Below are 54,612 nucleotides of genomic sequence, written 5' to 3'. Positions count from 1 at the left end.
TGCTCGACCTGGTCGGCGTGCGGATTCCCGGAGGGTTCTCGGGGATGACGTTCGCTTTGCTGGGGTTGTGCCTGCTGGCCCTGCATCAGGCAGGGGTCGGCAAGGCCGGCTTCCGCACCGGATACAGCAACTGGCGTGGCCGAGCCCGCCGCTGACAGCACGTGGCGGGTCCAGCCCGCCACTGCCAGCACCAACGTCCGCCGCCGGTGAGCGCCGGCGGCGGACGCGTGTTCAGGTGGTGGACGCGTTCAGTCCTTGCCCGGGAAGCGCATGATCACCGTGCTGCCGCCGTTGCCCACGCGCAGCGTCAGGTCGGATGACAGCAGGCGGGCCACCCACAGGCCCATGCCGCCCACGGCGCCCGGCGTCGGCCCCGGTTTCCACGAGCCCTCGTCGTGCACCTCGACGACCAGGTTCCCGCGCGCCGTCCAGGTGCGCAGGGTGGCGTGATCGGCCCCGTGGGTGACGGCGTTGGTCGCGACCTCGTTGACGGCGATGACGAAGTCGCCGACGGCCTCCTCGGCCATGCCGGCGTCACGGGCCTCGTCCTCAGCGAACTGCCGGACCCGTGGCAGATCCGGCAGTCGGAAACGGAGCCGTCTCACGGGCGCGCCGGGTGGCGGGCTCGTGTAGCCCGACGGAGGCTCTGTGCCCTCGTTCACCCGGCGAAACCTTCTTCTCAGCCGACCAGCTCGGTGCGCAGCTGGTCGAGAACCTTGCGGAGGATGCGCGAGACGTGCATCTGGGAGATCCCGAACTCGGCCGCGATCTCGGCCTGCGTCATGTTGCCGAAGAACCGCAGCAACAGGATGTGCTTCTCGCGCGAGGGAAGCGCGTCGATGAGGGGCTTGACGGCCTCCCTGTCGACCATCGTGCTCAACGTGTCGTCGTCCTCGGGGATGACGTCGCCGAGGGAGGCGGCGTCGTCGTCGGTGCCGAGCGGCGCGTCGAGCGACAGCGTGCTGTAGGCGGCGGAGGCGTCGAGCGTCAGCAGGACATCCTCCTCGGTGATGTTCATCTTGGCGGCCAGCTCGGCCACGGTCGGCGACCTGCCGAGGTCCTGGCTGAGGTCGGCGACGAGCCTGTTGAGCTCCGAGCGCCGCTCCTGGTAGAGGCGGGGGACCCGGATGGCCCAGGTGCGGTCGCGGAAGTGACGCTTGACCTCGCCGGTCATCGTGACGACCGCGTAGCCCCTGAAGGCGTGCCCGAGGCTGGGGTCGAAGCCGTTGACGGCCTTCATCAGGCCAACATACGCGGCTTGGAGGAGATCTTCCAAAGGTTCGCCCCGATACCGGTATCGCCTGGCGATCTCCATGGCGAGCGGCCGGTGCATCTCGACGATGCGCTCACGCAGCCGCTCCTTGTGGCTGTCTGGTGTCTCGTCCCTGGCCATCTCGGCCAGGAGCTCTTCTGCTGTCATCTCCTCGAGGACGTATTCCTGCACAGCCATCGCTGCTCCTCATATGGACGCAGGCGGCCTCTGCCGAGCAGAAAGAGCCCATGCAGAGGCGCGCCTCGCTCTACTCTCGAGACGAAAGCCCGCTGCTGGACTTCGGATCCAGTGTCCCCCGTGTCGTCAGAAGTATTCCTCCCTCGTGCGGTGACAGTAGGGTTGCTGCGTGACAATGCCGGAGAACGGCGACGGGCCTGCGGCGGCCCTGAGCCTGACGTCGTCGACCGTCGATGGGATCACCGTGATCCGAGTCGACGGCGTGCTCGACGCGACGACGCGCGAGCAGTTCGCCGATTACCTGTCGATGGCGGGTTCCAACGTGATCCTCGATCTGGCGGGGGTGACGTTCATGGACTCACGCGCCCTCGGCCTGATCGTGCACCATTGGCAGACGAGCCTGGCGTCGGGCGCGCGGTTCGCGCTGATCGGAGTGGAATACTCCAAGTCCAAGGTGATGTGGATCACCGGGCTGGCTCAGCGGCTGCCGCTCTACGACACGCTCGACGACGCTCTGGCCGCCATTGGATAGCTGAGGCCGGCCGGACGGCCGAGGTCAGCGGCGCGACTTGCGCTGGTGCTCGTCCACCAGGAGCCTGGCCAGGTCGGCCACCTTGACCTGGTGGTGCTGGGAGATCCTGCGCAGCTCCTCGAACGCGGCCTCGGCCGTGCATCCGCTGGTCTGCATGATGATGCCCTTGGCCTGGTCGATGACGGACCGCCCGGCGAGGGCGGCCTGCAACTGGGCGGCATCCGTACGCACCTCGTCGAACTCCGACATGTTGGCCATGGCCACACCAAGCTGCTCGGTCAGCATGTCGGTGAGCGAGTGGGCGCCCTGTGCGGAGAACGCGCCCGGGCGTACGGAGTAAAGGCCCACGACCAGTTCGGCGGGCGCCACGTCGATGGGCACGACCAGCGCCGAGCGCACGCCCCATCGGGTGGCCAGCGCGTCGTAGCGCGGCCACCGGCTGTCGGTCAGCACGTCCGTCACGGAGGCGCGGGCCCCGATCTTCCTGGCCTCGATGGACGGGCCCTCGCCCAGCTCGCGCTCGCCCTCGACGAGCATGATCAGCTCGCTGTGCGAGCCGGAGACCAGGACCCGTTGGTCGCGCCAGTGCTCGGCGGAGGCCCCCGAGCAGCCCGGTACGCCGGCCGCCAGGGCCGTGGTGAGCCCGCGCAGCACGCTCTCCGTCGACGTGTCCTCGCTCAGCCGGCCCAGCGTGGCCAGATCGCGGGCGAGGCCGGGAGTGATCATCGCGGTTGATTCCATAGCGATAAGGCTCTACCCCCATATAGCAGTCAATATCCCGAGTGGCGTAGCGTCAGAGGGTGAGCATGCCGGACCTCGAACACGCGCTGGACGCGCTGGCCGGGCGCGTCTCGTCGCTGCGTGAAGCGAGGACCGCCTACCCCGCCGACCAGGCGCAAACCCTAGACGCCGCGCTCGCCGAGCTCGACACGGCCGTCGAGCTGCTGGCCGAGGCCCGCGAGCAGCTACGCAAGGGCGCCAAGCGGAGCGGGGGCAAGAAGGACGGCGCGCAGCGGGAGCTGAAACTGCTGCGTCAGGTGTTCCGGGCGTTCCCGGTGCCGGTGATCGTGCTGGACGGCGGCGGCGTGGTCAGGAGGATCAACCCGGAGACCTCGCGGATGCTCGGCAGCCCCGATGGTTACTTGGTGGGGCGCTCGTTCCCCCTGCTCGTGGACGTGTCGCGGCGGGCGGCGTTCCGCTCGCATCTGACGTCGGTGCTGCAGACCGGGCAGCCGTCGGCGTTCGAGACCCGGCTGGCGCACCAGGGGCGCACCCACACGGTGCAGGTGGCGCTGACCCGGCTGACCATGCCGGGCGAGCCGCAGCAGATGGTGGCGGCCGTGGCGCTGCCGACCGAGGTGCAGCTGCCCGAGCCGGGCGCGCGGCGGCCCGAGCAGTCCGACGGGGCGTTGCTGATCGCCGCGGCCAAGCGGCAGGACCTGCTGGTCAAGATGGGCAAGCTGCTGCTCGACGAGCAGGCGCTGCTGCGGCCTGTCGCGATGGCGCGGGCGACCCGGCTGCTGTCGGCCGAGTGGGCGGACTGGGTGGTCGCGGATCTCGTGCGTGGCGGGCTGCCGCGCCGCTCCGTCGTGATGGGGCCCAAGGATCATCCGGTCGGCGAGCTCGTACGCCAGGTCGAGGCGGCCGATCCGGCCGCCAGCCAGGTGGTGCTGCAGGTGCTGGAGCGGGGCTCCGGCGTCGTGCAGGAGATGGTGGACGACGAGACCTTGCTGGGCTTCTGCGCCGAGGGGCCGGTGCTGACGGCGATGGGCGCTGGCTCGATGGTGTGCGTGCCGATCGGGGCCGGCGACGGGGCGCTGACGCTGGTGCGCACGCACGACAGGCCGCCGTTCACGCTGGCGGATCTGGCCGTGATGCAGGAGGTGGGGCTGCAGCTGGGGCTGGCGGTCCGCGCGCAGAGCAGTTACCAGAGCCGTTCGAGCGCGGCGGATGCCCTGTCGGCGAGCGTCGCGCCGCGTAACCTGCCCGACGTGCCCGGCTACGAGGCGGCGGCCGTCTACCACCCGGGCTCATCGGTGGGCGCGGAGTTCTACGACGTCTTCCCGGTCTCCAAAGGGTGGGCGTTCGCGCTGGGCGGCGCGGCCGGCAAGGGCGAGGAGGCGGCGTCGGTCAGCGCCATGGTGCGCGGCGGCCTGCGGGTGCTGAGCGCCTGGGAGTCCGATCCCGACCTGGTGATGCGCAAGGTCAACGAGGCCCTGGTCGCGCAGGGCACCGGCATGTTCGTGATGGCGGTGGCGGGGTTCGTACGGGGCCGCGAGATCCGGCTGTCGTCGGCCGGGCACCATCCCGCGGTGCTGCTGCAGCCCGACGGCGGCGTGCGGTACGCGGCGGGCGGCGGCGTGCCGCTGGGCATCGCGCCCGAGGCGGAGACCGGGGCGGAGACGCTGACGGTCTGCTCGGGCGAGACGCTGGTGCTGTACTCGGAAGGGCTGATCTCCTCCAGGAACGAGCGGGGCGAGCCGTACGGCGAGGAGCGTCTGGCCGACGTGCTCGGCCGGTGCGCGGGTCAGGCGCCGTCCACCGTGGTCAAGGCGGTGGAGTCGGACCGGAACGCCTTCTCCAGCGGCCAGGTGTGGGATGAGATCGTGGTGCTCGCCCTACGGGGTGTCTGATCTGTAGGGGTTTGCGAGCGCAGTAAACCTGGGTATCGTCGTAGACGTAGACGCATGTGCCTAAGACGCAGGCACACCTTAAACGCTTTCCACGCTGCTGAGGTGTGCCATGAATATTGCGATCGTCGCATCCGCCGGGGGAAACCAGCGCCATCGCCTCCTCGCCGTCGCACGCGAGCTGGGGCGCGAGCACCACGTCACGATCTACTCCCGCCGTGACAGCGCCGAGGGCAAGCCCAGGACGCGGGTGGCCCCGGGGGTCACGCTGGAGCAGCTCGAGGTGGGCCCGCCCAAGGATCTGCCCGCCGACGACGTGCTGCCGTACCTCCACGACCTCGGCGAGCACCTGATGCGGCGGTGGAGCCAGGACCGGCCGGACGTGATCCACGCCCACAGCTGGACCTGGGGCCTGGCCTCCGTGGCCGGCGCCAAGGGGTTGTCGGTGCCGGTCACGCAGACGTTCCACACCGTCGACGCGCTGCACAAGGACGTGGAAAGGGCGCTGGGCCGCAGGGCCAACGCGGTCATCGCGGGCTCGGGCGACGAGGAGTCGGCGCTGATCCGGCTCGGCGTACCACGCGGCAACATCGCGATCGTCCCCTACGGCGTCGACACCGAGCGTTTCCAGCGACGCGGCCCGGTGGCCACGCGCGGCTCGCGCAAGCGGCTCCTGCACGTCGGCCCGCTCACGCCGGACCGCGGCGCGTACACCGTCGTGCGGGCGCTGCAGGGGCTCTCCGACGTGGAGCTGGTCATCGCGGGCGGACCCGAGCCCGATGACCTCGACGACGACAGGGACGTGCGCCGCCTGCGCGCCCTGGCCGAGCAGCTCGGCGTCGACGACCGGGTGACGCTGCTGGGCCAGGTCAAGCGGCCGGCGGTGGCGAAGCTGATGCGCAGCGCGGACGCCGTGGTGTCGGTGCCGCGCGAGGCCGTCACGGGGATCGTCGCGCTTGAGGCCATGGCCTGCGGCGTGCCGGTGATCGCCTCGGCCGTCGGGGCGCACCTGGACTCGGTCATCGACGGCGTCACCGGCCTGCTGGTGCCGCCCGACCGGCCGGCGCGTACCGCGCGGCTGGCCCGCGAGCTGCTGTGGGACCCGACCCTGCGGACCGCGCTCGGGTACGCGGGCGCCGACCGGGCCCGCTCGCGTTACTCCTGGGAGCGGGTGAGCCAGGAACTGGTACGCGTCTACGAGCACGCCTGCGCCTGACCTGCGAAACGGCTCCGGCTCTGCCGGGGCCTTTTCCGTGGCCGGGAACGGGCGGCGGCGGACGGGGCTGTTACCAGAGTGAAAACTTTGCTTCTATGGGGCGCATGCTCAGACGCAGTTCGATCCTGGCGGCGACGGCGCTCCTGAGCGTCGCCGCGCTCCCCCAGACCGCGCAGGCGCAGACGTGGGGCGCGCCCGTCCTCGTCGAGAACTTCACCGGCTCCTCGATCAACTCGAACAGGTGGATGATCTACCACTCCCCCACCGCCGAGCGAAACCCCCGGACGGGGCGGGCGGCCACGGTCGCGAACGGCGTGCTGCGCCTCAAGGGCGGCATGTACGGCGGCAAGGACCTGTCGGGCGGCGTGGCCACCCGGCACGCGCAGCAGTACGGCCGGTGGGAGGTCAGGTTCCGGGCCGAGGCGGGCGCCGGTTACACCCCGGTGGCGCTGCTGTGGCCGACGGCGCAGGGCCAGGGCGGCGGCTACGCCGAGGTCAACTTCGCCGAGATCGTGGACCCGAAACGGCAGGGCGGCGGCATCTTCGTGCACGGCGGTCAGGGCCGGGCCCAGCGGCAGTTGCGTGCCGACTTCACCCGCTGGCACACGGCGGCCGTGGACTGGCTGCCGGGGCGGCTGACGTTCTGGCTGGACGGCAGGAAGGTGTGGGACTACCGCGGCGCGTACGTGCCCGGCGGCGGCCGGATGGCCCTGGCGCTGCAGAACGACGTGGTGTGCGAGCCGCGCTGCCGCGACGCCTCGACCCCGGCCACCGTGTCGATGTACGTCGACTGGGTGAAGGTCTACAAGGCGTCCTGACCGAGCAGCCGGGTGGCCTTGAGCGCCAGGTGCACGGCCAGGCGGTCGTCGCCTTCCGACAGGTCGCGGTGGGTGAGGCGCTCGGCCTTGCCCAGCCGGTAGTAGAGCGTCTGCCGGTGGATGCCGAGCTCGGCGGCCGCCTTCTGGGCGTGGCCGCCGAGGTCGAGGTAGACCTCCACGGTCTGGGCCAGCTCCGCGTCCAGCGCGGCGGTCTCGGCGGCCAGCTCACGCAGGTCGGGCCGGCCGAGGCGGGCCAGGAGGCGGTGCACGCCCAGGTCCTCCCAGCGGGCGACGGGCGCGTGCCGGGGGAAGTGCTCGGCGATGCGCAGCGCCTGGCGGGCCTCGCGCCAGCTCAGCCAGGCGTCGCCCGGATCGCTCCGGGGCGCGCCGAGGCCGGCCGCGGTGCCGTACGCGCTCTGCACAGTCTGCGCCACCTCGCCGGCCAGGTGGGCGGGGGCGAGCAGGGCGACCGGTGAGCCGGGGCGGGCCAGGACGCCGCGCGGAAGCGTCCAGAGGGCGGCGAGGCGTTCCTGCGACTCCCGTACGGCGATGGCCGTGACCGGCCCGGGCACCTCGATGGACACGCCGGCGCGTTCCTCGGGGTCGGGCGAGAACAGCGCGAGCAGGCCGCGGCCGAGGTCGCGGCGGCTCCTGGCCTCCTGGGCGAGCGCGGCGGCGGCCCTGGCCACGAGCGGCGCGGCCGAGCGCAGCCGCTCGCCGGTGAGCGCGCCCGAGTCGAGCAGCCACAGGTAGCCGTAGACGACGTCGCCGTGCCGCAGCGGCCAGCACACCCTGGCCAGGACCTTGAGGTCGGCGTCGCCGGGGATTCTGACCGGGCCTTCGGCCTTGGCGATGCCGTAGCGTTCGAAGTAGTCGCGCACCTCGCCGGTGGCGCGCCTGCGCAGGATGGACTCCTGGCGGACCGTGTCGATGTCGCCGTGCTGAGCGCCGTAGGCCAGCAGCCGGAACGTGCGGTCCTCCAGCGTCGCGGACGCCCCCAGCCGGGCGGCGATCTCGTCGACGAGCTCTTGTAGGTCGGCCGAATTGTGCATTTGTACAACAGCCTGCCACACGCCGCGTTACGCGCGTCGATGGCCCCCTCTGAGCTGCCTTTTTAGACTGAGCACATGCTCGGTCACCTGCTGCTCGCCGCTTCAGGGAGCGGTGTCGTACGTCGCGCCGTCTCCGGCTTCCCGCTCACCAGGAAGGTGGTCGGGCGGTTCGTCGCGGGCGAGAGCGCCGGGGAGGCCCGCGACGCCGTGGAGCGGCTGCGTGAGGCCGGCCTGGCCGTCACGATCGACCACCTCGGCGAGGAGACGCGGGACGCGCGGGACGCCGAGGCCATCGCGGACGCCTACATCAGACTGCTGGGGGCGCTGCGGCCGCTGGAGCTCGGCGCCGCGGGCGAGGTGTCGGTGAAGTTGTCGGCCGTCGGGCAGCAGCTCGACGAGACGATGGCGCTCGAGCACGCCCGCGAGATCTGCGCCGCCGCCGCGGCGAACGGCTCGCCCGTCACGCTCGACATGGAGGACCACACCACGGTCGACTCGACGCTCGGCATCCTGCGCAAGCTGCGCGAGGACTACCCGTCGACGGGCGTGGCGATCCAGGCGTACCTGTTCCGCAGCGAGGAGGACTGCCGCGACCTGGCGGCGGAGGGCTCCCGGGTGCGGCTGGTCAAGGGCGCCTACCGCGAGCCCGCCTCGGTGGCGCACCAGGGGAAGACCGCCGTGGACAAGGCGTACGTGCGATGCCTGCGGATCCTCATGGCGGGGAAGGGTTACCCCATGGTGGCGACGCACGACGACCGCATGATCGCGATCACGGAGCTGCTCGCCGACCGATACGGGCGGACGATCGGCGACCACGAGTTCCAGATGCTCTATGGAATCCGGACCGACCGGCAGGAGGCCCTGGCCGGGGCCGGCCACACGGTCCGCGTCTACGTCCCGTACGGCGACGACTGGTACGGCTACTTCATGCGCCGCCTCGCCGAGCGCCCGGCCAACGTCGCCTTCTTCCTTCGTGCCCTTGGGGGTAAGTAATGGATGCCATCAGCAACGTCCCCGTTCCCGCCAACGAGCGGGTCTACGGCTACGCGCCCGGCAGCGCCGAGCGCGGCACGCTCGAGGACCGCGTCAAGGAGCTGGCCGGGGCGTCGATCGACCTCACCATGACCATCGGCGGCGAGCAGCGGCTCGGCGGCGGCGCGCCCATCAACGTGGTGCAGCCGCACAACCATGCCTCCGTCCTGGGCCGTACCAACGACGCTACGGTCCAGGACGTGCGGGACGCGATCTCCGCCGCGCTCCAGGCGGCGCCCGCGTGGCGGGCGCTGTCGTTCGACGAGCGGGCCGCGATCTTCCTCAAGGCGGCGGACCTGCTGGCCGGGCCGTGGCGGGCGACACTGAACGCCGCCACGATGCTGGGCCAGTCCAAGTCGGTGCAGCAGGCGGAGATCGACGCGGCCTGCGAGCTGATCGACTTCCTGCGGTTCAATGTGGCCTACGCCCGGCAGCTCTACGCCGACCAGCCGATGTCGTCGCCGGGCGTGTGGAACAGGATGGAGTACCGGCCGCTCGAGGGGTTCGTGCTCGCGATCACGCCGTTCAATTTCACCGCCATCGCCGGAAATTTGCCGACATCTGCCGCTTTGATGGGGAATGTCGTCGTCTGGAAGCCGTCGCCGACGCAGCAGTTCGCCGCGCACTTCACGATGCGGCTGCTGGAGGCGGCCGGGCTGCCGCCCGGTGTGATCAACATGGTCACGGGCAACGGCCAGGCCGTCTCCGACGTCGCGCTCACGCACCCCGCGCTGGCCGGCATCCACTTCACCGGCTCCACCGCGACGTTCCAGCACCTGTGGAGCACGGTCGGCGCGAACATCGCCTCCTACCACGGCTACCCGCGGCTCGTCGGCGAGACCGGCGGCAAGGACTTCGTGGTGGCCCACCCGTCCGCCGACCCGGCCGTGCTCGCGACGGCGCTGGTCAGGGGCGCGTTCGAGTACCAGGGGCAGAAGTGCTCGGCGGCCTCGCGAGCGTACGTGCCGCGCTCGGTCTGGAGCCGGATGCGCGACGACTTCGTCGCCGCCACCGAGTCGCTGACGGTGGGTGACGTCTCCGGGGATCTGTCGACGTTCATGGGCGGGGTCATCGACGGCCGGGCCTTCGCCAAGCACAAGGCGGCCATCGACCGGGCGCGGGCGGCCTCGAACATCGACGTGCTCACCGGCTCGTACGACGACAGCGTCGGATATTTCGTGAAGCCGACCATCCTGGAGTGCGCCGACCCCGCGGACGAGATCTTCGTCAAGGAGTACTTCGGCCCGATCCTCGGCGTGCACGTCTACGAGGACCGGGACTTCGACCAGGTGCTCGACCAGATGGAGGGCATCGCCCCGTACGCGCTGACGGGGTCGATCATCGCGCAGGACCGCTACGCCATCGCCGCGGCCTCGGAGCGGCTGCGCTTCGCGGCGGGCAACTTCTACGTCAACGACAAGCCGACCGGGGCGGTCGTGGGGCAGCAGCCGTTCGGCGGCGCCCGCGCCTCCGGCACCAACGACAAGGCGGGCTCGATCTTCAACCTGATCCGGTGGGTGAACGCCCGCACGATCAAGGAGACGTTCGTCCCGCCCACCGACCATCGTTACCCGCACATGGGCTGATTTCCGGCCCCGCCACTCCGAGAGCCTCCGGGTCCTGCCCCCGGGGGCTCTCGGCATCCTGGTCTCGGCGCGGCGCCATGGCGGCAGGCGTCAGTCGATCCGCTGGCAGATGTGCACCGGCAGCCGAGCAGACCACCTCTTGGTGGCTTCGTCGTAGGCGACGGCGTACCCGTTCTTGCTTCCGGCGCAGGGGGCGGCGATCGTCGTGTCGACATAGATGGTTCCGCCGGGCGTGATGGAGTGCGGCCGAGCGATCTGCCACTTGGAGAACGCCGCCCGGCCGGAGTTGTACTTGACGGTCAGGAAGACGCGGCCTCCCATGGTGAAATTGCCGCCAGCGACCTTGAGATGGCCGTTGAAGGTGTAATTGAACAAGAAGGGCCGATCCTGCCTGACCTCGTCGAAGGTGCCGGCGGACATGGTCGACGCGTTCGCGGCGGCACTGAGGGCCGGGACGCCCAGGGCGACGATGCCCGCGGCGGCGGTGACTCCCAGCAGGGTGCGGATGGTGCGGCTCATCGGGATCTCCCCTGTGATGGTGTGAACCGTGCCGAGCCTGTCGGGGGCTCGCATCACCATTGACAGCTACGCCGCCTGCAAGGTGCTTTCAGTAGCCCGACGTCCGCATGCAGACCGCTGTAGGTCGGCTCACCGCGCAACCAGGGGCCCTCGCAGCGTCTTGTTCGCCGGCGAGCGCCCCAGCTGCTGGGGCAGCTCGTAAGATCGCGGCATCGCCGTTGATCGCACGGGACGTGTATCGTCGGGAACCATGTTCCGCCCTCTGCACGCCGGAGAGCCGACCCGGCTGGGTGACTACCGCATCGTGGCGGGCCTCGGTGAAGGCGGGCAGGGCGTGGTCTACCTGGCCGAGGACGCCTCGGGCGAGCGGGTGGCGGTCAAGGTGCTGCACGCCAGGCTGGCCGGGAGCAGCGAGGCGCGCGAGCGCTTCTTACGCGAGGTGGACGCGGCCATGCGGGTGGCGGCGTTCTGCACGGCCCGCGTGCTGGACGTGGCGGTCGACGGCGACCGGCCTTACATCGTGTCGGAGTTCATCGACGGCTTGTCGCTGGAGAGTTCCGTTCGCGAACACGGGCCCAGGTCCGGCGGCGCCCTCGACCGCATCGCGGTCAGCACGGCGACCGCGCTGGCGGCGATCCACCGGGCCGGCATCGTCCATCGTGACTTCAAGCCGTCCAACGTCCTGCTGGGCTCCGACGGCCCCCGGGTGATCGACTTCGGCATCGCGCGCGCGATCGACCTCACGGCCACCGGCGGCTCGGTGGGCACCCCGGCGTACATGGCTCCGGAGCTGATCCACGGTGAGCCGGCCCAGCCCGCGTCCGACGTGTTCAGCTGGGCGGTGACCGTGGCCTTCGCCGCGACCGGCCGCGCGCCGTTCGGCCAGGACACGCTGCCCGCGGTGATGTACCGCATCCTCCACGCCCAGCCGGATCTGGACGGCGTTCCCGAGCCGCTGCGCGCCCTTCTCGCCCACTGCCTGGCCAAGGCGCCGCAGGAACGTCCCACGGCGGCCGAGGTCCTGCACCTCCTCCTCGGCCACGACCAGACCTCGACCAAGCCCGTCGCACCACCCACTCCGGGAACGCCGCCCACGGGTGGCGTTCCGCCCGCCGACCCCACCACAGACGCGCGCCGCCGCAAGCGGTCCAGGCTCCTGGTGGCGGGCTCGGCCGCCACCGTGGCGGTGCTGGTGAGCGTGATCGTGGTGGCCCTGGAAGGGGGAGGGAGCGACTCCACGGCGACACCCACGCGCTCGGCGAACTCGGGCATACCGTCGGCAACGGCCGGCGTCGCCGCCCGGCCGTACGGCAGGCGGATCGCGAAGGCCATCCTCGGCGGCGAGGTGAACACCCTGGCGGTGAGCACCTACGGCGGACAGCGCGCGGTGCTGGCCGGCAGCACCAAGGGCGTGGCCAAGGCATGGACGTTCGATACGCGCCCCAGCGAGCTGACCGAGCTGAAGAACTCCGGGAGCGAGGAGACGGACGCCGCCATCGACGTGGGCGAGGTGGACGGGCAGGCGGCCATGTTCCAGCGGCTGCAGAACGGTGGGGTCATCGTCTCCGGCGGGGACAGCCTCGAGCCGCTCGGCCCCGCCTACAAAGGCCACCAGAAGATCGTCTACACGATCGCCGCCGCGCAGGTGTCGGGCAAGACGGTCCTGGTCAGCGGTGACGAGGCCGGAAAGGTCCGTGTGTGGGACCCGAAGACGGGCAAGGACTCCGGGCCCCAGCCCAAGACGGCGGGCGGCGAGCCGATGTTCGGTGTCGCGACCGGCACGATGGACGGGCACCCGTTCGCGGTGACCGCGTCGGCCGACGACACCGCGCAGGTGTGGAACCTGGAGACCGGCACCCTGGCCGCCACCTTCCGCGGCCACATCGGTGACGTCTTCACCGTGGCGACCGCGGTGATGGACGGCCAGCCTCTGGGCGTCAGCGGCGGTTCCGACCACAAGGTCCGCGTCTGGGACCTGCGCAGCGGCCAGGAGATCACCTCATTCTCCGGTCACACCGCTCAGGTCGCCTGCCTGGCGGTGGGCCGGGTCAAGGGTCGCGCGGTCGTCGCCTCCGGCGGGTTCGATGGAACCATCCGTGTCTGGGACCTGCGCAGCGGCAAGCCGATCGGCGACCCGCTGAAGTCTCCCGGCGGGCGCGTCTACTCGGTGGTGATCGCCGAGGACGACGGGGAGTCCTGGCTGGCCGCGGGCGACGTCAAGGGAAACGTCACAGGATGGAGCCTCGGCCCGGCCTCCCCTTAGAGCGATGAGGTCTCCCGCGCCTCGCGTTGGCGGCGGTGGCGCGCGTTGTCGGAACGAATTTCCAGGCCGCTGACCAGCGCACCTAGACTTTCCGACATATCCGGATCACGTTAGTCACCCTAGACACTGTGCTGAAGTGACATGATTATTCCCCGAGCTTGAGGGGATGGTATGCGGAAGATCGGCGGACGGTACCTCCTGAATGAGGAGGCCGGTCGTGGAGGTATGGGAGTCGTCTGGCGTGCGTTCGATCAGCTCCTCCACCGGACGGTGGCGCTTAAGGAGCTGACCTTGGCCGGTGAGGTCGAGATGGTGCGTCGCCGGGTGCTGCGTGAGGCCAGGATGGCTGCTGGGCTGACGCACCCCAACATCGTCACGGTGCACGACCTGATCGAAGAGGGCGGCAAGCTCTGGATCGTGATGGAGTATCTCGACGGACTCTCCTTGCACCAGCTGCTCTCCCAAGTGGGCACGCTGCCGGCGCAGTCGGTCGCCGCGATCGGGCAGCACCTGCTCGCCGCGCTGCGGACCGCTCACCAGGCCGGGGTGCTGCATCGTGACGTGAAGCCCGCCAACGTCATGCTGACCGGCGACCGGGTGGTGCTGACCGACTTCGGCATCGCCACGGCCGAGGGCGACATCCGCATGACGACGTCGCGGCGGCTGCGCGGCACGCCTGCCTTCATGGCCCCCGAGCGGCTCCACGGCGGGCCGGCCAGCAAGGAGGCCGACATGTGGTCCTTCGGCGCCACCCTCTACAGCGCCGTCGAAGGTCAGCCCCCTTACCCGGGCCAGGACGCGGCCACCGTGCTCGGCATGGCCAGGAGCGGCCCCTACCCGCCGCCCCGGCGGGCCGGGGTGATGCGGCCGCTGATCGAAGGGCTGCTGCACAACGACCCGGTGCGCCGCTTCACGCCGGAGCAGACGGCGGGTTTGTTGGCCGGCATGCGCGCCAGCACGTTCCAAGCCGCCATCTAACGCACCGCCGGGGACACAGCGAAACGGCTGTTCTTGGTGAAAGCGGATCGCTGGGTGCGCAGGGCTGTCAACGCCGACAGCGGACGGCTAGCGTGGAGGAGGTGGATGTCGTCTACACCCCTTACGATCCGTCGATCAACGACGATCCGTACCCCGTCTACGCGCAGCTGCGCCGGGAAGCGCCGATCTACCACAATCCGGACCTCGACTTCTGGGCGTTATCCCGGCACACCGACGTCTCGGCCGCGTTGACCGACAGCACCCGCTACTCCAGCGACCACGGCCCCATGCTCGATCGCGGCGCGTGGGGACCGCACGCGCGGACGTTCCTGTCGTTCGTGGCCATGGACCCGCCCGAGCACACCCGGATGCGGTCGATCGTGTCACGCGCTTTCACACCGCGCCGGGTCGCCGCCCTCGAACCCATGATCAGGGAGATCGCCCGGGGCTACATCGCACTGGGCCTCGAGAAGGGTACGTTCGACTTCGCCCACGATCTGTCGGCCAAGCTGCCGCTGGACGTGATCTCCGAGCTGATGGGCGTGCCACCGTCCGACCGGGCCGAGGTACGCCGCAAGTCCGACACCCTGGTCAGGTACGACCCGCAGGGCCAGATGTCCGACGCCGGGCTCAAGAGCATCCTGTCGCTCGGCGACTACTACGCCTCGATCATCGCCGATCGCAAGATCACGCCGCGCGACGATCTCGTCTCCGCGCTGGTGGCCGATGGCGGGCTGACCGACGAGGAGATCGTGGCGTTCATCTTCCTGTTGCTCGGGGCCGGCTCGGAGACCACGACGCACCTGCTCAGCGCCGCCTGGTACTGGGCGTGGCGCTATCCGGACCAGCGCGCCGCCGCCTTCGGCGGGGCGATCACGCCGTGGGTGGAGGAGTCATTGCGGTACGACACCCCCGCGCACGGCCTGGCCCGCCGCCTCACCGAGCCCACCGAACTGCACGGCACACTCGTCCCCAAGGACGCCAAGATCTGGATCCTCATCGGCGCCGCCAACCGGGACGGGTCGGTCTTCCCCGATCCCGACGCCTACGACCTGACCCGCGACACCTCCCGCGCCATCAGCTTCGGCGTCGGCCGCCACTACTGCCTCGGCGGCCCGCTGGCCCGGCTGGAGGCGCGGGTGACGCTGGAGGAGCTGACGAAGGCGGTCTCGCCCGGCTACGAGGTTCACGAGGAGGGCATCAGACGCACCGCGCACGGCAACGTCCGGGGCATGGTCCGTCTCCCGACCACCGTCAGACCAACCTGAAGAGACTGCTACCTTCTGGTCATGGCTGAGATCGTGTACCCGCCGGTTATCGCCGCCGCGCGGACCCTCTTTCGCGCGCTCGACATCCGCTTCCATATGGAGGGGACCGAGCACGTGCCACAGTCCGGGGGGGCCGTGCTGGTGAGCAATCACATCAGCTACCTCGACTTCATCTTCGCCGGGTTCGCCGCGTTGCCGTCGAAGCGGCTGGTCCGGTTCATGGCCAAGCAGGACGTGTTCGAGCATCGGATCTCGGGGCCGTTGATGCGCGGCATGCATCACATCCCGGTCGATCGGGGGGCGGGCGCGGGGTCGTACGCGACGGCGCTGCGGATGTTGAAGGCCGGCGAGGTGGTGGGCGTGTTCGCCGAGGCCACGATCAGCCGGTCGTTCACCGTCAAGGAGATCAAGAACGGCGCGATCCGGATGGCGCAGGCTACCAACACGCCGATCATCCCGGTGGCATTGTGGGGCAGCCAGCGGCTCTGGACCAAGGGGCGGCCGCGCAAGCTGCTGCAGCGGCACGTGCCTCTCACCATCCTGGTCGGGGAGCCGATGCACCCGAAGCGGGGTGAGGACGTCAACCAGCACACCACCGACCTGCATGCCCGCATGTCCGAACTGGTGGACCGCGCCCAGCGCACCTATCCGGAGATTACCCCGGGAGCGTGGTGGCAGCCCGCCCACCTGGGCGGCACGGCCCCGACCCCGGAGGAGGCGGCGGCCATGGACGCGGCGGAGGCCGAGGCAAGAGCGAAGAAGGCGTAACGCCCTTCAAGCGTGGTGCAGTTCGGCCGGAAGCAGGAGCCAGAATTCAGCACGCTTCCCAGTGTCGAGAACGTGGCGGTGGCTCCGTCCTAGGCGCACACACCAGTGGCCACGACGGGCCGCGTGACGAAGGAGAAGAACCGCCGTCGCGCTCACGCTGCGGGCGGTCGGCGGGCTGACCACGCGTCAGATCGCGCAGGCCTGACCACACATGAGGAGGTCGCGGGCCTGCACGCGCTCATGCTGCTCCATCACGCACGGCGTCCCGCCCGGACCGCTCCCGACGGCAGGCTCGTGCCCTGGCCGAGGCCCAAGACGCGACCACCTCACGCGACAGGCCGCACGGCTCAACGCGCAGCTGCGCAGTTGAGCGCAGACGCGATTGACATTTCCGCCTCTTTCAGCGAGCAGATGGGTACGCCTACACCACGTGGAAGGAGGGAGGGGCTTGCTCGTCGGGCTCAAGCCCCCGACGTCCAGACCCCTCGAAGAAGGAATGAAGAAGCTCATAAATGCGGCGAACTCGTTCGTTGAGGACGCGTTGAACGGCATGGCCGCGGCCCATCCCTCGCTGCGGATCCGCGATCAGGTGGTCTACCGGGCCGAGGGCCCGCGTCCGGGCAAGGTCGGCCTGGTCTCGGGCGGCGGCTCCGGGCACGAGCCGCTGCATGCCGGTTTCGTGGGATACGGCATGCTCGACGCGGCCTGCCCCGGCGAGGTCTTCACTTCGCCCGTGCCCGACCAGATCGTCGATGCGACGAGGGCGGTGGACAGCGGCGCGGGTGTCCTGCACATCGTCAAGAACTACACCGGCGACGTGCTCAACTTCGAGATGGCCGCCGAGCTGGTCGAGAGCGTCGAGGTGGTGAGCGTGCTGGTCGACGACGACGTGGCGGTGCGGGACTCCCTCTACACGGCGGGCCGCCGCGGCACCGGGGCGACGTTGTTCGTGGAGAAGATCGCGGGTGCGCTGGCGGAGGAGGGCGCGCCGCTGGCCGAGGTGGCGAGGGTGGCGGGCGAGGTGGACGAGCGCAGCCGGTCGTTCGGGATCGCGCTGAGCTCGTGTACGACGCCACACGCCGGCAAGCCGACCTTCGACCTGCCGGAGCACGAGGTGGAGCTGGGGATCGGCATCCACGGCGAGCCGGGGCGCGCGCGGGCTCCGATGGCGTCGGCCCGCGAGCTGGCCGGGATCACGATGGAGACCATCCACGGGGACATGCCGCTCCACGGCGATCTGCTGGTCATGGTCAATGGCATGGGCGGGACGCCGCTCATGGAGCTGTACGTGGTGTTCGCCGAGGTGGCGTCCTTCGTCAAGGGGAAGGGGGCGCGCGTGTCCCGATCACTGGTCGGCAACTACGTGACGAGCCTGGACATGCAGGGTTTCTCCGTGACGGTCTGCCTGCTGGACGATGAGCTGACGCGCCTATGGGACGCGCCGGTCGAGACGCCGGGGCTGCGCTGGGGGCGTTGAATGGACACCATGGAAACCTTGGACACCGCCTTCTTCGTGGCGTGGTTCGCGGAGGCGGCCAGGCTGGTGCGCCAGGACCGTGACCGGCTGACGGAGCTGGACGCCGCGATCGGCGACGCCGACCACGGCACGAACCTCGACCGCGGGCTCACCGAGGTCACCAAGGCGCTGGCCGAGTGGCCGCCGGAAACGCCGGTGCAGGTGCTGACGTCGGCCGGGGCGGCGCTGATCCGCCGGGTGGGCGGGGCTTCCGGGCCGCTGTACGGGTCGGTGTTCCGGCAAATGGGCAAGGCGTTGCGGGCGCCGGTGACGCTGGCGGGGTTCACGGCGGCGTTCGAGGAGGGGGTCGTGGCGCTGGAGCGGCTGGGCAAGGCGGCTCTGGGTGACAAGACCATGGTGGACGCGCTGGCGCCCGCGTCCCGTGCGCTGGCGTTGGCCGTACGGGACGGGGTGGGGCTTCGGGAGGCGTTCGAGCAGGCGGCGCGGGCGGCGGCGGAGGGCGCTGAGGCGACGATCCCGATGCAGGCCCGCAAGGGGCGGGCCAGTTACCTGGGCGAGCGCAGCGTCGGGCACGAGGATCCGGGCGCGGCGTCGGCGGCGTTGTTCATGGCCGCGCTGGCCACCGTGGCGGCCTGATGCACCGGCCCGCGCCGATGCGTCCTGATGTTCCGCCCCCATCCGGCGTGAGGGCGGGCGGGGGCAAGCCCCGCGCGATGACGGGGGCAGGACGATGGCGACCACACGCCGGAGCCGCGTGATGACGGAGGCCGGGTGATGGTGGGCCTGGTGCTGGTGTCGCACAGTGCGGGGCTGGCGGCGGAGGCGGTGCGGCTCGTCCGGGGAATCGCCGGTGCCGGCACGCCGGTGGCGGCGGCGGGCGGCACGGACGACGGCGGGCTGGGCACGAGCCTGGATCTCATCGAGGCCGCGGTGCGGGCGGTCGACCAGGGTGATGGGGTGGTTCTGGTGCCCGATCTGGGCAGCTCGGTGCTGACTGCCCGCCTGGTGGAGGAGCCGGGGCGGGTGGTGCTGGCGGACGTGCCGTTCGTGGAGGGCGCGATCGCGGCGGCGGTGGCGGCGAGCACGGGGATGCCTCTGGCCGACGTGCTGGCCGCCGCCGAGGAGGCCCGCGCCTTCCGCAAACTCTAGGAACCCGGCGATCGCTCGGCGCGCCGGGATCTCGGACGCCCGTGGATCAGTGGCCCTTGAACGCCTCCTCCAGCCACCACGAGCCTCGATCCTTCGTGACCTTGGCATGCACGAGCAGGGGCCGGTCCCGTGGCCCCTTGAGCCATTCGGCCACGCCGGCCAGGTCGGCCTGCTCGGTGACGGTCACGGCGGCGAAGCCGTGGCCGCGGGCGATGGCGGCGAGGTCGGCCGGTGGGAAGGTGACGGTGTCCAGGGGATGGCCGTGGGGTCCGAAATGGTGCACCTCGGCCCCGTACGCCTCGTCGTCGTACACCACGACCACCATCGGCAGACCCAGGCGGACGACGGTTTCCAGCTCCGCGCTGCCCATGAGGGCGCCGCCGTCGCCGAGTGCGGCCACTGGCAGCCGGTCCGGCTGGGCCAGGGCGGCGCCGATCGCCGTCGCCAGTCCCAGCCCGATCGACTGGAACGCCTGCGTGAAGCAGAACCCACGTTCGTCCGGGACGTCGAGGAACATCGACGGGTATCCCATGAAATTTCCGGAATCGATGGAGAGGACGCGCTCGAGCGGCAGCAGGTCGTCCAGGCCGATGGTGAGCGTCCTGGGGTCGATCCTGCCGCCGTCGCTCTCGTCCTCGTACGGCACGTCCCGCCAGCGACCCTCGGCCTGAATGCGTCGCGCGAGCGCCGGGGAACGATAACCCCGGCCGCCGGCCGGCTCGGGGTCCAGGGCGGCCGCGACGGCTGCCACGTCGCCCACCACGCCCAGGTCCACGGGCACGTACGTACCGAACGCCGACCGGTCGAGGTCGACCTGCGCCACCTTCCCGTCCCGCGGGATCAAGGTGCCGTGGCGGGTGGTCCACATGTTGAGCGCGCACCCCCACCCGACGACCAGGTCCGCGCCGCCGATCAGCTCGGCCGCCAGCGGGGTCGCGAAGCCGCCGCTCACGTCCAGGTCCCATGGGCTGCCGCGGAACAGCCCTCTGGCCACGGCCGAGGTGGCCAGAAGGGCACCCACCCGGTCGGCCAGGGTCTCCAGCTCACGGCGTGCGTGCCGGGCGCCGCGCCCGGCGATGAACACGGGCCGCCGAGCGTGGCTGAGCAGGCGCGCCAGCTCCGCCACCGCACCGTCACTCGTGTTCACGGCACCGGACTCACCGCCGCCGGCCGGCCGGACGCCGGGCGGATCGCAGGGCATGGCCTGCACGTCGAGCGGGAGGTTGAGCAGGACCGTGCGCCGTTCCTCCACGGCCACCCGGTACGCCTCCACCGCCTGCTCCCCCGCGCCCTCCGGCGAGGCGACCCGCATCGGCACCGCCCCCACCGCCGCGGCGAGGGCGCCCTGGTCGATGTGGAAGTTGGAACGGGGATCGGTGACCTCGCCGGCGAGGACGATCAGCGGGGTCCGGCTCTTGGCGGCCTCCGCGATGCCGGTCAGCGCGTTCGTGAGCCCCGGCCCCTGATGCACGGACACGATCCCGGCCCGCCCGCTCATCCGGGCGTAGGCGTCGGCCATCGTCGCGGCCCCGTTCTCGTGCCGCGCCGCGACGAACCGCACGCCGGCGGCGACGAGCGCGTTCGTGACGTGGAAGTTGCCGCTGCCGACCACGCCGAAGACGGTCGTGGCGCCGCAGGCGGCCAGAGCCCGGCCCACGGCCTCCGCGACGATCAACGTTCCACCAGGGCCAGCACCCGGACAGGGCTGCCCGAGCCGCCCACGATGGGCAGCGGGGGCGCGACCACGACGGCGCCGGTCACCGGCAGGCGGTCGAGGTTGCGCAGCTGGGTCAGGCCGTATTTGCCGGCGCCGAGCAGGAACGAGTGGCAGGGGAACGCGGGGTCGAAGGAGTGGGCGACGCCGGCGTCGGTGCCGACGGTCTCGACGCCCAGGCCGATGATCGGCGTGTCGGACGCCAGCCAGGAGGCGCATTCGACGGAGACGCCGGGCGTGTGGGGCCCGGTCTCGTTGGCGTTCAGGAAGGCGGCCTGGTCGGAGGAGCGGGTGTCCCAGCCGGTGCGGTAGAGCAGCCAGCCGCCGTCGGGCAGCGGCCCGTTGGCGCGTTCCCACTCCTTGACGTGGTCGATCTGGAGGAGGAAGTCAGGGTCCTTGGACGCCTCGGCGGAGAAGTCGAGGACGACGGCGGGCGCGATCAGCTTGCCGGCGGGCACCTGGGAGACGTCCTGGCCGTCGCGGGCGGTGATCCAGTGGATGGGGGCGTCGAAGTGCGTTCCCGTGTGCTCACCCGTGTGGATGTCGTTCCAGTACCAGGCGGGGCCGCGGTCGTCGTACCGGCTGATCTCCTCCAGCCGGAAGGGGATCGTGTTGCCGAACGGGTCGGGCAGCTGGAGGATCGGCGTCTGCGACGACAGCGGCGCCGTGAGGTCGATCACCTCGATCGCGCCGCTGCGCACGTGGTCCACGAAGCTCTGCAACACCGACATGGCATCCTCCTTGATGGCTTGTGCGCATCCTCCTATGTCCGTGTTCAGGCCTTCAAGCCGGTGAAGCAGATCGCGGCCATGGACTTCCCGGCCGCGGGTGCTGCCTACCCATCAGCTCGATCCTTCTGCTCGGAGGCCTTGAGCTTGTCCCACTTCTCGAGCAGCCCCGCCATCTCGCCCTGGATGAAACGGAAGAAGTCCCGCATCTCGCCGACCCGGCCGCCGGCGCGCGTCTCGGGCCCGCCGAGCGCTTGGGCTCCGCCATCGGCCAGGTCGGCGATCATCGCGTAGACCCCGCCCGTGGTGGTGCTCGACAGGTACCAAGCGTTGTCCCGCAGCGAGTAGACATCGCGCCGCGAGCCGGGGATCGGGCGCCGGTCCATCAGGCCGATCTGGATGAGGTAACGCACGGCGCCGGAGATCGCCGACGGGCTCACGCCGAGGCGGCCGGCCAGCTCGCCGGCGGTGAGCGTGTCGTCCTCGGCGCACATCATCGTCAGCAGCACGCGCGCGGCCATCCGGGGGAAGCCCCACTCCGCGAACATCCGTGCGGTGCTCTCGACGAACTGCTCCACAGCCCGCTCGTCCCTAGATGTCACGGATCCTCCTCGATGCAGACATGCGCCAAGTTTACAGGTTTTTCAAACTTCACACTCGTGTGAAACATGTGTAGATTAATAACCATGACAACTGCGATCACGATCGCGAATCTCGTCAAGACGTTCGGCGAGACCCGTGCGCTCGACGACCTCGACCTCACCGTTCACACCGGCGAGGTCCACGGCTTCCTGGGCCCGAACGGGGCCGGCAAGTCCACAGCCATCCGCGTGCTGCTCGGCCTGATCCGCGCCGACTCCGGCACCGTGCGGCTGCTCGGGGGCGATCCCTGGCGCGATGCCGCCGAGCTCCACCGGCGCCTGGCCTACGTTCCCGGCGATGTGTCCCTGTGGCCCAACCTGACCGGCGGGGAGACCATCGACCTGCTGGGGCGGCTGCGCGGCGGCCACGACACCAGGCGCCGCGCCGAGCTCCTGGAGCGCTTCGAGCTCGACCCGCGCAAGAAGTGCCGCGCCTACTCCAAGGGCAACCGGCAGAAGGTCGCCCTGGTCGCCGCGCTGAGCTCCAACGCCGAGTTACTCATTCTCGACGAGCCCACCTCAGGGCTCGACCCGCTCATGGAGGCGGTCTTCCAGGAGTGCATCGCCGCGGAGCGCGGGCGCGGCCGTACGGTGCTGCTGTCCAGCCACATCCTGTCCGAGGTCGAGGCGCTGTGCGACCAGGTCAGCATCATCCGGGCCGGCCAGGTCGTCGAGACCGGCAGCCTGGACGAGCTGCGCCACCTGTCCCGGACCTCCATCACGGCCGAGATCGGCTCCCGGCTCCCCCGGCTCGGCGACCTGCCGGGCGTGTACGACGTGCACCACCAAGGGAGCAAGCTCAGCTGCCAGGTCGACCCGGCCGCCCTCCCGGAGGTCCTGCGGCTCCTCGGCCAGGCCGGCGCACGCAGCCTGACCAGCCGGCCGCCCACCCTGGAGGAGCTGTTCCTGCGCCACTACACCCTCGCCGACCGGCACGCCGGGGCGCTGCGATGAACGCGCTCACCGGCACGGGCCGGCTCTTCCTGCTCTACCTGCGCCGCGACCGGCTCGTGGCCACCTGCTGGGTGGTGTTCCTGCCGCTGCTGGTGGTGAGCCAGGTCGCCTACTACGAGACCATGCTGCCCACCGAGACCGACCGGGTGAACTTCGCCGCCCAGGTCGGCGGCAACGCCGCGCTCACCGCGTTCAGCGGCCTGCTCTACGGTGACGCGCTGGGCAACCTCGCGATGTGGAAGATCGGCGACATCGCCTACACGCTGGTGGCGTTCATGGCCGTGCTCAGCGTCATCAGGCACACCCGGGCCGAGGAGGAGTCGGGGCGCGCCGAGCTGGTCGGCTCCACGGTCGTCGGCCGGTTCGCCTCCCTCACGGCGAGCCTGCTGCTGGCCTGGGCGGTCTCGCTCGCGGCAGGACTGCTGACCGCGCTCGGCATGATCGGGTACGGGCTCGACGCGTCCGGCTCGTTCACCGTCGCGCTCGGGATGACCGGGCCCGGACTCGTGCTCGCCGCCGTCGCCGGGCTGGCCGCGCAGCTCACCGAGCGGGCCCGTACGGCCGGCGCGATCGCGTTCACCGTGCTCGGCCTCCAGTACCTGATCCGTTTCACCGCCGACGGCGGCGGCATCCTGTGGCTGCGCTGGCTCTCCCCGAACGGGTGGAGTCACCTGATGCGGCCGTTCGGCGGCGACCTGTGGTGGGTCTTCCTGCTGCCGCTGGCCGCGTGCCTGGCGATCAGCGCCGCGGCCTACCGGCTGGCCGCGCGGCGCGATCTGGGCGCGGGCGTGCTCCAGAGCCGCCCCGGACCCGCGGTGGCGGCGCCCGGGCTGCGTAGCTCGCTGGCCATGGCCTGGCGGCTGGAGCGCGGCCAGCTCCTCGGCTGGACCGGCGCGTACGCCGGGTTCAGCGCGATCACGGCGGGCGTCGCCCATGGCATCCCCGAGATCGCCAAGCAGGCGGGCCCGCAGATCGAGGAGTTCTTCCGCCGCTACACCGCCTCCCCCGACGCCGACCTGTCGGATACCTTCATCTGGATGGTGCTGCTCAGCCTCGCCGGGATCGCCACGCTCCATCCCATGTTGTCGGCCGTGCGGCTGCGTGCCGAGGAGACCAGCGGGCGTGCCGAGCTGCTGCTGTCGACGCCCGTGGGGCGCGTGCGCTGGGCGGGCAGCCATGTGCTCTTCGCCGCCCTGGGCTCCCTGACGACCATGACCGCCTCGGGGCTCGCGGCCGGGCTCGTGTACGGCCTCACCGCCGGCGACGTGGGCGCCCACCTGCCACGCGTGCTCGGCGCCGCCCTGTCGCTGGTGCCCGCGGTCTGGGCCGTCGGCGCGGTCGGCATCCTCGCCCTCGGCCTGATCCCCCGCTGGGCGGTGGCCGCCGTGTGGGTGGTGTTCATGTTCCAGCAGCTCTTCGGCGAGCAGATCGGCCCCGCCCTGGGCATCGACTACTGGATCGCCAACGCCGTCGTGCCCATGCACCACATCCCGAAAGTCCTCACCGGCGCCGAATTCGACGCCACCCCGCTGCTCATCCTCACCGTCCTGGCCGTGGCGCTCGGCGGCGTGGGCCTGACGGCGCTCAAGCGCCGCGACCTCACCTGACGCGAGCGCTCCGGAAGGATCACGCTCGGGTCCACTCCGCGCAGCCGCCGGTCTGGAACGCCTTGTCCGTCGGCTGGATGGTGACGGTGGCCGGGCCGGTCGGCATGTCGGAGGTGATGATGTCGGCCACGTTGGCGGACGTGCTCTTCATCCGGGCCCAGAAGCACATGGAGAACCCCGTGGTGGGCCCGGCGCTGCGGTAGGTGCCGGGCTGAATGTCCCTGCCGACGACGAACGTGCGCAGGGAGGCGGAGTTGATGGCCGGAGTGGCGCCGGCCCCAGCCGGTTGCGTCGCGCCGGGCTGGGTCGCTCCAGGCTGCGTCGCTCCTGGCTGGGTCGCTCCGGGCTGCGTTGCTCCGGGCTGGGTGGCGCCAGGCTGGGTCGCTCCGGGCTGCGTCGCACCGGGCTGCGTCGCTGCGGGGTCGCTCGGCGCACTCTGCTGGGGTGCGCTCGAGGGCGGCGTGCTCTGGGCCGGCTGGTCGACGGGCGGGTCGGGGTCCTCCGCCGTCACCGTGATCGTGGGCACGGGGCCTGCCGGTATCGTCCCCGCGCCGAACCCCACGAAGACCCCCAGGAGGAAGCCCAGCAGCGCGGCGAGCCCGGACACGAGCAGAATGATCGTCGGACTGCTCGTCGCCCGCGGGTACGGAGGCGGGTACTCAGGAGGTCCGTACATCACGGACCTAAGCGTGCCATCCCTGTCAACGGTGGAGATAGTCGACGAGCGACGCCTTCTCCGTCTCCAGCTCCTCGATGGCGCTCTTCACCACGTCGCCGATGCTGACGATGCCGACCAGCCGGCCGTTCTGGACCACGGGCATGTGCCGGAACCGCTGCGTGGTCATGATCCGCCGCAGTGCGTCGACGTTCTCCCCCGGTCCGACCGTGCGCACGTCCGTCGTCATGATCGCGGAGACCGGCTCGTCGAGGACCGCCGCGCCGCGGTCGTTCAGGTGGCGTACGACGTCACGCTCCGAGACGATCCCCTGGATCGTGACGCCGTCGGTGGAGACGACGACGGCGCCGATGTTGTGCTCGGCCAGCTTGGCCAGAAGGTCCCGGACGGACGCCTCCGGTGCCACGGTCGTCACGTCACTGCCCTTGCCGCGAAGGATCGTCCCGATGAGCATGTGCACCACCTCTGCCCTCAGTGTTCCAAATCCTGGGTCCAGGCAAACAACCATGCGGGTACGCCGTCAAGGCGTCACGTAGGCTGCTTGCCGTACTAAATCCGATATAAGGACACAGACTAGATGACCGAGCCGCTCAACATCGGAAGCCATGACCTTCCCATCACCGAGGAACTGGCCGCATTCATGCGCACCGGCTGGTCGGATACGAGTCGGGTGGATGTGGCGGCGCTGCCGATCGCGCCGTGGGCGGCCAAGCGCCGCGCCGCGCTGGCGGCCCGGTTTCCCGGTGAGCGGCTGGTGGTCCCGGCGGGCACGCTCAAGGTCCGCAGCAACGACGCCGACTACCGGTTCCGGCCGCACAGCGCGTATGCGTACCTGACGGGCGCGGGCGAGCCGGACGACGTGCTGGTGATCGAGCCGTCCGGGGAGAGCGTCCTGTACCTGCGGCCGCGCTCGCCCCGCGAGGAGGGCCAGGAGTTCTACCGGGACCGCCGCTACGGCGAGTTCTGGGCCGGGCGCCGTCCCGACCTGGCGGAGGCCGCGGCGCTCTACCAGATGGAGTGCCGGCACATCCGCGACCTGGAGCTCAACAAGCCCGCCCGGGTGCTGCGCGGCGTAGACGCCTCGGTGGACGCGGGGGCGCCGCGCGGCGAAGGCGACGCCGAGTTCGAGTCGTTCCTGTCGGAGATGCGGCTGGTCAAGGACGAGTGGGAGGTCGGCGAGCTGCGCTCGGCCGTGGACGCCACCGTGCGCGGCTTCGAGGACGTCGTGCGGGCGCTGCCCCAGGCTGTCGGGCATCCGCGCGGCGAGCGGTATCTGGAGGGCGTGTTCGGGCTGCGGGCGCGGTTGGAGGGCAACGCCGTCGGCTACGAGAGCATCGTGGCCTCCGGGTCGCACGCGTGCGTGCTGCACTGGATCCGCAACGACGGTGCGCTGCGCGCCGGCGACCTGCTCCTGCTGGACGCGGGCGTCGAGTCGGACACGCTCTACACCGCCGACGTGACCCGCACGTTCCCCTTGTCGGGGCGGTTCAGCGCGGTGCAGCGGCAGGCGTACGAACTGGTGTACGAGGCCCAGACGGCGGCCATCGCCACGCTCCGGCCGGGCGCCCGCTTCCGCGACTTCCACCTGGCCGCCATGCGGGTGATCTGCGACGGCCTGCGTGACTGGGGACTGCTCAAGGGCTCCACCGACGAGCTCATGGAGACCGGGCTCTACCGGCGCTACACGCTCTGCAGCAGCGGCCACATGCTGGGCCTGGACGTGCACGACTGCGCGAAGGCGCGGGCGGAGGTCTACCTGGACGGCGTCCTGGAGGAGGGCTACGCGCTCACCGTCGAGCCGGGGCTGTACTTCCAGCCTGACGATCTGACCCTGCCCGAGGAGCTGCGCGGCATGGGCATCCGCATTGAGGACGACCTGGTCGTCACCGCGGACGGCGCGGCGCTGCTGTCGTCGGGGCTGCCGCGGCGCGCGGACGAGATCGAGTCCTGGATGAGTGCCCTGGCGTAACGGAGCCATCACGTTTCGTACTGGGCTGACAAGGTGTGAGCTGGGTCTCATACCTTTTCCTCAAATTCGCCGGAAAGCGTCGACTACTAGAAAACCCGTCAGTAGGGTGACTGATCCGTAGGCGGCGGAGGTGGTCAGCTCATGGCCTTGTCCGGATTCGTCGGACGCAAGGCCGGGTCGATGCTCGGGCAGGTCGGTGACCTGTTCGTCATCGCCCTGGAGGGGCTGCGCCGCAGCTGGGACGTCAAGAGCTGGTGGTGGGAGTTCGTCGACCAGTGCTGGTTCCTGGCCCGGGTCACCAGCGTGCCCGTCCTGCTCGTCTCCCTGCCGCTGGGCGCCACCGTGGCGCTGCAGGTGGGCGAGCTGGCCTGGCAGCTCGGCGCGGGCTCGGCCACCGGCAGCGCCGTCTTCGTCGGCCTGATCCGCGAGGTGGCGCCGCTGGCCAGCGCGTTGCTGATCGCCGGGGCCGGCGGCAGCGCCATGACCTCCGACATCGGCGCGCGCCACATCCGCGATGAGTTGTCCGCGATGGAGGTCATGTCGGTCAACCCGATCCATCGCCTGGTCACGCCGCGCATGTGGGCGGCCAGCACGATCGCGGTGTGCCTGTGCCCGCTGGTCATCCTGGCGGGCGCGAGCGGCGGCTACTTCTTCAACGTGGTCGTGCAGGGCGTCACGCCGGGCGCCTACTTCGACGGCGCGCTGTCCCTGGTGGTCGCCTCGGACCTGTACGTCACGCTGTTCAAGGCGTGGATCTTCGGGTTCATCGCGGCGGCGGTCGCCTGCTACAAGGGCATGACGTGCGCGACCAGCCCGGTCGGGGTGGGGCGGGCGGTCAACCAGTCGACCGTGGTGACGTTCATGCTGGTGTTCACGTTCAACTACGTGATCTCCGCGGTGTACTTCCTGGCCTACCCGCCGAGGTCGCTCTGATGGTGACGCGGACGGCCGGCCTCAGACTCGCCCTCCGGGGGCGGGATCTCGCCGAGCGGTTCGCGACGCTGGCCGACTGGCCGCTGTTCGTGTGGAAGGTCCTGTACTACTCCGTCCGCGACGTCGTGCTGCGGCTGCGCTACATCAAGGTCGTCTTACGGCAGGTCAGCGACGTCGTCGTGGGCGTCGGCGCGACCGTCATCGGCGGCGGCATGATCTTCGTGGTGTTCACGATGGCGTTCGTCGTGGGCGCGACCGTCGGCCTGCAGGGCTACCAGGGGCTGCAGGCGATCGGCGCGGAGTCGTTCATGGGCCTGGTGGGCAGCTTCGCCAACGTCCGCGAGATCACCCCGATCATCGCGGCGACGGCGCTGGCGGCGCAGGTCGGCTCGTCGTTCACGGCGGAGCTGGGCGCGATGCGGATCTCGGAGGAGATCGACGCGCTGGAGGTGATGGGCATCAACGCCTTCACCTACCTGATCTGCACCCGGGTCGTGGCGGCGCTGCTGGCGCTCATGCCGATCTACCTCATCGCGTTGTTCGCCAGCTTCTTCGCCACGCGGCTGATGTGCACGGTGTTGTTCGGGCTGGCGCCCGGCGTCTACGACTACTACTTCTACCTCTACCTGCCGGTCAGCGACATCGTGTTCAGCGTCGCCAAGGTGGGCGTGTTCGCCTTCGCGGTCATCGTGATCCATTGCTACCACGGCTTCTACGCCACCGGCGGCCCCGTGGGCGTGGGGGTGGCGGCGGGCCGCGCCATCCGCCAGTCGATCGTCACGATCGTGCTGCTCAACCTGCTGTTGTCGTACCTGTTCTGGGGCGGCGGCGGCAACATACCGCTGACGGGGTGAGCCGGTGGCCCGATTCGAACTCTCCCTCGCCGCCCGGGTGGGCATCGCCTTCGCCATGCTCGCTCTGCTGGCGGCGGCCACGGTGTACGTCATCCGCACCGCCACCCAGATCAGCGGGACCCGGATCGACGCCGTCTTCGCCCGGTCAGGGCAGGGCCTCGACACCAACTCGCCCGTCAAGATCCGCGGCATCACGGTCGGCGACGTGACGGCCGTGTCGCTCGACGCCAAGGGCAGGGCGGTGGTGACCATGCACATCGAGCCCGGCGTCAAAGTGCCCCAGACCGCGGTCGCCTCCATCGAGCCGTCATCGGTCTTCGGCCCGAAGTTCCTCGCGCTCACGCCCGGAACCGGCGAGACCACCGGCCCCTACCTGGCCAGTGGCGCCGTCATCACCGACACCGAAGGGCCGCTGGACCTGTCCGACACGCTCGGCGCCGCCTACCGCGGCCTGGACGCCGTCGACCCGCGCGAGGTCACCGTGATCGTGCACACCATCGCCAAGGGGCTCGACGGCAAGGGCAAGCATCTGCGCGAGCTGATCGGCGACGCCGGCACCGTCGTCGGCGTCGCGCACCGGCACCGCGGGCGGGCCAGGCAGTTCCTGCACGACACCGCCGCGCTCGGCACTGCACTGTCGGACAAGGGCGACGAGCTCGTCTCCATCTCCTCCGATGTCAACGTCATCACCCCCGATCTGCTCAAGCGCGCCGACAAGGTACGCGTCCTGCTCGACGAGGTCACCTCCGTCTCCGGCCAGGCAGCACACGGCCTGCGCAAGCACCGCCAGAACCTGCGGGCCGGGGTGCACTCGGGCGAGCGGGTGGCCGCGCTCATCTACGCCCAGCTCGGCCTGGCCGGCGACGGCATCCGCGGTGTCAACCGGCTCGTCGACCTGCTGAACGAGCTCATCGAGGCCCAGGGCCCGGGCGACACCCGCCAGCTGCAGGTCGAGGCGTTCCTCGCGACCGACGTGTGCGAGCTGATCGTCGGCTCGTGCGGACCCACCGACGGGAGGCGCTGACATGGCCCGCCGGGGATGGTTGTTCGTCAGGTTCGCGCTGTTCATCGGGCTGACCATGACGCTGATCGTGCTGATCAGCGTGCAGATCGAGCGGGTCGGCACCGGCGGCGGCTACCGGCTCGTCGCCACGTTCGACGACGTGTCCGGGCTGACCGAGGGCGACCAGGTCAAGATCGCCGGAGCGCCCGTCGGCCAGGTCTCCGGCATCAGGGTCGTCGACGGGCGGGCGGAAGTGACCTTGGAGGTGCAGGACGCGGTCACCGTGCCGGCCGACAGCGAGGCCGCCATCCGCTGGCGCAACGCCGTCGGCCAGCGCGTCGTCTACCTGCTGCCCGGCACCGCCCCCGGCAAGCTGCCGCCCGGCGGCCGCATCGCCCGGACCTCGTCGGTGGTGGACATCGGCGAGCTGGTCAGCGACCTCGGCCCGCTGACCCGCAGCCTGGATCCCGAGCAGATCAACCAGCTGCTCACCGCCGCCGCCAAGGCGCTCAAAGGCAACCAGCACAACATCCCGCGGCTGCTCGACAACGTCAACGCCATCACCACGACGGTCAACGAACGCAAGAAGACCATCGAGCAACTGCTGGAGGACTACGCCACCGTGACCGGCGTGGTCGCGCGGCGGGACAAGCAGATCGAGCAGCTCATCGACAATCTGGTCGTGTTGTCGGACGCCTTCGCCGGCAACCGCAAGCTGATCGACGACTCGCTGGTGGAGCTGTCCACGACGATCCACACCCAGAACGAGGTGCTCGGCAAGAACGCCGGCGAGCTCGGTGCTCTGGTCGACAACCTGACCGGGCTGACCGGCGGCATCCGGCGGAACATCGGCAAGATCGACAAGGCGGTCGGCACGCTGCAGCCGTCGTTGGCGCGCGGCTATGCCACCGTCAACCGCGGCCACTACTTCATCACCGCGGTCCCCTGCCTGGCGCTGACGCCGGCGCCGTGCCCGTACGGGATGCAGACGCCGCCGCCCCTGCGCAACACCCGGGTGCAGAGCTCCCAGGACCTCCAGAAGCTCATGGTGGGTGGCTGATGGCGCTCAAGTCTTTCAGGGATCGCAACAAATACGCCGTCGGCCTGGTGTCGATGGCCACGCTCGTCGTCATCCTGGCCGCCACGTTCCTGGTCGGGAACCTCGGCCTGCTCGAGGGCGGCTACACGATGTCGGGCGTGTTCGCCGACTCCGGCGGCGTCCGTACCGGCAACGACGTGAGGGTCGCCGGGGTACGCGTCGGCGAGGTCACCGAGGTGCGCCCCGATTACGCGCAGGGCCAGGTGATCGTCACCTGGCGGGTCGACGACGGCGTGCGCCTCGGCCGCGGCACCCGCGCCGACATCGCCCTGTCGAACCTGCTCGGCGGCCGCTACGTCAAGCTCACCGGCGCGGTGTCGGCCCCGTACATGGACCAGCTGCCCGAGGCCCGGCGGCGCATCCCCATGGACCGCACCGGCGTGCCCACGCTGATCAACGACGCCATCAAGGACGCGACCCGCCTGGTCGAGCGCCTGGACACCGAGGCGGTGGACGACCTGCTCACCGAGCTCGGCAAGGTCGACCTCGCCAAACGCGGCCGCATCACCCGGCTGATGAAGAACATCGGCGACCTGTCGGACACGATCAGCAAGAGCGAGCCGCAGCTGCAGCGGCTGCTCGACCACGGCACCACGATCATGGAACTGCTGGAGAAGAAGGACAAGCAGCTCGTCCGGCTCATCGACGGCATCGAGATCATGCTGAACGAACTGCGCAAACGCAGGAACGAGCTCCGCGTCCTGCTCGGTGACGGCAGCGACCTGGTGCAGAGCACCACCCGGCTGATCAGCGAGCACGAGCGGTCGCTCGTCCAGGTCCTCGACGACAACGCGGCCATCACCACCCGGCTCAGCGAGGGCAACGAGCAGCTCAATTCGCTCCTGGCATGGGCGGGCCCGACGTTCTCCGGCCTGTCCACGATGGGCGGTCAGGGCCCGTGGCTCGAGGCCATAGCCACGGGCCTCGGCCCCATCAACCCGGAGGTGCTCACCGCCATCACCAAGGACAGGAGGGACGACCGATGAGGCGGCTGACAGCGGTGCTGGTCGCCTGGGTGTTCCTGGCGTCCGGGTGCTCCGTGCTGGGGGCGGAGCCGTACCGGCTGATGGCGATCTTCAGCAAGGCGCCCTCCCTGTACGAGGAGGCGCGGATCAAGGTGATGGGCCTCGACGCCGGGTACGTGGACAGCATCCGCATCGAGGGCGACAAGGTCCGGGTCGGGCTGCGGGTGGACCGGGACGTGCCGCTCCCGGCCGATGTGAAGGCCGTGGTCGCGCCGCAGAACACCCTGGGCGAGCGCAACGTCGTGCTCTACCCGCCGTGGAAGCCGGGCGATGCGAAGATCGCGCCCGGGACGACCATCCCGCTGGAGCGCACCGACCTGCCGGTGGAGATCGACGACGCGCTCGACGCGTTCACCAAGCTGACCGACGCGCTGGACGACGACAAGCTGGGCGACGTGGCAGGGGACCTGGCCGACGGGGTCAGGGGCCGCGGCAAGACGATCAACAACGCGATCGCCGACACCGCCGAGCTCACCGGCACCCTGGCCAAGCAGGACCAGCAGCTCATCGACCTGGCCAAAGGCCTGAACCGGCTGGCCACCACACTCAACGAGCGCGAGAGCCAGGTGACCGGCGCGATCGACTCCTTCTCCGAGGCCAGCGCGATCCTGGCCGAGGAGCGGCGGCGGCTGCGCGGCTTCGTCACCGGCATGGCCGAGTTCGTCCGGCGCGGCGACGTGATCATCGAGCAGTACGCGGAACGGCTGCCGCAGGCCGCCGGGACGCTGGCCGAGCTGGTGCTGACAGTCCGGGCCAACAGCGCGTCCATGGCGCAGGCGGTCAAGGGCGCGGCCGACTTCGCCGACGTGATCATCGACGCCTGGGACAGGAAGCAGCACGTGCTGAAGATCCGCGTCGTGCTGAACGCGATGACGAGGGCGTGGCTGACGCCGCTGTTCGAGGCGCTGAACCTGGGGCGGGTGCCGTGCCTGCCCGGCCGGCTGAGCAACTGTCCCTTCGAGCGGCAGGGGAGGCGGCAGTGAGGGTCTTCGCCGCGGCGCTCGCACTGGCCGTCACCACGTCGTGCTCGCTGCAGACGCTCGGCGCGACCACGGGCGACCTCACGCTGTACGCGGTCTTCGACGACGTGCAGAGCCTGGTGGCCGGGCACAGCGTGCAGATCGCGGACGTGCGGGTCGGCACGGTCACCGAGATCCGCCTGCAGGGCTACCGGGCCAAGGTGACGATGTCGGTCAAGTCGGAGCACCGGTTGCCCCAGGGCAGCACGGCGACCGTGGCCAAGACGTCGGTCCTGGGCGAGAACTACGTGCTGCTCACCCCGCCGAAGGGCAAGGACCTGTCCACGGGCCCGTACCTGGTGAACGGGGCCACGATCGCCGACACGTCGGTCGAGCCGGACATCGAGCAGGTCACCGCCAAGGCGGGGCCGCTCATCGAGGCACTCGGCGCGCAGGACGTCAACGCCATCCTGGACGCCGCCTCGACCGCGTTCGCCGGGCAGGGCGACGACGTCAACAAGCTGATCAAGCAGACGGCCGAGGTCACCGACGCCTACTCCGCGGCCCGCGCCGACCTGGCCACCACCATCGACGCGCTGGCGAAGCTGGGCGACGACCTCGCGGCGGGCAGCGACGAGCTGGACCGGCTGCCGGGCACGCTCGCCGCGGCCACCTCGCGGCTCGCGCACGGGCGCAAGCACATCAAGAAGACCATCGTCGCGCTGACGAACCTGGCCAGGGAGGCCAACCTCACCGTGTACCCGCGGCACGCGGCGCGGCTGCGTACGCTGCTGCGCGAGCTTCAGGCCATCTCGTCCTCCATCCAGCGGGGCAAGGAGGATCTGAAGGCGCTGGTGGCCAAGATCCAGACGTTCCTCGACGCGCCGCCGATCACGGCCAACGGCCAGGTGCTGATCTACGTCTGGCTGAAGGGTGTGCTGCTGCCCCAGAGGTCCGACGAGGGGCCGCGGCCGAACCTGGTCGAGGACTTCCGCCTGCTGCTGGAGCCGCCGCGATGAGAAACCGGATTTATCTGAACTTGGGGTTCTTCGCGGCGCTCGGGATCGTGATGACGATCTGGGCGTTCAGCACGATCATCCGGCTCGACGCGATCGAGCGGCCGTACCGGGTGTCGGCGGAGTTCCTCTCCTCCCCCGGTCTGGTGCGCGGCTTCGATGTGGCCTATCTGGGGGTACGCGTCGGCAAGATCGGCGATGTGGGGCTGGCTCCCGGCAGGATCGTCGTCGGCCTGGACATCGACAAGGAGATCCGGCTGCCGAAGGGCGTGACGGCCGAGGTGCGGCGCAAGTCCGCCATCGGGGAGCCGTACGTGGAGCTCTCACCGCCGGCCACCGGCGTCGCAGGGCCGTCGCTCGCGGCCGGGGACACGATCCCGCTCACCAAGACGACCGTCCCGCTCGACTACAAGAAGTTGTTCGAGGGCGTCGGCAAGCTTCTGAACGCGGTGCCGCCCCGGGACGCCAAGACGATCACCCATGAGCTGGCGGTCGCGCTGGACGGCCGGGCGCCGGCGATCAGGAGCCTCATCGACGACGCCCATTCCCTGACCGACACCCTCGCCGACAACGCCGACGTCCTCGACGAGCTGTCGGTGCAGCTCACGCAGCTGACGCACACGCTGGCGGGCAAGAGGGAGCAGCTGGCGTCCGGGATCACGGACCTGAGCACGGTGACGGCGACGCTGCGCGCCTCACGTACCGACCTGAACACCATCCTCGACCAGGGGCCCGGGGTGTTCGCGCAGCTCGACGCGGCGGTCAGGACGTCCCGGCCCGGGTTCTCGTGCCTGCTGACGGCGGCGGGGCTGCCGCACCGGCCGGCGTTCTCGGCGGAGACCGGGCGGAACGTGCACCACCTGCTCAGCATCGTGCCGACCGCGCTGAGCCTGACCGACGACGTCAGCGACCGGCGCGACGGCACCGTCTACGCCAAGGCGGCGTTCGTGTTCAGCGTGCCGGGCGGGCCGACGCCTGCCGAGGAGTACGCGGGGGCGATCGGCCCGCCCAAGGTGCCTCGCCTGCGTGCGTGCCCCGATCGGCCGGCCGTGTCCGATCCCACCGACGCCGACACCGATGCCGACGACGTCGCGGACCGGGGCACCGGCCCCCGTCAGGACGCCGCTGCATCCCCGGGGCCCGCGGCGAAGAAGACCGCGGAGCCCAAGGAAAGCGAGCGCGTCGCCAAGACGTCGCCCAGCGGCGTGGCCGTCACCGGTGCCGCGTCGTCCCGCACCACACCGAACCCCGTCCCGCTGATTGTCGCGATATTCCTCGCCGTTGTGGCATGTGGTGGCATCGTGGGCTGGACCGCGGCGGGCCGGGCCGCTCGCCGCCGTGAGGAGTCACCGTGACCCCCAAGCAGGACCTCGCCGACGCCGCGGTCACCTCCGCCACGACGGATGGCGACATGCCCGACAGCGCCACCTCCGCCACGATGGAGGGCGCCGCAGACACGGCCGACGCCGAGGTGTCCTCCTCCGTGGCGGATGCCGACATTCCGGACGGCGTCGCCTCCACCGATACGGAGGCCGCCACCTCCGCCACGACCGACGATGCCACCGAGCAGGCACCGGGCGGCACGTCCGACGTCGAGCAGCCCACGACGACCGACGCGCAACCGGCGGCCGTCGGCACTCCCTCTGACGACGAGGACGGCCGCGGGAGGCGTGCCGGGCGGGTCACCCGTGCCCGCATCGTCGGGGCGCTGGCCGCCATGCTGGTGGCCGCCGTCGCGGCGACCGCCGTGCTGCAGTGGGTCGCCGCCGCGCAGGCCGATGACGCCCGAACGAAGCTGGAGGCCGAGCGGGCGCTGCGCCTGGAGGTGTCGGGCGCGGCGAGCGCGTTCAGCAAGGCCCTGCTCAGCTACGACTACCGGGATCTCCAGACCACCCGGGCGACCCTTACCGCGCAGGCCACGGGCGACTTCCTGACCACGTACGACACGGCGTTCGGCGGGGCGATGGCGCAGGTCATCGTGAAGCTCAAGGCCGTCTCGCAGGCCACCGTGCGCGAGGTGTACCTGGCTGATGTGGACGAGGTCACCGCGCACGCCATCGTCGTGGTCGACCAGCAGGTGAACACCTCCGAAGCGATCCGCTCAGTGAAGGATTCGCACCTTAAGATCGCTCTTGTGAAAGATAAAGGCACCTGGAAGGTCCACGACGTGACCGTGCTCGGCGCGGCCTCCGAGGATCAGTACACCCTCGACGGCGGCGACCAGAAGAAGAAGGACTGACCATCGGCCCCGTCGCGATGGGCGGCCACCCGGACGAGGTGTGCGCGCCGGAAACATGGCTCACAGACGTGGAGCGGGAGCGGGCGGACCAGTTCAGGTTCCCCCGGGACCGCGCCGGCTTCGTCGCCGCCCACCTCCTCGCCCGGATCTGCGCCGCCGCAGCGCTCGGCGCCGAGCCCGCCGAGCTGACGCTGCTGCAGCACTGCGACGTGCACGGTCCCGGGCACGGCAGGCCGTACCTCGAACAGGCCCCCGAGCTGGGCATCAGCTTCAGCCACACCCGCGGCTACGTGTGCGCCGCGGCCGGTCCCGGGAAGGTCGGCGTGGACGCCGAGCAGGTGCCCGCGGGCCGGCTGGACGAGATGCTGGCCGAGCGCGTGCTCACTGCCCGCGAACGCGCGCTGGTCACCGGGAACGACGACCTGATCAAGCACTGGACGCGCAAAGAGGCATTGATCAAACGCGGCGAGCTGTCGCTCGACCGGCTGGCCTCGGGCGGCGACGACCTGAACGGCCGGCATCTGCTGGAATGGCGCGCCGAGCCGGACATCAGGGTGGCCGTCATCGCGGACGCCCCGGTCAGGAGGCTGCCCATCCCGCGGATAGGCTGACCGCATGTTCTACAAGAAATCGGTCGAGGAGCGGATCGCCGACCGCATGGCCAAGCGCCGGCCGCTCGAGGAGGGCAAGACCTTCGAGCACGGACCGGCCAAGTTCATCTTCGTCTCCTTCGCCGTGATCATCGTCGTCGTGCACTTCGTCGGGCTCGCGATCATCATGGAGTTCAGCTGAGCCCACGGCCAGGCCGGGGACGTGCGATAGATTGGAGATCATGAGCGCGCCTCGCTGGCTATCTCCCGCCGAACAGCGTGCCTGGCGCACGCATCTGGCGTTGCACAAGCTGCTCATGCACCGGCTCGACCGCGAGCTGCAGGAGCATGCCCTCTCGTTGAACGACTACGAGATCCTCGTCAACCTGTCCGAGAGCCAGGACCGGCGCATGCGCATGAGCGACCTGGCGGACGCCACGATCCAGTCACGCAGCCGCCTGTCGCACCAGATCTCCCGCATGGAGGCCAAGGGCCTGGTGACCAGGGAGGACTGCCGGGACGACCGGCGGGGCACCTTCGCGGTGCTGACCGACGAGGGCTGGGAGACGATCCAGCGGGTGGCGCCGGACCACGTGGCCGGCGTACGCGAGCACTTCGTCGACCGGCTCACCGACGACCAGCTCAACGCGATCGAGGCGGCGTTCGCGCCGATCGTCGAACATCTCAAGAAGCTGCGCTGACACCCAACCGATATCCGCGACCCCGCACGGCGTTTCCAAGCGCTCGCTACGATCCGGGCATGCTCAGAAAGCTACTGATCGTGGCCGTTCTCGCGCTGGCGTCGGCGTGCTCGTCGGGCGGCGGCGGGGCCGAACTGCCCGCGGGTCCCGACCTGATGAAGAAGGCCGCGGAGGCCATGAAGACGGTCAAGTCGGCCACCTTCTCGATCTCCACTGAGGGCAAGCCGAAGGTGCCTGTCAAGAAGGCCGACGGCAGGCTCACCGCCGCCGGTGACGCCGATGGCACGATCACGATCGACATCCTGGGCAACCTGCAGGAGGTCACCTTCGCCCTGGTCGGGGAGACCGTGCACTTCAAGGGCCCGACTGGCGGCTTCCAGAAGATGACCAGGCAGCAGCTGGCGCAGTTCTACGACCCGTCGGTCATCCTCGAGCCGACCAAGGGCATCGCGCAGCTGCTGTCCGCGGCCACCGACCCGAAGGTCGAGGCGGTGGAGGACGGCTCCTACCGGGTCGCCACGACGTTCCCCGGCCAGGTGGTCGGGCAGATCGTCCCGGGCGTCACGCAGGGTGTCAACGGCAAGGTCTGGGTCGACCAGGCCACCAGCAGGCTCACCAAGGCCAGCCTGCCGTTGCAGGACGGCACGGTGACGGTGTCGTTCAGCGACTACGACGCACCGGTCACGATCACGCCGCCCGCCGCGGGATGAGGGCCGCCCGCCGGGTCGCGCTCGGCGCCGGGGGCGCGGTGGTGCTGCTGGCCGCGCTCGACGCGTACGTGGTGGTGACCGTTCTCATCGACATCGCCAGGGATGTGGGTGTCCCGCTGAACCACCTGGAGCGGGCCACGCCGATCGTCACCGGGTTCCTGCTCGGGTACGTGGCGGCGATGCCGCTGCTCGGCCGGCTCTCCGACCGGTACGGGCGGCGGCCGCTCATCCACGCCTGTCTGGCGGCGTTCGCGGTCGGGTCGGTGCTGACGGCGCTGGCGGCGGGTGAGGTGATGGTGGTCGCGGGGCGTACCGTGCAGGGCGTGGCCGGCGGGGCGCTGCTGCCGATCACCATGGCGCTCATCGGCGACCTGTGGGACGAGCACGAGCGGCCCCTGGCGTTGGGGGCGGTGGGGGCGGCCCAGGAGCTGGGGAGCGCGCTGGGGCCGCTGTACGGCGGGTTGGTGGCGCAGATCTCCAGCGTCATGGTGGTGGGAGTGGAGCTGGGTGGCTGGCACGCCATCTTCTGGATCAACGTGCCGCTGGCGGCGCTGGCGGCGGTGGCGGTCCAGCTCACGGTGCCAGGCCGCCCGACGGCGCCGGCCGCCCTCGGCGCAGCAGGCGCGCCGCTAAACCCGGCAGAGCCGGCCGCCCCCGGCGCGGCAGGCGCGCCGCTCGACCCGACCGGCGCGGCGCAACCGCCGGCCGGGCGGGTCGATGTCGTGGGCGGGGTGCTGCTGGCGGTGGCGCTCGCGCTCCTGGTCATCGGGCTCTACAACCCCGATCCGGCCACGGCCGTCCTGCCGCCGTGGGGTCTGCCGATGATCGCGGCGGGGGCGGCGGCGGCCGGGGTTTTCGTCTGGTGGGAGATCCGCTCCCCCGTACGCCTCCTCGACCTGTCCGGCACGCGCAAGGGACCGCTGCTGGCCACTCTCGGCGTGAGCTTCCTGGCGGGCGCGGCGCTCCTGGTCACCATGGTGTTCGTCCAGTTCACCGCCCAGACGCTGCTGGGCAAGGACGAGCTGGACGCGGCGCTCGTGCTGGCCAGGTTCCTGGCCGCGCTGACCGTCGGCGCCCTGCTCGGCGGGCTCCTGGCCAGGAAGATGGGCGAGCGGGCCGTGGCGGTGGCGGGCATGGTGGTGGCGGCGGCCGGCTACTGGCTGATGAGCCGCTGGCCGCTCGACCTGGCCGGCGCGGGGCTCGTCGTGGACATCGACCTGGTGGTGGCCGGGCTGGGCCTCGGCGTGGTCATCGCGCCGGTGTCGTCCGCGGTGCTTCGGGTGAGCCCGGCGGCCCAGCACGGCGTGGCGTCGGCGGCGATCGTGGTGGCCAGGATGATGGGCATGCTGATCGGCATCGCGGCCGTGTCCGCGTGGGGGTTTTACCGGTTCCAGTCGCTGACCGCCCATCTGGATACGCCGCTCCCGTTCGGCGTGGAGGCGGCCACGTACCAGCGGCAACTGGCCGAGTACACCGCGAAGGTGCAGGCGGCGCTGCACACCGAGTACACGGAGATGTTCCTGGTCACGGCGGTCATCTGCCTGCTGGGTGCGGCCGTCGCGCTGCTGATGCCCCGCTCTGGGTGATCGCCAGAATCGCCATGTCGTCATCGCGCGGACCGCCGGTCCAGCGCTCGACATCACGGACCAGAACCTGGATCACCTCGTCCGGGTTCCGGAACGGGCCCCGCCCGGCGAGCCGGCTCGCCGGCTCGTAGAAAGTGCCTGAACGGTCTCGGGCCTCCGTCACTCCATCGGTGACCAGCAGGAGCGTGGCCCCGGCCGGGAACGGCCATTCCCCGGGCTCTGCACGCGGCGCACCCAAGCCGCTCATGCCCAGGGGAAGACTGGGCTCGTCCGGATCCAGCGAGGACACCGTGTCGCCCTGGAGGAGATACGGCGAGGGGTGGCCGCAGTTGAGCAGCCGCAAGCAGTCCGCGCCCGCGGGGATCTCGCCGAGCACCGCCGTGACGAACCCTTCCATCCGCAGGCTCTCCTCGCGCGACGAGGCCTCTCTGACCAGGGCGCGCTCCATACGCTCGGCCAGCACCACAAGGTCGGGCGCCCGGTCTGCCGCCTCCCGGAACGCGCCCAGCAGGACGGACACGGTGCCGACCGCGCCCAGGCCTTTGCCCCGCACATCCGCGATCAGCAGCCTGGTGCCGTACGGCGTCTCCTGCACGGCGTACGCGTCTCCGCCGATCAAGGCCTCGATCTGCGCGGTCTTGTAGACGGCGGCGATCGCCAGCGGGCCGATGCCTGCCGGCGGAGCGGGCAGCACGGCACGCTGGGCGGCCTCGGCGACGGAACGCACCGCTTCCAGCCGGCGCCCATGGCGAGCGACCACGCGGTTCACCCCGAGGCCGACGAGCGCGGTGAAGACCGCGTTGATCAGTGAGAAGGTGCCGGCGGCATGACCGAAGTAGCCGTCTTTGATCAACAGTGCCAGCTCGACCAGGACAAGGGCGGCTCCGGCCGCGATCGTGTGCCGGAGCGAGAGCAGTGCTCCGGCCAGCACGACCGCGGCGCCCAGCTGGTAGTCGCCCCAATAGTCGCGCGGAGACAGAATATTGAGGATGGTGCCGATGACGATCAGGGCTGCCGGTATGAACCAGACGTACCGGGGCCACCTGAAGGAGGGTGGGTCCATCCGCGCCCCGATCCCACATCCGAGGTGGAACACCACGTGAATTCCTCTGGGGTTCGCCGCACGCGTTTCCCCAGATCCTGGCTTTGATCCTTTCTAGTGGATGTCGAATTCCGTGTCGAGGCGACACTCGGGTAAGGCCTAGGGCGAGAGCCGGTGCAGGTCACGGGGGAAGGCGGTGGTCTGGCGGATGTTGGTCGCGCCCATCAGCCGCGCCGTCCACCGCTCCAGCCCCAGCGCGAACCCGCCGTGCGGCGGCATCCCGTACCGGAACGCCTGCAGATACCCCTCGTACGGCTCCACCGGCTCCCCGCGCTCGCCCAGCGCCGCCAGGTAGTCCTCGTACCGGTGCAGCCGCTGCCCGCCCGTCACCAGCTCCAGCCCGCGGAACAGCAGGTCGAACCCGTTGGAGTAGCCGGGCCGCGCCGGGTCGGGGTGGGTGTAGAAGGGCCGCTTGGCCATCGGATAGCCGGTCACGAAGAGGAAGTCCGACCCGTGCTCCCGTACCGCCCACTCCGACAGCCACCGTTCTTGCGCCGGCGACAGGTCGGGCTCGTCCGACGAGGTCATCCGCTGGGCCTCGGTGAAGTGGATGGCCGGGATCTCGGCGGGCACGGCAGGCAACGCGATCGCGAGCGACGCGACGGCGGAGGCGGCGCGGCGGCGTACCGACTCCAGCATGCCCGCCACCGTCTCCCGCAGCACCGCCATGACGTCCCGATGGTCGGCGACGAAGCCCAGCTCGGCATCCAGACTCGTGTACTGGGCCAGGTGGCGTACGGTGTCGTGCGGCTCGGCCCGGAAGACCGGCCCGACCTCGTACACCCGCTCGAACACCCCGACCATCGCCTGCTTGTAGAACTGCGGCGACTGCGCGAGGTAGGCGGGCCGCCCGAAGTAGTCGATGCCGAAGACGTTCGCGCCCGACTCGGTGGCCGAGGCCACGATCTTCGGGGTGTGGATCTCGGTGAAGCCGAGCCGATCGAGCGCCTCACGGAACCCGGCCACGCTGGCGGCCGAGATCTCCAGCGGCGCCCGCAGCAGCGGGTGCCGCAGCGCGACCGGCGCGTGGTCCAGGATGGTCGGCAGCGCCGCCGGCACCACCGGCCGGTAGAGGTCGAACGGCGGCGGCGCGCCAGGCTCGGCCAGCACCTCGATGTCCGGCTTGACCAGCTCGACGCCTCCCGGCGCCTGCGAACTCGCGGTCACGATGCCGGTGATCTGGACGACGCTCTCCTCGCCCGGCAGGTCGCCCCCGGCGACCACCTGCGCCAGGCCGGTACGGTCCCTGACGACGAGGAAGGACACGGATTTCAGCTGCCGGCGGCGATGGACCCAGCCGGCGATCGTCACTCGTTGACCCACGTGCTCGGCGAGCTCCGCGGTCATGACACGAGAGATCATTACAGCTCCTTGGAGAAGGATGTGCATGATCCCTTGGAAGTGCGGGGGAGAAGGGTTGCTCCCGGTGCCACCGCACTTTCACCGCCCCGCGGCGAGCGGGGCGGCCTCGACGACCCGATGACGGGGGTCAGACCGGCGGGGCATTTCCTCCCCGCACTCAGGAGTGTCTTCGCCCGCGGGACGCGGGGCCGCCTTCGCAGCTGCCGGCGGCTCTCTGGACCCGCGAAGGCCCGCGGCTACTCGTCTCCTTCGACGTTTGCCGTCGATCTTACGGCCGCGCCGGAGCCACCGGCAAAGCGATTACTTCTCCTTCTTGGCCCGCTTCTCGCGGATCTTCATCGTGACCTCGATCGGCGAGCCGGCGAAGCCGAACTCCTCCCGGATGCGCCGCTCGACGAAGCGCCGATAGGTGTCCTCCAGCCAGCCGGAGGTGAACAACACGAACTTGGGCGGCTCGACCGACGCCTGCGTGGCGAAGAGGATCTTCGGCTGCTTGCCGCCCCGGACCGGCGGCGGCGTCTGCTGCACCAGCTCGGTCAGGAACGCGTTGAGCCGGGCCGTCGGCACCCGCGTGGACCACGAGTCGAGCGCCTTCTCCAGCGCCGGGACCAGCCGGTCCACGTGCCGCCCGGTCAGGGCGGAGATGTTGACCCGCAGCGCCCACGGCGTGCGGACGAGCTGCCGGTCGATCTCCTTCTCCAGGTAGTAGCGGCGATCCTCGTCGACCAGGTCCCACTTGTTGAACGCGACCACCATGGCCCGCCCGGAATCGATGACCAGGCCGATGATGCGCAGGTCCTGCTCGGTGAGCGGCTCGCTGGCGTCGATGAGCACGATCGCCACCTCCGAGCGCTCCAGCGCGGCGCGGGTGCGCATGGCGGCGTAGAAGTCGGCGCCCTGCAGCTCGCGGTCGCGCCGCCGGATGCCGGCCGTATCGACGAAGCGCCAGGTGCGCCCGCCCAGCTCAATCAGCTCGTCCACGGGGTCGCGGGTGGTGCCGGCCATGGGGTCGACGAGCACGCGCTCCTCCCCCGCCAGCTTGTTGAGCAGGGAGGACTTGCCCACGTTGGGCTTGCCGAGCAGCGCCACCCTGGCGGGGCCGCGCTGGGCCTCGAAGGTGACCTGCGGCGTCTCGGGCAGCGCGTCGAGCATCACGTCGAGCAGGTCGCCGCTGGAGCGCCCGTGCAGGGCCGAGACGGGGTACGGCTCGCCGAGTCCGAGCGACCACAGCCCCGCGGCCTCGAGCTCCATCTGCTGGTTGTCGACCTTGTTGGCGGCCAGGATGACCGGCTTGCCCGACTGGCGCAGGATCGAGCCCACGATCTCGTCGGCGTCGGTCGCGCCGACGGTGGCGTCGACCACGAACACGATCACGTCGGCCAGCTCGACCGCGACCTGGGCCTGCTCGGCGATGCGCAGGCTCATGCCGGTGGCGTCGGGGTCCCAGCCGCCGGTGTCGACCACCGTGAAGCGGCGGCCGCGCCAGTTGGCGTCGTAGGTGACGCGGTCGCGGGTGACGCCCGGCACGTCTTCGACGACCGCTTCGCGGCGGCCGATAATGCGGTTGACCAGCGTGGACTTGCCGACGTTCGGCCGTCCTACGATGGCGACGACCGGCAGCGGCGTCGCATCGCCGTGCTCGGTGATCTCAAGCTCGTCGAGCTCGGCCTCGACCCAGTCCCCCGTTGTCACGAATATTCATCCTTACTGTGAGTACCGCACCGACATAGGTCAGGTGCGCTCTTTGACCAGCCTCAACACCTCCGCGATGACCTCTTCCAAGGTGAGCGCGGTGGTGTCGACCTCGACGGCGCCAGCCGCCATCGAGAGTGGGTCCGTCTTACGTGTTGAGTCCAGGGTGTCACGCCTGGCCATGGCCTCCTGCTGTGCCTCCGCCGTGGTGCCGGCCAGCTCGGCGCTGCGCCGCTGGGCGCGCGCCTCCGGGCTGGCCGTCAGGTAGACCTTGACGGGGGCGTCGGGGTAGACGACGCTGCCGATGTCGCGGCCCTCGACCACGATGTCACCGGCGCCGATGATCTCCCGCTGCAGCGCGACCAGGCGCACCCGCACCTCGGGGACGGCGGCGACGGCGGAGACCGCGCCGGTCACCTCGGCCTCCCTGATCGGCCCGGCCACGTCGACGTCGTCGACGTGGATCGCAGGGCCGTCGGGGTCGGTGCCGGAGACGATCCGCGGCTCGCCGCAGCGGGCCGCGATCGCGGCGTGGTCGGCCAGATCGACGCCCTGCTGGAGCATCCACCAGGTCATCGCGCGATACATGGCCCCGGTGTCGAGGTAGCGCAGTCCCAGCGCACGGGCGACCCCGCGCGAGACGCTCGACTTGCCCGACCCCGAAGGGCCGTCCATGGCGATGACCAGACCGGCCACGGTCTCTCCCTCTTCACGTTTTCCGTCCAACTTGACGAGGGTACCGTCTCCAGCTCAGTCGGCGATCCAGCTCCCGTGGAAGCCGAGCGGCACCCGGGCCGGCAGGTGCACGGTGGCGACCGGCTCGCCGGTGAAGTCCTGCGCGGAAAGGATCACCAGGTCGGCCGCTCCCCTGGCCGGGTTGTTGACGTAGGAGAGCACGTAGCCGTCGTCCTCGGCCTGGCCGGAGGCGACGAAGACCGGCTCCCCCACGTACGCGCCGCGCCCGAATTGCCGCTTTTCCTGCGTGCCGTGATCCAGGTCGTGCTTGATGAGCGTGTTGTCGAAGGCCTCGTCGGGCAGGTCTTCCAGCTCGGTGTCCGCCGGGTAGACCACGTCGGTCAGGTCGCGGGTGGCCGCGGTGTAGCCGTAGCGGTAGGCGCGGCCGGTGAGCCGCTCGTCCATGCGCGGGAACTCCTGCGCCCGGTCGTCCAGCCGCGTCTGGACGACCTTGCCCGCGCGCGGGTCGATCCGCCACCGGTCCAGCGTGGGCGTGCCGCCCAGGTCGAGCCGCGCGTCCACGAACCGCTTGGGGTAGCGCACCAGGTCCACGACCACCTCTTCGCCGTCGTCGTAGGCGTTGAGCGTGTGGAACACCCAGCATGGCTCCACCTCGACCCAGCGCACCTCGCCAGTGGTGCGGGACATCAGGCCGACCCTGGCGCCGTGTGCGTCGTTCCACGCGTACGGCAGCGGGACGCCCTTCTCGGCGTGGGCCATGCTGAACGTGACCGGCAGGTCGTAGATCACGACGTATCGCTCGGTGAGGGCGAAGTCGTGCAGCATCGGCGCGTCCGCGATCGGGATGTCCCTGACCTGCGTGACGGCGCCCTTGGCGTCGATCACGATGTGCTGGTGGTGGTCCCAGCCGAAGAAGTAGGCCATGGCGTGCAGCTCGCCGGTGGCCGGGTCGGCGTGGGTGTGGGCGGCGTACCCGCCGGGCAGGCCGCCGTCGAAGTCGCACGCGCCGATGGTGTCGAGCTCATAGCTCAGCTCGTACGGCAGCGCCCCCGCCTCGACGGTCGCGAACGTGCGCCCAGCCAGCCCGATGACGTGCGTGTTGGCCGCGAAGTCCATGCCTTCGTGCGTGGGACCCGGCCGGGGCTCCTCGCCGAGCCGCCGGGCGACGGCGGCGTTGCGGACCCAGCGGTTGCGGTACCACTCGGCGCGGCCGTCGCGCAGCCGCACGCCGTGCACCATGCCCTCGCCGATGAACAGATGGCTCGCGCTCGGGTCGTCGAGGCTGAGCGGGTTGGGGCCGTTACGCAGGTAACGGCCGTTGAGCTCGTCCGGGATGCACCCGGTGACCTCCAGGTCGAAGGCCGTGATCTCCTCGGTCACGGGCGTGAAGCCGCCCCTGAACGGTGTGGTGGTCATGGTGTGGTCCTCTCGTCGGGAGGAAGGTCGGAAGGAAGCAGGAAGGGCGAGAGCACCGAGGAACACAGCGCCCGGTAGCGCCGCGTCGCCTCAGGCTCGTGGAAGAAGCCGGAGATCTCCAGGCTCACCGCGCCGTGGACCGCCATCCACAGCAGGTCGGCGATCTCCTCGGCGGTGCCGCCGCGCAGCAGTCCCGGCTCCAGGCAGTCCTGGACGCGGCGGACGAGCAGCTCGAACGTGCGCTTGGCCGTCGCCACGGCCTCGGGCCCCGGCTGCAGCCCGGGAAGAGCGCCCTGGAACATGACCCTGTAGTAGTCAGGCTCGGCCAGCGCGTAGTCCCGGTAGGCCTCGAGCCCGGCATGCAGGCAGGCCAGCGGGTCATCCAGGGCGGACACGGCGAGCAGCCGCCGCTCGAACCTGGCGAACCCCTCCAGCCACAACGTCTCGCCGAGGCCGTCCTTACCGCCGAACAGCGTGTAGATCACCTTCGTGGAGCAGCCGACCTCGCCGGCGATGCGCCGCACGGTCAGCGCCGCCGGGCCCTCGGTGACAAGCAGGCGCGTGGCGGCGTCGAGGATGGCTGCCCGGACGACGTCCTGCCCTTCCTGCTGCGCCTGCTGGTATGCAGTGCTCGTCATAGTCGGTAACACCGTTTCTGCTCGGTAACGCTGTTACCGATCTTTATATGCCTGCTCCGCCCACGTGTCAACCGCCCCGCCGAGGAGTAAGCGCGTTCTTCCCGGTAAGTGACCTCGTGTGGCAGATGGAGCGCGGGTCACGGTCGTGGTGGCCAGCAAGGACAGGTTGCGGTCGCTGGCCCGCTCACTTCCCTTGCACCCGCGCCCGGTGATCCTCATCGACAACGGCTCGACCGACGGGACGGCGGCGTTCGTTCGCAAGCACTTCCCCGACGTCCACCTCGTCGAGGCGGGCACGAACCTGGGGGCGCCCGCGCGCAACGTCGGCGTGCGGCTGGCCGAGACCCCGTACGTGGCCTTCGCCGACGACGACTCCTGGTGGGCGCCCGGCGCGCTGGAGCGGGCCGCCGACGTGCTGGACGCTCATCCGCGGCTGGCCATGCTGGGGGCGCGCGTGCTGGTGGGGCCGCAGGAGCGGCTGGATCCTGTATCGGAGCTGATGGGACGCTCGCCGCTCGGCATGGAGCCCGACCTGCCGGGGCCGAGCGTGCTGGGGTTCCTGGCGTGCGGGGCGGTGGTGCGCGGGGAGGCGTTCCTCGACGCGGGTGGGTTCGATGACGTGATCTTCTTCTTCGGCGAGGAGGAGCGGCTGGCCGTGGACCTGGCGGCGCGGGGGTGGGGGCTGGCGTACGTGGACGACGTCGTGGCGCACCATCACCCGTCGCCCGCTCGGGATCGGCGCGGGAGGCAGGCGCTGGCCGCGCGCAACGCCGTGCTGACCGCCGTCCTGCGGCGGCCGTGGCGCGTGGTGGCCCGGCGTTCGTTCGACGCGCTGCGCGCCGGCCCCGCCGGCTGGGAGGGGCTGCGTACGGCAGTGCGGCGCTTCCCCCGCGCGCTGGCCGCGCGACGCGAACTCCCCGTCGCGGTGGAACGAGCCCGCCGCAGGCTGGAACGGGATGACGGGTGATCAGCGGGCCCGTCGTTACGTCTCATGAATGACGGGCAGCCGGCACCCATGAGTAGTGCACCGAATCCGATCGACCTGCAGAAACACCTGAGCGGCATGGGCTATCCCGCCAGCAAGGCCGATCTGGTCAAGGCCGCCCGCGACCACGGCGCGGGCGACGACATCGTCAAGGCCCTGGAGAATATGCCAGACCGCCAGTACGACGGCCCGAACGCCGTCAGTCAGGCGGTGACCAAGAAGTGACGTGGGGGCGCGGCGGGCGAGATCACCGGCTCGTCCGCCGCGCTTTGTCCGATCATGCGAGCCCGGCCGTCAGCGCGAACATCCAGACGGGCGCCAGACCACGCTTGAGCAGCTTGAACGTCGGGATCGGGCTGCTGGACACCGTTTCCTTGTAGACGACCGCCGCCCGCCCGGTCAGGAACCACCGGCGCGGGCTGTCGTCCGGCCGGGTGAACTGGATGACTCCGTCCTTACGCCCGAGGCTGACGGGCTGATGGATGTACCCGAACCTGAACGGCTTGGGCGTCTTGCCGCGCAGCGTGGCGGCCAGGGAGTCGGCCGCGTGCAGCCCGGTCGGGATGCCGCCCTGGCAGGTGCCGTGCATCACCCCGAAAGGCTGGGTGACGGCGGCGGCGTCGCCGACGGCGTAGACGTCCGGGTGGGACACCGAGCGGAGCGCGGAGTCCACGACGATCCTGCCGCGCTTGTCGACGGTGAGCCCGGACTCCGCGGCCACCGGCAGCCCGCTGGTCCCGGTGGTCCAGAGCGTGGCGTCGGAGTGGATCAACTCGCCGCCGGCCAGCTCGACCGCGTCGGGCAGGACCTTGGCGACGTCGACGCCGGCGCGTACCTCGACGCCGAGCCGTTCCAGCGCCGCGTCCAGGTAGGCGCGGGCCTTCTCGCCCATCATGGCGCCCGGTCGGCCCCGCGTGACCAGGACGACGTGCAGATCCGGATGCGCCTCGGCCAGCTCGGTGGCCGACTCGATGCCGGTGAGCCCGCCGCCGGCCACGACCGCCGTTCCGCCATCGAGTGCCGCGAGGCGCTCGGCGAACTGCTTGGTGCCCGCGTAGTCGTCGTAGACGTGGGCGTGCTCGGCCACGCCGGGCACCGAGGCGTCGGTGACGGTGCCGAGCGCGTAGATCAGCTTGTCGTAGCCGAGCACGCGCCCGTCGTCGAGCCGTGCCTCGCGCCGTCCGACGTCGAGCCCCGCCACCCGGCCCTGCACGAACCGGATGCCGGTGCCCGCGAGCAGGTCTTTCAGTGAATGGTCCGCCAGCTTCTCACCGGCCGCCGTCTGATGCAGCCGGAGCCGTTCGGTGAACCGCGCCGAGGCGTTCACCAGCGTGACCGTGCCGCCGATGCGGCGGGTCCTGACGGCGACCCGGATGGCCGCCGCGATGCCGGTGTAACCGCCGCCCAGAACAAGAATGTCAGTCATCTTCCTTACCTCCTCGATTCAAACCAGGGACGTATCGAGGAGACTCGGATGTGACATCGCGGCTCGCCTTGCGGAACCTGCCTAGGGGACGACCTGCCTAGGGGACGTGCCAGCCGCGTTCGCGCAGGGCGTCGGTGAGCGGTATGGCGGCGCCGGGCTGCACGGACAGCTCAGCGACGCCCAGGGGCAGCCCGGGCGCGTGTTCCAGGCGCACGTCCTCGACGTTGACCCCCACCTCGTCGCACACCTGGAACAGCCGGGCGAGCTGGCCGGGCCGGTCGCCGATGACGACCTGGACGACGGCGTAGGCGGAGGCCGGGCCACCGTGCTTGCCCGGAATGCGGTCGTGCCCGGCGACGCCGCGCTTGAGCAGCTGGGTCAGCTCACCGGTGGCGGTGCCGTCACCCTCGGCCAGGGCACGCAGCGCACTCGCGGCCTCGGCCAGGTCGTGCGCGACGGCCTCGAGCACCTCGGCGACGGGAGTGGCGTTGCCGGACAGGATGCCGATCCACAACCCTGGATCGCTGCCGGCGATCCTGGTGACGTCGCGTACGCCCTGCCCGGCCAGGCCGAGCGCGACATCCGTGGCGTCGGCCAGCCGCGCGGCCACGGCGGAGGAGGCCACGTGCGGCGCGTGGGAGACGACGGCGACCGCGCGGTCGTGGTCGTCGGCGTTGACCTCGACCGGGTTGGCCCCGCACAGCTCGATCAGCCGCAGCACGGCCGCCTTCGCGTCGGCGCCGGCCTTCTCCGTGGGGCACAGCGCCCACGGACGGCCCAGGAACAGATCGTCCCGCGCGGCGCCGGGACCGGACTTCTCGCGGCCGGCCAGTGGGTGGGAGGCGACGTAGGTCGCCAGGTCGCAGCCCAGCTGCGTGGCCCGGTCGATGGGCTCGACCTTCACACTGGCGACGTCGGTGTAGAACCTGGCCACGCCGTGCTGCTGCAGCTCCAGCAACTCGCTCGCCACGTGGGCCGGGGGCACGGCGATGACCGCCAGATCCACCGTCTCGTGGCCGTCCCATTCCTCACCCGCGCCGAGCTCCCGTGCCAGCCGTACGGCTCCCTGGTCGCGGTCGGCGATCAGGACGCGTACGCCGCGCTTGCGCAGCGCCAGCGCCGCGGAGGTGCCGATCAGACCGGTGCCCACGACGAGCACGGTACGAAGTTCCATCTCGGTGTCCTGATATGTCGGGCCGTTGGGGTGAGGTGAGTGTCTCTGGTGGTGCTTGCCGGCGGCTTACTGTGCGATGTCCTGCCGGAGCGCCACGGCGCCGCGCAGGTAGACATGCTGGATCTCGGCCCGGGGGCGGTCGGTCTCGACGTGCGCCATCAGACGTACCACGCGAGGCAGCGCGCCCGGCACGTCGATCTCGGTGCAGCAGATCAGCGGCACGTCGTGGAAGCCCAGCTTCCGCGCCGCCAGTGCGGGGAACTCGGCCGTCAGGTCGGGCGTCGCCGTGAACAGCACGCTGATCACATCGTCGGTGGTCAGCTCATTGCGCTCCATGATCGCGCTGACCAGCTCGGTCGTGCCCTCGACGATCGAGTCACGATCGTTGGCGTCCACCTGAATCGCCCCGCGGATCGCCCGCACCATCTGGTTTGTCCCCTTCTCTGAGCGAGAGAGCCCGTGCGGAGGTTCGCACGGGCTCCTGCGTTCCGGTCAGATTACAGCTTCACGGCCGCGTACAGTTCGCCGACCTCTTTCAAGCTCAGCGCGCGTACGGTCCCAGGCTTGGTACGGCCCAGCTTCACCGGCCCGAACTCGATCCTTGCCAGGTCGATCACGCGGTGCCCGGCCTCCTCCAGCATGCGCCTGACGACGTGATTGCGCCCTTCGTGCAGCACGACCTCGACCAGCGCCTGCTGGCCGTGCTCCTGCACGATGCTGAAGTCGTCGGCCTTCGCGATGCCGTCCTCCAGCTCGATGCCCTGCCTGAGCCGGCGCCCCAGGTCCCTGGGGATCGGCCCGGGCACCTTGGCCCAGTATTTCTTCTGCACGCCGTAGCTGGGGTGCGTCAACCGGTTGGCCAGCTCGCCGTCGTTGGTGAGCAGCAGCAGACCCTCGGTCTCGGTGTCCAGCCTGCCCACGTGGAACAACCGCGGGGCCAGCTCCTGCACGAAGTCCGCCAGGCACGGGCGGCCCTGCGGGTCGTCCATGGTGGACACGACGCCGATGGGCTTGTTCATGGCGTAGTAGACCAGGTCGGGGGCGGTGGGGATGCGCTTGCCGTCCACGTGGATGACCTGGGTCGCGGGGTCGACCTTGGCGCCGAAGCGCCGTACGACCTGGCCGTTCACGGTGACGCGGCCCTCGCCGATCATCTCCTCGCAGGCCCTGCGGCTGGCCACGCCGGCCTGCGCGAGCACCTTCTGCAGCCGTACGCCGTCCGGCACCTCGGTGGTGTCGCGCTCGTCGGTGTAGCCCTCGGGGTAGAAGTTTCGGTCCCGGATGGGCTGGCGGGCCGCCTTGATCCGGTCCCGCTGCGGGCTGCCGTAGCTCTTGCCCACGGTCTGCACGTCGTCGCGCCTGGGGGCGCGGCCGGTACGGGCATCGCGGGGGGCGTCGCCGTCCCGCCTGCCGTAACGGGCGCGGCTCGAGGACGCGCCCCGGGGGGCGAGATCCTCTCGTCCGCCGCGCGACGGACGCTCGGTCTCCCTGCGCCCGCTCCGGTCGGCCCGGAACGCGCCCCGGTCGGCGCCACGCTCGTCACGCCGGCCGGCACCATAGCCGCCACGGTCATCACGACGGCCGGCACCGTAGCCACCACGGTCATCACGACGCTGGGCGCCATAGCCACCACGCTCGTCACGACGCTCGGCAGCATGGGCACCGCGGTCATCACGGCGCTCGGCGCCATAGCCGCCACGGTCATCGCGACGCTGGGCGCCATAGCCGCCACGCTCGTCACGACGCTGGGCACCGGCGCCATAGCCGCCACCACGCTCGTCGCGACGCTGGGCGCCATAGCCACCACGGTCATCACGACGCTGGGCACCGGCGCCATAGCCGCCACCACGCTCGTCGCGACGCTGGGCACCGTAGCCACCACGGTCATCACGACGGCCGGCACCATAGCCGCCACGCTCGTCACGACGCTGGGCACCGGCGCCATAGCCGCCGCCACGCTCGTCACGACGCTGGGCACCAGCGCCATAGCCGCCACCACGCTCGTCACGGCGATCGGAACGGTTACCATCCCGGTCGCCGCGGGAACGCTCGTCGCGGTCTCCGCGCGCAGGCCGGTCGCCTCGATCTCCGCGGGACCAAGAGTCGCGGTCACCACGCGAGCCGTAACGATCCTCGCGAGCGTCAGGTCCGTTTCGGTCGTCACGTGGGGATCGGTCCTCACGCTCGCCGGAGGTGCCGTACCGGGCGCGGGTCCCGGAGCGGTCGGCGCGGAGGGAGTCACGGGAACCGCTCTGGACGTCATCACGGTCGGAGCGGAAGGCGGGACGTCCGCCGCGGCCGGCACTACGGCCCGAGCCGCCGGTACGTCCACGACCGCGTCCATCACCGGACGGGGTGCTTCGCCTGTTGATCACTTTGTTGTCTCCTCGAGATTTTCCACGTCGTCGGGGAGGAGAGGGGCGAGCTCGGGGAGCTCGCTGAGATCCCGCAGTCCCAGACGTTCAAGGAAGTATGAGCTTGTCCGGTAGAGCACTGCCTGGCTCTCCGGGTCGGTGCCGGCCTCTTCGACCAGCCCCCTGGCGACGAGCGTCCGCATGACGCCGTCGCTGTTGACGCCGCGCACGGCGGCGACGCGGGCACGGCTCACCGGTTGCCGGTAGGCCACGACCGCGAGTGTTTCGAGCGCGGCCTGGGTCAGCCGCGTTTGCTGGCCGTCGCGTACGAACCGCTCGACCAGCGGCGCGCAGTCGGCCCGCGTGTAGAACCGCCAGCCGCCCGCCACTTCTCTCAGGTCAAAACCCCGTCCGGCAGCGGTATATTCCGCCGCCAACCCCCGCAAGGCCGCGGCCACCTCATGGGTGGGCCGCTCCAGCACCTGCGCCAGGGTCACCTCAGCGACAGGCTCGTCAACGACAACCAGGATAGCCTCCAACGCCGCCTGCAGCGTCGGGCCCCCAGCGCTACCGTCCTCCGCCTCGGTTATGTCGTCCTCCGGCGCTCCGGTTACGTCATCCTCTGGCGTCCCGCCCGCATCGAAGCCGGCATCCCCCGCCGCACGCGTCGCGCCGAACTCCACCGCACCACGCCCCGCCGACCCGGCGCCGGAGAACCCGGGCCCAGCGGCCACAGCCGATGGGCCGGCCTCCGCCTCAGCGGCCGAAGAGCCGTCCCCCGGCTCGGCGATCTTGCCGGCATCCACGTCCTCCGCCGCACGCGTCGCGCCGAAGTCCACAGCACCACGCCCCGCCGACCCGGCGCCGCTAAACGCCGCCTCCGGGGACGTAAGCGCAGGGCCGGCAGCCGCCTCGGGGGCCGGAGCGTCCGACGTCTCCACCACCGGCGGCGGGTCGGCCGGCGCACCAGCGTCCGGCACGATGCCCGAACCCGGCACCGCCCCCGACGCCGCAGCCATGTCCGCTAGCGCGGCATCGGCCGGCGCAACCCGCACGTCCGCCGACGCCGCGTCGGGCTCCGCAACCGGTGCGTCGGCCAGCGCCGCATCGGGCTCCGCAACCGGCACGTCCGCCGGCGCCGCAATCGGCACATCCGCCAGCCGCGCATCGGCGTTCGCAAAAGGCACATCCGCCAGCGCCGCATCGGCCGGCGCAATCGGCACATCCGCCGGCGCCGCATCGGGCGCCGCAGCGGGCGTGTCCTCGGACGTGGTGTCCTCCGCCGCCGGCGGCGGCGACTGGGCGAGGGAGCCGGGCAAGCTCATCCAGGCGGGGAGCGGGGGTCCGGAGTCCGGGGACCGGCGGGGGGTGGGCAGCGGGTTGGGGTTGTCAGTCATTACGTTGGCTTCTCCGCGGATTCTTCGTAGTCGTCCCCCACCGCGACGTCCCCGTCGTCGGAGCCCGTCCAGGTCACGTGCAGGTCCCCGAGCGGCTCGACCTGCTCGAACGTGACCGCCGACTCCCGGAACAGCTCCAGAACCGCCAGGAACCGCGCGATGACCTCGTAGGTGCCCTCGCAGTCGGACACCAGCGCACGGAAGGTGGTCCGCCGCAGCCGGCGCAGGTGCATGACCAGGAGCGCGGCCTGCTCCTTGACGCTCGCCAGGGGCTGGTAAATGTGCCCGACACTCACGGTGGGCGGCAGCTTGGGGGTAAAGGCGCGCGCTGCGATCTTGGCGAGTTGCTCGGGCCCGATGCCCAGCACCAGCTCGGGCAGCAGGTTGGCGAACTGCGGCTCCATCGGCACGGTGCGTGGGAAACGCAGCGCCTCCTCCGCCATCCGCCCCGCGAAGATCTTCGCCACCTCTTTGTACGCCTTGTACTGCAGCAACCGGGCGAACAGCAGGTCCCTGGCCTCCAGCAGCGCCAGGTCCTCCTCGTCCTCCACCTCGCCGGAGGGCAGCAGCCGGGCCGCCTTCAGATCCAGCAGCGTGGCCGCCACCAGTAGGAAGTGGCTGGTCTGGT

General features: G+C 70.8%; 56 protein-coding genes and 1 pseudogene (2 of these 57 only partly in view). 35 read left to right on the top strand and 22 right to left on the bottom strand.

Annotated elements, in window-relative coordinates; genetic code table 11:
* Positions 1–155, top strand: the 3' portion of a protein-coding gene (locus Q9G87_RS41845; RefSeq protein ID WP_305922152.1) for a hypothetical protein. The gene continues 43 nt to the left of window position 1, outside the view; only the last 155 of its 198 coding nucleotides appear in the window; the start codon falls outside the window, past its left edge; the stop codon is at positions 153–155.
* A 93-nt stretch (positions 156–248) separates the two neighbouring features.
* Here the strand turns inward: Q9G87_RS41845 and Q9G87_RS41840 are convergent, their stop codons facing one another.
* Both Q9G87_RS41840 and Q9G87_RS41835 read right to left on the bottom strand, forming a co-directional pair.
* Positions 249–662: an ATP-binding protein gene (locus Q9G87_RS41840; RefSeq protein WP_305922151.1), complete on the bottom strand. Its 414-nt coding sequence runs from the start codon at positions 660–662 to the stop codon at positions 249–251.
* Positions 663–679: 17 nt separating this feature from the next.
* Positions 680–1,450 carry a SigB/SigF/SigG family RNA polymerase sigma factor gene (locus tag Q9G87_RS41835; RefSeq protein ID WP_305922150.1) on the bottom strand — a complete coding sequence of 257 codons (771 nt, stop codon included), beginning with the start codon at positions 1,448–1,450 and terminating at the stop codon, positions 680–682.
* A gap of 175 nt (positions 1,451–1,625) precedes the next feature.
* On the opposite strand from Q9G87_RS41835, the gene Q9G87_RS41830 reads away from it, so the two are divergent.
* The gene (locus Q9G87_RS41830) at positions 1,626–1,982 is read left to right on the top strand and encodes an STAS domain-containing protein (RefSeq protein WP_305922239.1); all 357 of its coding nucleotides are present in this window, start codon (positions 1,626–1,628) and stop codon (positions 1,980–1,982) included.
* 24 nt (positions 1,983–2,006) lie between these two features.
* Here Q9G87_RS41830 and Q9G87_RS41825 read toward each other — a convergent pair whose 3' ends face one another.
* Positions 2,007–2,723, bottom strand: a complete 717-nt coding sequence (locus Q9G87_RS41825; protein ID WP_305922149.1) for an ANTAR domain-containing protein — start codon at positions 2,721–2,723, stop codon at positions 2,007–2,009.
* Between the two features lie 65 nt (positions 2,724–2,788).
* On the opposite strand from Q9G87_RS41825, the gene Q9G87_RS41820 reads away from it, so the two are divergent.
* The 3 genes from Q9G87_RS41820 to Q9G87_RS41810 all read left to right on the top strand — a co-directional run bounded on the left by Q9G87_RS41820 (position 2,789) and on the right by Q9G87_RS41810 (position 6,646).
* Positions 2,789–4,615, top strand: coding sequence for a SpoIIE family protein phosphatase (locus Q9G87_RS41820; protein WP_305922238.1), 1,827 nt, complete (start codon positions 2,789–2,791; stop codon positions 4,613–4,615).
* A gap of 109 nt (positions 4,616–4,724) precedes the next feature.
* Positions 4,725–5,828 carry a glycosyltransferase gene (locus Q9G87_RS41815; RefSeq protein ID WP_305922148.1) on the top strand — a complete coding sequence of 368 codons (1,104 nt, stop codon included), beginning with the start codon at positions 4,725–4,727 and terminating at the stop codon, positions 5,826–5,828.
* A gap of 104 nt (positions 5,829–5,932) precedes the next feature.
* The gene (locus tag Q9G87_RS41810) at positions 5,933–6,646 is read left to right on the top strand and encodes a glycoside hydrolase family 16 protein (protein WP_305922147.1); all 714 of its coding nucleotides are present in this window, start codon (positions 5,933–5,935) and stop codon (positions 6,644–6,646) included.
* On the opposite strand, the gene Q9G87_RS41805 is transcribed toward Q9G87_RS41810, so the two are convergent.
* The gene (locus Q9G87_RS41805) at positions 6,631–7,698 is read right to left on the bottom strand and encodes a PucR family transcriptional regulator (protein WP_305922146.1); all 1,068 of its coding nucleotides are present in this window, start codon (positions 7,696–7,698) and stop codon (positions 6,631–6,633) included. The two genes, Q9G87_RS41810 and Q9G87_RS41805, sit on opposite strands and share 16 nt — an antisense overlap.
* A gap of 75 nt (positions 7,699–7,773) precedes the next feature.
* Here Q9G87_RS41805 and Q9G87_RS41800 point away from each other — a divergent pair, with 75 nt between their 5' ends.
* Both Q9G87_RS41800 and pruA read left to right on the top strand, forming a co-directional pair.
* A complete protein-coding gene (locus Q9G87_RS41800) occupies positions 7,774–8,691 on the top strand; it encodes a proline dehydrogenase family protein (RefSeq protein ID WP_305922145.1) in 918 nt (305 codons plus the stop codon).
* Positions 8,691–10,316: an L-glutamate gamma-semialdehyde dehydrogenase gene (pruA, locus tag Q9G87_RS41795; RefSeq protein ID WP_305922144.1), complete on the top strand. Its 1,626-nt coding sequence runs from the start codon at positions 8,691–8,693 to the stop codon at positions 10,314–10,316. The genes Q9G87_RS41800 and pruA overlap by 1 nt, the downstream gene beginning before the upstream one ends.
* A gap of 90 nt (positions 10,317–10,406) precedes the next feature.
* On the opposite strand, the gene Q9G87_RS41790 is transcribed toward pruA, so the two are convergent.
* Entirely contained in the window at positions 10,407–10,835 is a 429-nt protein-coding gene (locus Q9G87_RS41790) for a hypothetical protein (protein ID WP_305922143.1), read from the bottom strand.
* Positions 10,836–11,085: 250 nt separating this feature from the next.
* On the opposite strand from Q9G87_RS41790, the gene Q9G87_RS41785 reads away from it, so the two are divergent.
* The 8 genes and pseudogenes from Q9G87_RS41785 to Q9G87_RS41755 all read left to right on the top strand — a co-directional run bounded on the left by Q9G87_RS41785 (position 11,086) and on the right by Q9G87_RS41755 (position 18,738).
* Complete coding sequence (locus Q9G87_RS41785) at positions 11,086–13,098, top strand: serine/threonine-protein kinase (RefSeq protein WP_305922142.1); 2,013 nt, start codon at positions 11,086–11,088, stop codon at positions 13,096–13,098.
* Positions 13,099–13,269: 171 nt separating this feature from the next.
* On the top strand, positions 13,270–14,076 hold the full coding sequence (locus tag Q9G87_RS41780) for a serine/threonine-protein kinase (RefSeq protein WP_305922141.1): 807 nt from the start codon (positions 13,270–13,272) through the stop codon (positions 14,074–14,076).
* A 101-nt stretch (positions 14,077–14,177) separates the two neighbouring features.
* Positions 14,178–15,344, top strand: coding sequence for a cytochrome P450 (locus tag Q9G87_RS41775; protein ID WP_305922140.1), 1,167 nt, complete (start codon positions 14,178–14,180; stop codon positions 15,342–15,344).
* A gap of 21 nt (positions 15,345–15,365) precedes the next feature.
* A complete protein-coding gene (locus Q9G87_RS41770) occupies positions 15,366–16,112 on the top strand; it encodes a lysophospholipid acyltransferase family protein (protein ID WP_305922139.1) in 747 nt (248 codons plus the stop codon).
* Between the two features lie 210 nt (positions 16,113–16,322).
* Positions 16,323–16,412 (top strand): annotated as a pseudogene (locus Q9G87_RS60945) (DUF6596 domain-containing protein); the annotation flags it as partial.
* Positions 16,413–16,608: 196 nt separating this feature from the next.
* Positions 16,609–17,589: a dihydroxyacetone kinase subunit DhaK gene (gene dhaK, locus Q9G87_RS41765; protein ID WP_305922138.1), complete on the top strand. Its 981-nt coding sequence runs from the start codon at positions 16,609–16,611 to the stop codon at positions 17,587–17,589.
* 9 nt (positions 17,590–17,598) lie between these two features.
* Positions 17,599–18,225 (top strand): dihydroxyacetone kinase subunit DhaL, encoded by a 627-nt coding sequence (dhaL, locus tag Q9G87_RS41760; RefSeq protein WP_305922137.1) that lies wholly within the window; start codon positions 17,599–17,601, stop codon positions 18,223–18,225.
* A 138-nt stretch (positions 18,226–18,363) separates the two neighbouring features.
* Positions 18,364–18,738, top strand: a complete 375-nt coding sequence (locus tag Q9G87_RS41755; protein WP_305922237.1) for a PTS-dependent dihydroxyacetone kinase phosphotransferase subunit DhaM — start codon at positions 18,364–18,366, stop codon at positions 18,736–18,738.
* A 46-nt stretch (positions 18,739–18,784) separates the two neighbouring features.
* Here the strand turns inward: Q9G87_RS41755 and Q9G87_RS41750 are convergent, their stop codons facing one another.
* The 3 genes from Q9G87_RS41750 to Q9G87_RS41740 form a co-directional block, all read right to left on the bottom strand.
* Positions 18,785–20,413 (bottom strand): thiamine pyrophosphate-binding protein, encoded by a 1,629-nt coding sequence (locus Q9G87_RS41750; protein WP_305922136.1) that lies wholly within the window; start codon positions 20,411–20,413, stop codon positions 18,785–18,787.
* Positions 20,410–21,183: a cyclase family protein gene (locus Q9G87_RS41745; RefSeq protein WP_305922135.1), complete on the bottom strand. Its 774-nt coding sequence runs from the start codon at positions 21,181–21,183 to the stop codon at positions 20,410–20,412. The genes Q9G87_RS41750 and Q9G87_RS41745 overlap by 4 nt, the downstream gene beginning before the upstream one ends.
* 104 nt (positions 21,184–21,287) lie before the next feature.
* Positions 21,288–21,782: a GbsR/MarR family transcriptional regulator gene (locus Q9G87_RS41740; protein WP_305922134.1), complete on the bottom strand. Its 495-nt coding sequence runs from the start codon at positions 21,780–21,782 to the stop codon at positions 21,288–21,290.
* Positions 21,783–21,866: 84 nt separating this feature from the next.
* Between Q9G87_RS41740 and Q9G87_RS41735 the strand changes: the two genes are divergently transcribed.
* Together Q9G87_RS41735 and Q9G87_RS41730 are read left to right on the top strand one after the other, a co-directional pair.
* Positions 21,867–22,775: an ABC transporter ATP-binding protein gene (locus Q9G87_RS41735; protein ID WP_305922133.1), complete on the top strand. Its 909-nt coding sequence runs from the start codon at positions 21,867–21,869 to the stop codon at positions 22,773–22,775.
* Positions 22,772–24,382, top strand: coding sequence for an ABC transporter permease (locus tag Q9G87_RS41730; protein WP_305922132.1), 1,611 nt, complete (start codon positions 22,772–22,774; stop codon positions 24,380–24,382). The genes Q9G87_RS41735 and Q9G87_RS41730 overlap by 4 nt, the downstream gene beginning before the upstream one ends.
* Before the next feature lie 19 nt (positions 24,383–24,401).
* Here the strand turns inward: Q9G87_RS41730 and Q9G87_RS41725 are convergent, their stop codons facing one another.
* Both Q9G87_RS41725 and Q9G87_RS41720 read right to left on the bottom strand, forming a co-directional pair.
* Positions 24,402–25,061, bottom strand: coding sequence for a hypothetical protein (locus tag Q9G87_RS41725; protein ID WP_305922131.1), 660 nt, complete (start codon positions 25,059–25,061; stop codon positions 24,402–24,404).
* 22 nt (positions 25,062–25,083) lie between these two features.
* A complete protein-coding gene (locus Q9G87_RS41720; protein WP_305922130.1) occupies positions 25,084–25,512 on the bottom strand; it encodes a CBS domain-containing protein in 429 nt (142 codons plus the stop codon).
* Positions 25,513–25,635: 123 nt separating this feature from the next.
* On the opposite strand from Q9G87_RS41720, the gene Q9G87_RS41715 reads away from it, so the two are divergent.
* The 15 genes from Q9G87_RS41715 to Q9G87_RS41645 all read left to right on the top strand — a co-directional run bounded on the left by Q9G87_RS41715 (position 25,636) and on the right by Q9G87_RS41645 (position 39,742).
* Entirely contained in the window at positions 25,636–27,027 is a 1,392-nt protein-coding gene (locus Q9G87_RS41715) for an aminopeptidase P family protein (protein WP_305922129.1), read from the top strand.
* Positions 27,028–27,168: 141 nt separating this feature from the next.
* Positions 27,169–27,960, top strand: a complete 792-nt coding sequence (locus Q9G87_RS41710; protein WP_305922128.1) for an MlaE family ABC transporter permease — start codon at positions 27,169–27,171, stop codon at positions 27,958–27,960.
* Positions 27,960–28,814, top strand: a complete 855-nt coding sequence (locus tag Q9G87_RS41705; protein WP_305922127.1) for an ABC transporter permease — start codon at positions 27,960–27,962, stop codon at positions 28,812–28,814. Before Q9G87_RS41710 ends, Q9G87_RS41705 begins: the two co-directional genes overlap by 1 nt.
* A 4-nt stretch (positions 28,815–28,818) precedes the next feature.
* Positions 28,819–29,838 carry an MCE family protein gene (locus Q9G87_RS41700; RefSeq protein ID WP_305922126.1) on the top strand — a complete coding sequence of 340 codons (1,020 nt, stop codon included), beginning with the start codon at positions 28,819–28,821 and terminating at the stop codon, positions 29,836–29,838.
* Between the two features lies 1 nt (position 29,839).
* Positions 29,840–30,877 carry an MCE family protein gene (locus tag Q9G87_RS41695; RefSeq protein WP_305922125.1) on the top strand — a complete coding sequence of 346 codons (1,038 nt, stop codon included), beginning with the start codon at positions 29,840–29,842 and terminating at the stop codon, positions 30,875–30,877.
* The gene (locus Q9G87_RS41690) at positions 30,877–31,902 is read left to right on the top strand and encodes an MlaD family protein (protein ID WP_305922124.1); all 1,026 of its coding nucleotides are present in this window, start codon (positions 30,877–30,879) and stop codon (positions 31,900–31,902) included. Before Q9G87_RS41695 ends, Q9G87_RS41690 begins: the two co-directional genes overlap by 1 nt.
* Positions 31,899–32,924 (top strand): MCE family protein, encoded by a 1,026-nt coding sequence (locus Q9G87_RS41685; RefSeq protein WP_305922123.1) that lies wholly within the window; start codon positions 31,899–31,901, stop codon positions 32,922–32,924. The genes Q9G87_RS41690 and Q9G87_RS41685 overlap by 4 nt, the downstream gene beginning before the upstream one ends.
* Complete coding sequence (locus tag Q9G87_RS41680) at positions 32,921–33,919, top strand: MCE family protein (RefSeq protein ID WP_305922122.1); 999 nt, start codon at positions 32,921–32,923, stop codon at positions 33,917–33,919. The genes Q9G87_RS41685 and Q9G87_RS41680 overlap by 4 nt, the downstream gene beginning before the upstream one ends.
* Positions 33,916–35,271 (top strand): MlaD family protein, encoded by a 1,356-nt coding sequence (locus Q9G87_RS41675; RefSeq protein ID WP_305922121.1) that lies wholly within the window; start codon positions 33,916–33,918, stop codon positions 35,269–35,271. Before Q9G87_RS41680 ends, Q9G87_RS41675 begins: the two co-directional genes overlap by 4 nt.
* Positions 35,268–36,155 carry a hypothetical protein gene (locus tag Q9G87_RS41670; protein WP_305922120.1) on the top strand — a complete coding sequence of 296 codons (888 nt, stop codon included), beginning with the start codon at positions 35,268–35,270 and terminating at the stop codon, positions 36,153–36,155. Before Q9G87_RS41675 ends, Q9G87_RS41670 begins: the two co-directional genes overlap by 4 nt.
* Positions 36,156–36,172: 17 nt before the next feature.
* Positions 36,173–36,766 carry a 4'-phosphopantetheinyl transferase family protein gene (locus Q9G87_RS41665; RefSeq protein WP_305922119.1) on the top strand — a complete coding sequence of 198 codons (594 nt, stop codon included), beginning with the start codon at positions 36,173–36,175 and terminating at the stop codon, positions 36,764–36,766.
* A gap of 4 nt (positions 36,767–36,770) precedes the next feature.
* Complete coding sequence (locus Q9G87_RS41660) at positions 36,771–36,947, top strand: hypothetical protein (RefSeq protein WP_305922118.1); 177 nt, start codon at positions 36,771–36,773, stop codon at positions 36,945–36,947.
* A gap of 40 nt (positions 36,948–36,987) precedes the next feature.
* Positions 36,988–37,446, top strand: a complete 459-nt coding sequence (locus Q9G87_RS41655; RefSeq protein WP_305922117.1) for a MarR family winged helix-turn-helix transcriptional regulator — start codon at positions 36,988–36,990, stop codon at positions 37,444–37,446.
* A 59-nt stretch (positions 37,447–37,505) separates the two neighbouring features.
* The gene (locus Q9G87_RS41650; protein WP_305922116.1) at positions 37,506–38,156 is read left to right on the top strand and encodes an LppX_LprAFG lipoprotein; all 651 of its coding nucleotides are present in this window, start codon (positions 37,506–37,508) and stop codon (positions 38,154–38,156) included.
* Positions 38,153–39,742 carry an MFS transporter gene (locus Q9G87_RS41645; RefSeq protein WP_305922115.1) on the top strand — a complete coding sequence of 530 codons (1,590 nt, stop codon included), beginning with the start codon at positions 38,153–38,155 and terminating at the stop codon, positions 39,740–39,742. The genes Q9G87_RS41650 and Q9G87_RS41645 overlap by 4 nt, the downstream gene beginning before the upstream one ends.
* On the opposite strand, the gene Q9G87_RS41640 is transcribed toward Q9G87_RS41645, so the two are convergent.
* The 6 genes from Q9G87_RS41640 to Q9G87_RS41615 form a co-directional block, all read right to left on the bottom strand.
* A complete protein-coding gene (locus Q9G87_RS41640) occupies positions 39,690–40,805 on the bottom strand; it encodes a PP2C family protein-serine/threonine phosphatase (protein ID WP_305922114.1) in 1,116 nt (371 codons plus the stop codon). The genes Q9G87_RS41645 and Q9G87_RS41640 overlap by 53 nt on opposite strands.
* Before the next feature lie 138 nt (positions 40,806–40,943).
* On the bottom strand, positions 40,944–42,206 hold the full coding sequence (gene aspS / locus Q9G87_RS41635; protein WP_305922113.1) for an aspartate--tRNA(Asn) ligase: 1,263 nt from the start codon (positions 42,204–42,206) through the stop codon (positions 40,944–40,946).
* 300 nt (positions 42,207–42,506) lie between these two features.
* A complete protein-coding gene (gene der, locus Q9G87_RS41630; RefSeq protein WP_305922112.1) occupies positions 42,507–43,898 on the bottom strand; it encodes a ribosome biogenesis GTPase Der in 1,392 nt (463 codons plus the stop codon).
* Between the two features lie 39 nt (positions 43,899–43,937).
* A complete protein-coding gene (gene cmk / locus Q9G87_RS41625) occupies positions 43,938–44,573 on the bottom strand; it encodes a (d)CMP kinase (RefSeq protein WP_305922236.1) in 636 nt (211 codons plus the stop codon).
* 75 nt (positions 44,574–44,648) lie between these two features.
* Complete coding sequence (locus Q9G87_RS41620) at positions 44,649–46,010, bottom strand: carotenoid oxygenase family protein (RefSeq protein ID WP_305922111.1); 1,362 nt, start codon at positions 46,008–46,010, stop codon at positions 44,649–44,651.
* Complete coding sequence (locus tag Q9G87_RS41615) at positions 46,007–46,648, bottom strand: TetR/AcrR family transcriptional regulator (protein ID WP_305922110.1); 642 nt, start codon at positions 46,646–46,648, stop codon at positions 46,007–46,009. The genes Q9G87_RS41620 and Q9G87_RS41615 overlap by 4 nt, the downstream gene beginning before the upstream one ends.
* Before the next feature lie 118 nt (positions 46,649–46,766).
* Here Q9G87_RS41615 and Q9G87_RS41610 point away from each other — a divergent pair, with 118 nt between their 5' ends.
* Entirely contained in the window at positions 46,767–47,615 is an 849-nt protein-coding gene (locus Q9G87_RS41610; RefSeq protein WP_305922109.1) for a glycosyltransferase family 2 protein, read from the top strand.
* A 24-nt stretch (positions 47,616–47,639) separates the two neighbouring features.
* On the top strand, positions 47,640–47,858 hold the full coding sequence (locus Q9G87_RS41605; protein ID WP_305922108.1) for a DUF2795 domain-containing protein: 219 nt from the start codon (positions 47,640–47,642) through the stop codon (positions 47,856–47,858).
* Between the two features lie 52 nt (positions 47,859–47,910).
* Here the strand turns inward: Q9G87_RS41605 and Q9G87_RS41600 are convergent, their stop codons facing one another.
* From Q9G87_RS41600 to Q9G87_RS41585, 4 genes are all read right to left on the bottom strand, one after another.
* Positions 47,911–49,059 carry an NAD(P)/FAD-dependent oxidoreductase gene (locus tag Q9G87_RS41600; protein WP_305922107.1) on the bottom strand — a complete coding sequence of 383 codons (1,149 nt, stop codon included), beginning with the start codon at positions 49,057–49,059 and terminating at the stop codon, positions 47,911–47,913.
* Positions 49,060–49,156: 97 nt separating this feature from the next.
* A complete protein-coding gene (locus tag Q9G87_RS41595; protein WP_305922106.1) occupies positions 49,157–50,233 on the bottom strand; it encodes a prephenate dehydrogenase in 1,077 nt (358 codons plus the stop codon).
* A gap of 66 nt (positions 50,234–50,299) precedes the next feature.
* Positions 50,300–50,659: a chorismate mutase gene (gene aroH, locus Q9G87_RS41590; protein ID WP_305922105.1), complete on the bottom strand. Its 360-nt coding sequence runs from the start codon at positions 50,657–50,659 to the stop codon at positions 50,300–50,302.
* Positions 50,660–50,730: 71 nt separating this feature from the next.
* Positions 50,731–51,582: a pseudouridine synthase gene (locus tag Q9G87_RS41585; RefSeq protein WP_305922104.1), complete on the bottom strand. Its 852-nt coding sequence runs from the start codon at positions 51,580–51,582 to the stop codon at positions 50,731–50,733.
* A 306-nt stretch (positions 51,583–51,888) separates the two neighbouring features.
* Between Q9G87_RS41585 and Q9G87_RS41580 the strand changes: the two genes are divergently transcribed.
* Positions 51,889–52,722 (top strand): hypothetical protein, encoded by an 834-nt coding sequence (locus Q9G87_RS41580; protein ID WP_305922103.1) that lies wholly within the window; start codon positions 51,889–51,891, stop codon positions 52,720–52,722.
* Here Q9G87_RS41580 and scpB read toward each other — a convergent pair.
* On the bottom strand, positions 52,605–53,177 hold the full coding sequence (gene scpB / locus Q9G87_RS41575; RefSeq protein WP_305922235.1) for an SMC-Scp complex subunit ScpB: 573 nt from the start codon (positions 53,175–53,177) through the stop codon (positions 52,605–52,607). The genes Q9G87_RS41580 and scpB overlap by 118 nt on opposite strands.
* An 806-nt stretch (positions 53,178–53,983) precedes the next feature.
* Positions 53,984–54,612, bottom strand: the 3' portion of a protein-coding gene (locus Q9G87_RS41570) for a segregation and condensation protein A (protein WP_305922102.1). It continues 187 nt past the right edge of the window; only the last 629 of its 816 coding nucleotides appear in the window; its start codon lies beyond the right edge, outside the window; it ends in the stop codon at positions 53,984–53,986.

This window comes from Nonomuraea turcica (assembly GCF_030718205.1).
GTDB lineage: Bacteria > Actinomycetota > Actinomycetes > Streptosporangiales > Streptosporangiaceae > Nonomuraea.
This window is presented reverse-complemented; position numbering and strand designations above follow the sequence as displayed.

Excerpts from the sequence above, each read along its gene's own strand:
- Q9G87_RS41835 (WP_305922150.1), bottom strand. The coding sequence starts at position 1,450 with ATGGCTGTGCAGGAATACGTCCTCGAGGAGATGACAGCAGAAGAGCTC.
- Q9G87_RS41830 (WP_305922239.1), top strand. The coding sequence starts at position 1,626 with ATGCCGGAGAACGGCGACGGGCCTGCGGCGGCCCTGAGCCTGACGTCG.
- Q9G87_RS41825 (WP_305922149.1), bottom strand. The coding sequence starts at position 2,723 with ATGGAATCAACCGCGATGATCACTCCCGGCCTCGCCCGCGATCTGGCC.
- Q9G87_RS41820 (WP_305922238.1), top strand. The coding sequence starts at position 2,789 with ATGCCGGACCTCGAACACGCGCTGGACGCGCTGGCCGGGCGCGTCTCG.
- Q9G87_RS41815 (WP_305922148.1), top strand. The coding sequence starts at position 4,725 with ATGAATATTGCGATCGTCGCATCCGCCGGGGGAAACCAGCGCCATCGC.
- Q9G87_RS41810 (WP_305922147.1), top strand. The coding sequence starts at position 5,933 with ATGCTCAGACGCAGTTCGATCCTGGCGGCGACGGCGCTCCTGAGCGTC.
- Q9G87_RS41805 (WP_305922146.1), bottom strand. The coding sequence starts at position 7,698 with ATGCACAATTCGGCCGACCTACAAGAGCTCGTCGACGAGATCGCCGCC.
- Q9G87_RS41800 (WP_305922145.1), top strand. The coding sequence starts at position 7,774 with ATGCTCGGTCACCTGCTGCTCGCCGCTTCAGGGAGCGGTGTCGTACGT.
- pruA (WP_305922144.1), top strand. The coding sequence starts at position 8,691 with ATGGATGCCATCAGCAACGTCCCCGTTCCCGCCAACGAGCGGGTCTAC.
- Q9G87_RS41790 (WP_305922143.1), bottom strand. The coding sequence starts at position 10,835 with ATGAGCCGCACCATCCGCACCCTGCTGGGAGTCACCGCCGCCGCGGGC.
- Q9G87_RS41785 (WP_305922142.1), top strand. The coding sequence starts at position 11,086 with ATGTTCCGCCCTCTGCACGCCGGAGAGCCGACCCGGCTGGGTGACTAC.
- Q9G87_RS41780 (WP_305922141.1), top strand. The coding sequence starts at position 13,270 with ATGCGGAAGATCGGCGGACGGTACCTCCTGAATGAGGAGGCCGGTCGT.
- Q9G87_RS41770 (WP_305922139.1), top strand. The coding sequence starts at position 15,366 with ATGGCTGAGATCGTGTACCCGCCGGTTATCGCCGCCGCGCGGACCCTC.
- dhaK (WP_305922138.1), top strand. The coding sequence starts at position 16,609 with ATGAAGAAGCTCATAAATGCGGCGAACTCGTTCGTTGAGGACGCGTTG.
- dhaL (WP_305922137.1), top strand. The coding sequence starts at position 17,599 with ATGGAAACCTTGGACACCGCCTTCTTCGTGGCGTGGTTCGCGGAGGCG.
- Q9G87_RS41755 (WP_305922237.1), top strand. The coding sequence starts at position 18,364 with ATGGTGGGCCTGGTGCTGGTGTCGCACAGTGCGGGGCTGGCGGCGGAG.
- Q9G87_RS41745 (WP_305922135.1), bottom strand. The coding sequence starts at position 21,183 with ATGTCGGTGTTGCAGAGCTTCGTGGACCACGTGCGCAGCGGCGCGATC.
- Q9G87_RS41735 (WP_305922133.1), top strand. The coding sequence starts at position 21,867 with ATGACAACTGCGATCACGATCGCGAATCTCGTCAAGACGTTCGGCGAG.
- Q9G87_RS41730 (WP_305922132.1), top strand. The coding sequence starts at position 22,772 with ATGAACGCGCTCACCGGCACGGGCCGGCTCTTCCTGCTCTACCTGCGC.
- Q9G87_RS41720 (WP_305922130.1), bottom strand. The coding sequence starts at position 25,512 with ATGCTCATCGGGACGATCCTTCGCGGCAAGGGCAGTGACGTGACGACC.
- Q9G87_RS41715 (WP_305922129.1), top strand. The coding sequence starts at position 25,636 with ATGACCGAGCCGCTCAACATCGGAAGCCATGACCTTCCCATCACCGAG.
- Q9G87_RS41710 (WP_305922128.1), top strand. The coding sequence starts at position 27,169 with ATGGCCTTGTCCGGATTCGTCGGACGCAAGGCCGGGTCGATGCTCGGG.
- Q9G87_RS41705 (WP_305922127.1), top strand. The coding sequence starts at position 27,960 with ATGGTGACGCGGACGGCCGGCCTCAGACTCGCCCTCCGGGGGCGGGAT.
- Q9G87_RS41695 (WP_305922125.1), top strand. The coding sequence starts at position 29,840 with ATGGCCCGCCGGGGATGGTTGTTCGTCAGGTTCGCGCTGTTCATCGGG.
- Q9G87_RS41690 (WP_305922124.1), top strand. The coding sequence starts at position 30,877 with ATGGCGCTCAAGTCTTTCAGGGATCGCAACAAATACGCCGTCGGCCTG.
- Q9G87_RS41685 (WP_305922123.1), top strand. The coding sequence starts at position 31,899 with ATGAGGCGGCTGACAGCGGTGCTGGTCGCCTGGGTGTTCCTGGCGTCC.
- Q9G87_RS41675 (WP_305922121.1), top strand. The coding sequence starts at position 33,916 with ATGAGAAACCGGATTTATCTGAACTTGGGGTTCTTCGCGGCGCTCGGG.
- Q9G87_RS41665 (WP_305922119.1), top strand. The coding sequence starts at position 36,173 with ATGGGCGGCCACCCGGACGAGGTGTGCGCGCCGGAAACATGGCTCACA.
- Q9G87_RS41660 (WP_305922118.1), top strand. The coding sequence starts at position 36,771 with ATGTTCTACAAGAAATCGGTCGAGGAGCGGATCGCCGACCGCATGGCC.
- Q9G87_RS41655 (WP_305922117.1), top strand. The coding sequence starts at position 36,988 with ATGAGCGCGCCTCGCTGGCTATCTCCCGCCGAACAGCGTGCCTGGCGC.
- Q9G87_RS41650 (WP_305922116.1), top strand. The coding sequence starts at position 37,506 with ATGCTCAGAAAGCTACTGATCGTGGCCGTTCTCGCGCTGGCGTCGGCG.
- Q9G87_RS41645 (WP_305922115.1), top strand. The coding sequence starts at position 38,153 with ATGAGGGCCGCCCGCCGGGTCGCGCTCGGCGCCGGGGGCGCGGTGGTG.
- Q9G87_RS41640 (WP_305922114.1), bottom strand. The coding sequence starts at position 40,805 with ATGGACCCACCCTCCTTCAGGTGGCCCCGGTACGTCTGGTTCATACCG.
- aspS (WP_305922113.1), bottom strand. The coding sequence starts at position 42,206 with ATGATCTCTCGTGTCATGACCGCGGAGCTCGCCGAGCACGTGGGTCAA.
- cmk (WP_305922236.1), bottom strand. The coding sequence starts at position 44,573 with ATGGACGGCCCTTCGGGGTCGGGCAAGTCGAGCGTCTCGCGCGGGGTC.
- Q9G87_RS41620 (WP_305922111.1), bottom strand. The coding sequence starts at position 46,010 with ATGACCACCACACCGTTCAGGGGCGGCTTCACGCCCGTGACCGAGGAG.
- Q9G87_RS41615 (WP_305922110.1), bottom strand. The coding sequence starts at position 46,648 with ATGACGAGCACTGCATACCAGCAGGCGCAGCAGGAAGGGCAGGACGTC.
- Q9G87_RS41605 (WP_305922108.1), top strand. The coding sequence starts at position 47,640 with ATGAATGACGGGCAGCCGGCACCCATGAGTAGTGCACCGAATCCGATC.
- Q9G87_RS41600 (WP_305922107.1), bottom strand. The coding sequence starts at position 49,059 with ATGACTGACATTCTTGTTCTGGGCGGCGGTTACACCGGCATCGCGGCG.
- Q9G87_RS41595 (WP_305922106.1), bottom strand. The coding sequence starts at position 50,233 with ATGGAACTTCGTACCGTGCTCGTCGTGGGCACCGGTCTGATCGGCACC.
- aroH (WP_305922105.1), bottom strand. The coding sequence starts at position 50,659 with ATGGTGCGGGCGATCCGCGGGGCGATTCAGGTGGACGCCAACGATCGT.
- Q9G87_RS41580 (WP_305922103.1), top strand. The coding sequence starts at position 51,889 with ATGGGCACCGCGGTCATCACGGCGCTCGGCGCCATAGCCGCCACGGTC.